Source organism: Roseovarius halotolerans, from assembly GCF_900172255.1.
In the GTDB taxonomy this organism is placed as follows: Bacteria; Pseudomonadota; Alphaproteobacteria; order Rhodobacterales; family Rhodobacteraceae; genus Roseovarius; species Roseovarius halotolerans.
The window spans coordinates 1-56,067 of the sequence record NZ_FWFU01000005.1 but is presented as its reverse complement, the minus strand read 5'-3'; the positions used below and the strand labels follow the sequence as shown (position 1 = coordinate 56,067).

Sequence of the window (56,067 nt, the reverse complement as noted above, 5' to 3'; positions counted from 1 at the left end):
CACGACCTGCTCGGAGAGCGTCAATCCGGCCGAAAGCAATAGCTTACGTAGGGACAGGTTGGGGCTGAACGATTGTTTTTCATGATCCGGGGCTTGACGTTTCATGATGAATCCACACACACTCGATGCCACTGAAGGGGAACCGCCCCTTTTACAGTATGGCGCGGCCCCTGCTGGCCGCACGAACCGCTTTTTAAAAGGCGGATAATCAGGAAGAGGTAAACATGACAAAATCCGTAATTCTTGGCGCGCTGACCGTTGCCGGGCTTTCGGCTGGTGCCGCTGGCGCTGCTACGCTTGACGACGTGAAAGATCGCGGCAAGCTGAACTGCGGCGTGACCACCGGCCTGGTCGGTTTTGCCGCCCCGGACGCCAATGGTGAATGGCAGGGCTTCGATGTCGGCGTCTGCCGCGCTGTCGCCGCAGCCGTTCTGGGCGATCCTTCGGCCGTCGAATTCGTGCCCACGACTGGCAAGACACGCTTCACCGCGCTGGCCTCGGGCGAGATCGACCTTCTGGCCCGCAACACCACCTGGACGCTCAGCCGCGATGTCGACCTCAAGAACGAGTTCGTCGGCATCAACTACTATGACGGCCAGGGCTTCATGGTTCCCAAGGCGCTGGGTGTCAGCTCCGCCAAGGAACTGAACGGCGCCACCGTCTGCATCCAGACCGGCACCACCACCGAGCTGAACCTGGCGGACTTCTTCCGTGCCAATGACATGGAATACGAGCCGGTTCCGATCGAAACCAACGCCGAAGGCCAGCAGCAATACCTGGCCGGTGCATGCGACACCTACACGACGGACGCATCCGGCCTTGCCGCGACGCGCGCCACCTTCGAGAACCCGACCGAGCATGTCATCCTGCCCGAGATCATCTCGAAAGAGCCGCTTGGCCCGCTCGTCCGCCACGGTGACCAGCCCTGGGGCGATATCGTCCGCTGGACGCTGAACGCGCTGATCGCGGCCGAGGAATTCGGCATCACCTCGGCCAATGTCGAGGAACTGGCGGCCAACGGCACCGACAAGCCCGAAGTCAACCGCATCCTCGGCGTCGAAGGCACGCTGGGCGAGATGCTGGGCCTCGAAGCCGACTGGGCCGTCAAGGCGATCGCAGCCGGCGGCAACTATGGCGAGCTGTTCGAGAAGCACATTGGCGAGAAGACCCCGGTGGGCCTGGCCCGCGGGCTGAACGCTCAGTGGAAAGATGGCGGCCTGCTCTACAGCCCGCCGTTCCGCTAAGCAGAATGTGAAGGGCGCGGATTTTTCCGCGCCCTTTTCGCTTGAGTACCAACGATCGGTCCACGGCGCGCACCCGCGTGCTGCCTCAAAAAAAACCGGACCGACAGACGGGGAACATCCTGGATGACAACATATACCGACCCCCCCAAGGAGTCGTTCCGGCTATCTATGCTTCTCTATGATACCCGGTATCGGTCGATGACGATCCAGATCGTCGCTCTGATGGGGTTCATGTTGCTGGCGGCCTGGCTCATCAGCAACACGATCCAGAACCTTGCCGCGCTTGGGAAACCGATCGAATTCGGATTCTTCCACGAAGCCGCCGGCTATGACATCAACCAGACACTCATTGAATACGACAACCAGGACTCGCACCTGCGGGCGTCCTTCATCGGGCTCCTGAACACGCTGGTCGTCGCCGTTCTCGGCTGTGTCACCGCCACCATCATCGGTGTCCTTATCGGGGTGCTGCGCCTGTCCAAGAACTGGCTGGTCGCGCGGATCATGACCGTCTACGTGGAAATGTTCCGCAACGTGCCGCTGCTGCTCTGGATCCTTCTCGCGATGGCGATCCTGATCGAAAGCCTGCCGCAGCCAAGCGCCTTTCGCGGCGACGATCCCGCCGCCACGATGAAGATCTTCGACAGCGTCGCCATCACCAATCGCGGCGTCTACGTTCCCGAACCGCTGTTTTCGCGCACGCTGGGCGACATCCACCTGTTCGGGCAATCCAGCTTCCGCATGGATGTCTCGCTCGACCTCATCGCCATTATCACGGTTCTCGTCCTGTCGGTCCTTGCCGTCCGCAAGGTCACCGCCCGCGCCGAGCGGATCCAGAACGCCACCGGCCTGCGCCCGACCACATGGTATATCAATCTCGGGCTGATGCTTGTCCCGGTGGCGATCCTGCTGGTCGCTCTCGGGTTCCACTTCGGCTATCCCGCTCTCAAGGGGTTCAACTTCCAGGGCGGCACCCATCTGCGCAACTCGCTGATCGCTCTCTGGCTGGCGCTGTCGCTCTATACCGCGGCCTTCGTGGCCGAGATCGTGCGCGGCGGCATCCTTGCCATCAGCCACGGCCAGACCGAGGCAGCCTCCGCGCTCGGGCTTCGTCCGGGGCGGATCATGCGCCTCGTGGTGCTGCCACAGGCGCTGCGGGTCATCATTCCCCCGCTGATCTCTCAATACCTGAACCTGACCAAGAACAGCTCGCTCGCCATCGCGGTCGGCTACATGGATATCACCGGCACGCTTGGCGGGATCACCATGAACCAGACCGGCCGCGAGCTGGAATGCGTGCTGCTTCTCATGCTGGTCTACCTGGTCATTTCGCTGATCATTTCGGCGGTCATGAACTGGTACAACAACCGTGTCAAACTGGTGGAGCGGTAAGATGTCAGAACACCAATTCGTCCGCACAGAAATGCTGCCCGAAAAAACGCCGCCCGCCTCCGAGGTCGGTGTCATCGGGTGGATGCGCGCCAACCTGTTCTCGGGGTGGCTCAATTCGATCCTGACAATCCTGTCGCTGCTGTTCATCTATTACATCCTGTCGGGAATCGTCCCCTGGACGTTCCAATCGGTCTGGGATGCGGGATCGCTCAGCGAATGCCGCGAGATTGCGAAAGCGACCTGGGGCGAGTCCCACGGTCACGCCTGCTGGGCGGTGATCAAGGATCGCTGGCTGCAACTGCTTTACGGCTTCTACCCGCCCTATCCTTTCGCGCCTGATGCTACCGTGACTGAACCGCCCGCCGAGGCATGGCTGCCGTCCTATTTCCGGCCCAACCTGGCGCTCGTGCTGCTGTTCGTCGCGCTGGCACCGGTGTTGTTCGACAAGGCGCCGCGCCCGTTGCTGGTCGTGACGGTGGCCTATCCGTTCCTGATGCCCTGGCTGATGTGGGGCGGGTCAATCTGGGTGCCGGTCAGCGCCGCCATTGGCTTCGTCATCCTGTTCGCGGTCCTGAAATACGGGCCGTCGGTGATGGGCTCTCTGGCCTCGGTCATCGTCTCGGTCCTGGCGGCCCTGCTGTGGTGGATGGTGCTCTCTGGCTTCGTCACCCCGATCCTGGCCGATCTGATCCCCATCGCGCTGCCCGAAGTGCAAAGCCGTGAATTCGGCGGCTTCATGTTGGCGGTGCTGCTTGGGGTCGTGGCGATCGGGCTGTCGCTGCCCATCGGCGTCGTTCTGGCGCTCGGGCGGCGGTCTGACCTGCTGATCGTCAAATCGCTCTGCGTCGGATTCATCGAAACTATCCGCGGCGTGCCGTTGATCACGCTTCTCTTCGTGGCGTCGGTGCTGCTGAACTACTTCCTGCCGCCGGGCACCGATTTCGACATCATCGTGCGGGTCATGATCATGGTCACGATCTTCGCCTCGGCCTATAACGCCGAGGTGGTCCGTGGCGGTCTCGCCGCCTTGCCCAAGGGTCAGTATGAGGGCGCCGACAGCCTTGGCCTCAATTACTGGCAGGCGCAGCGGCTGATCATCATGCCCCAGGCGCTCAAGATCGCGATTCCCGGTATCGTCTCGACCTTCATCGGCGTCTTCAAGGACACGACGCTGGTGTCGATCATCGGCCTGCTGGACCCGATCGGCCTGTCGCAGGGCATTCGCTCCAACGCCGAATGGAACGGCATCTACTGGGAGTTGTTCGCCTTCATCGCCCTGCTGTTCTTCATCTTCTGCTTCGGCATGTCCCGTTACTCCATGTGGCTGGAGCGCAAGCTTCAGACCGGACATCGTTAAGAAAGGATCACGTCAATGTCTGATCTGGCTACCGATCGCAATATCGACCGCTCCAAAATGCAAGTCTCGGAAGAGATCGCCGTCGAAATCTCCGGCATGAACAAATGGTTCGGCGCCTTCCATGTGCTGCGCGACATCGACCTCACCGTCTACGAGGGCGAGCGCATCGTCATCGCCGGCCCTTCGGGGTCGGGGAAATCCACGCTGATCCGCTGCATCAACGCCCTCGAGGAACATCAGAAGGGCAAGATCGTGGTGGACGGGACGGTGTTGTCCAACGACCTCAAGAACATCGACCGGATCCGCTCGGAGGTCGGGATGGTGTTCCAGCACTTCAACCTGTTCCCGCATCTTACCATTCTCGAAAACTGCACCCTTGCGCCGATCTGGGTGCGCAAGGTGCCCCGCCGCGAGGCGGTCGAGACGGCGATGCACTTCCTCGAAAAGGTCAAGATCCCCGAGCAGGCCAACAAGTACCCAGGCCAGCTTTCGGGCGGTCAGCAGCAGCGCGTCGCCATCGCCCGCTCGCTCTGCATGATGCCCAAGATCATGCTCTTCGACGAACCGACCTCGGCGCTCGATCCGGAGATGATCAAGGAAGTGCTCGACACCATGATCGAACTCGCCGAAGAGGGGATGACCATGCTTTGCGTCACCCACGAGATGGGCTTCGCCCGTCAGGTGGCCAACCGGGTGATCTTCATGGACCAGGGTCAGATCGTCGAACAGAACGAACCCGAAGAGTTCTTCAACAACCCGAAATCCGAACGGACCAAGCTGTTCCTCAGCCAGATCCTCGGACACTGAATCCGGCGCATTGACCGGCATCGGCGCGGCTCCTTCGGGGGCCGCGTTTTTCGTCGCTTGGGGGGTGGTTTTCGGGTTCTGTACGGATCTGTCGCCCGGATTGGCGAATTGCGTACAAAACCGCCGTACAAAACGGACGATTTGTACGCTCAGCCCACCAGTTCGCGGGGCACCACAAAACCCGCCACATGGCCCCTTGTGCCGGGGGTCAGGGCGCTCCAGTCGTCAATATCGAAGTCGACGACCAGCGTGGCACCGGTCGGGAAATCGGCAAATCTTGCGTGGTCGGGCGGCGTATCCACTATATCCTGTGCAAAATCGCCGATGCCCGGATTGTGGCCCAACACCAGCACGCACTCCCCTTCGCCCTGTTGCAGTGCGCCCAGCAGATCATCGGGCTCAGCATGATAAAGCGAATCCAGAAACCGCGTCTCCACCTCGAACCCAAGGCGCTCACAGGTCTCCCGCGTGCGCCGCGAAGTTGAGCTAAGTATTTGATTAGGCGAGAAATTCTGCCTCCTCAACCACTCGCCAAGCGCCCTCGCCGAGCGTTTTCCACGCTCATTCAGCGGCCTCGCGTGATCCGCCAGGCCGGGCTGCCCCCAGCTCGATTTCGCATGCCGCATCAGGATAACTCGTCTCATCTGAACGCCCTCATATGAAATGCCGACTGCTCCTCCCGCCGACCGTGGGACTGACTGACCGGACAGGCCCGCCGCACAAGGCAACCCTTTGACATACATATATTTTCAGGGTGTCTCAGATGCGTCCGACAAGTGGCTGCATCATAGGGGGCCGGCCCCAAAGCCCCGACCGGGCAGGCGCTCAGGCAGGGGCGGTCTTCGCAGGTATCGCAAGGGTTTGGCGGCGGATCGGGCAATGCGATCACCTCCGCAAAGCCAAGCGCCCCCCGATAGGACAGCATCAAACCCGCCGCGTCATGCACCAGCGGTCCCACCGGCGACACATGTGCCCTCCCGCTCGCCTGCGCCCATTGCACGAATGGCTGATCCGGCGGTCCGCCGAACGGAAAAAACGCCTTTGCGTTCAATGTGTTGGCCAGATCACCAATAACCCTCTCGGACCAGCGGTCCAATGGATCAGCGCGCCCGTCGCCGTACTCCTGCGAGCCAGTGAAACACGCCCAGAACCCCGGTTCCAGCGGCCCCAGAAGCAGCAATGTCCGGATGCCTTCGGGAAGGCCGTCGTTGACGCCGCCAAAAATCGTCAGATGCTGCTTTTCCACATGATTTTCAATGTCTTGCAGCATCATGCCGGTGTCCTATCTGGGCCGGATCAGCGACCCTGCGCCATGTTCGGTATAGAGTTCCAGCAACACCGCATTCGGTGCGCGCCCGTCCAGAATGACCACCGCCCGCACCCCGCCATCGATCGCCGCCAGTGCGGTCTCGGTCTTGGGTATCATCCCCCCCGAGATCGTTCCCTCGCGCGTCATCTGGCGGATCTGATCGGCCGTGAGCTCGGTCACAACCTCGCCAGACTCGTCGCGCACACCGTCGATATCGGTCAACAAAAGAAGGCGATCCGCCTTCAGCGCCGCCGCGATCGCCCCGGCTGCGGTGTCACCGTTGATGTTGAATGTCTCTCCATTGCGACCCGCGCCAAGCGGTGCGATCACCGGGATCGCGTCGTCGTTGAACAGGGTATGCAGGATCGAGGTGTTGATCTCGGATGGGTTGCCGACCAGGCCGAGCGCGGGGTCCGCCGGATCACAGGTGATCAGGCTCGCATCCTTGCCAGACAGGCCCACGCCCTTGCCGCCCTGAGCATTGATCGCCTGCACGATCCGCTTGTTCACACGACCCGACAATACCATTTCGACGACTTCAATCGTGGCCTCGTCGGTCACCCGCTTGCCGCCAACGAAATCCGACTTGATGTCCAGCTTGTCGAGCATCTGGTTGATCATCGGCCCACCGCCATGCACGATCACCGGATTGACCCCGACCTGCTGCATCAACACCACATCGCGCGCGAAGGTATCCATCGCCTCGTCGCTGCCCATCGCGTTGCCGCCAAGCTTGATGACGACAATAGAGCCATCATAGCGTTGCAGATAAGGCAGCGCTTCGGAAAGGGTACGGGCGGTGGCGATCCAGTCGCGATTCATCTGACGTTTCTTCATCTTGCCGGTCCTCAGGTCCACCGGGTTATCCCCGTAAGCGCGCCCGCCTTCAAGAGATTTTCCTGACGCTATTCGGCGGATCGGTTATTCCAGCGTGGCGATCACAGCGCGCAGGGTGGCGATACCGTCGCCTTTCTCGCTGGAGGTCAGGATCAGTTCCGGGAAGGCGGCTGGGTGGGCCGCCAGCTTGCCGCGCACCTGAGCGAGCACCTTGTCACGCTCGGCGGCCTTGATCTTGTCGGCCTTGGTCAGCACGCATTGAAAGGTGACTGCCGCGCTGTCGAGGAGGGTCATGATCTCTTCATCCACCGACTTGATCCCGTGGCGCGCGTCGATCAGCACAAAGGCGCGGCGCAGGTTCTGGCGCCCGGACAGGTACCGCTTCAAAAGGGCCTGCCACGTTGCGACCTTGTCCAGCGGCGCATTGGCATAGCCATAGCCGGGAAGGTCGACGAGGTAGTGGTTCTCGCCCAGGGTGAAATAGTTGATCTCTTGCGTGCGGCCCGGCGTGTTCGACGCGCGTGCAATCGCCTTTCGCCCCGTCAACGCATTGATCAGAGAACTTTTTCCGACATTTGAGCGGCCTGCGAAACAGACCTCGATCCGGTCGCTTGCCGGCAGGCCGGACATGGCGACGACACCTTTCAGGAATTCGACAGGACCGGCAAACATCTTGCGCCCGCGCTCGGCGGTGATCTCGTCGGGTTCGTCGGCGACAGGAAACGGAAGCGCCATCACAGAACCTCGACCGGATCGCCAAGTGCGATCTCTCCGGTCTTGACGACCTCGCCATAGACGCCGAAATCCTGATGTCCAAAATGGCTGTTGAGCGTGCCGAGCGTGTCAGCATCGCGCTCACCCGTGGCCGGGTTGGCCGTGGTGGCAAGGCAACGGCGGATCGGCTCGCGGATGGCGATCTCGACGCTGCCGACGCGGATCGACTTTCCGACCCAGTCGAATTCCTCCCAGGGCGCGAAGCCCGAGACATGGATATTGCACCGCCAGCGCAAGCTGGAGATATCCTGCCCCATTGTTTCGCTCATGACGTCGTTGGACGCGGTGTTGATGAGGCTGATCGAGGGGTAGTCCGTATCGGTCATGCCCCGGCCCGCGACACGCAGGATTCGTGCCGACTGCGCGCGGTTCGCGGGCATGATAGGGCGCACCCAATCGAGAAAGGCATATTGCTCGCGGTCCGGATCAAAGACGAGGTCGGGCAGTTCCGGGTGGGTGAGAGTGACCATCCCCGTCGTTTCATTCACCTTGGCGTTGATTGCCATCAGCGCACCAACCTTGGCCCCGCTTGAGAAGTTCGCGCAGGGCGACCAGGCGCTGTCATCGGCCTTGGACAATTCATGTGCCACGGCCCATCGTCGATCCCACGGCATCGTCTGGCCTTTGGTCATGGTGACGCGATCCATGGTCTCGCGCCCGTGACCCTTGATCGGGTGACGCCAGAGGGCCGTGACCCGCCCGGTCATTTCTGGTCCGGTCTCGGCTTGCGCTTCAGGCTGGACAGGATGTTGCCAAGGACATCGGGTTTGTAACCCTGACTGCGCATGATCAGATATTGCTGCGTGAACGTGATCGTGTTGTTGGCGATCCAGTAGATCACCAGCCCGCTGGCGAAGCTGCCCAGCATGAACATGAACACCCAAGGCATCCAGGCAAAGATCATCTGCTGCGTAGGATCGGTGGGCGCCGGGTTCAGCTTCTGCTGAAGCCACATCGAGATCCCCAGAAGCAACGGCAGGATGCCGATGAAGATCAGCGCCAGCACTGAGCCGGGCTCGGGCGTGCCCCAAGGAAGAATTCCCCAGAGGTTATACAGCGACGACGGATCCGGCGCCGAAAGATCGCGAATCCAGCCGATCCAGGGGGCGTGGCGCAGTTCGAGCGTGACGAAGATCACCTTGTAGAGCGAGAAGAAAATCGGGATCTGCAGAAGGATTGGCAGACAGCCCGAGGCCGGGTTCACCTTTTCCTTCTTGTAAAGCTCCATCATCTCTTTCTGAAGCCGCTGGCGGTCGTCGCCGGCGGATTCCTTGATCTTCTCCATCTGCGGCTGGAGTTCCTTCATCTTCGCCATCGAGACGTAGGACTTGTACGCCAGCGGCATAAGAATCGCCTTGATCAGCAGTGTCAGAGCGATGATCGCCCAGCCCATAGAACCGGTCAGGCCCAGGCTCGCAAACGTGGCGTTCAGCCAATGCAGAACGGCGAAGATCGGCTTGGTAAGGAAGAAGAACCAACCCCAGTCGATGGAGTCGAGAAACCGGTCGATTCCCTGCTCGTTCTGGTAATCGCGGATCGTGTCCCATTCCTTGGCCCCGGCAAAAAGACGGGTGGAGACGGTGATGCTTGTGCCCGGCGCGAGCGTCTTGGTGCTTTGCTTGGCCGTGGTCTGATAAATGTTGCGGCGGGTATCCTCGAAGGTGGTGAATTGCGCGTCACCTTCTCCGGGCACCAGGGTCGTCATCCAGTAGTGGTCGGTAAAGCCGGTCCAGCCGGTTTCGGCGACCGCGACAGGCTGATGATTGGTGGCGGGTTCAAAATCGTCATAGTCGATTTCGGACAGCTCGCCATCGACCATGCTGATGCCGCCTTCGTGCAGGATGAAGAAATTCTTCAAATCCACGGGCTTACCATGACGCGCCAGAATCCCATATGGCGCCAGCGTGGATTCGGCATTGCCAGTGTTCTCGACCGATTGGGTGACCGTGAACATGAACTTCTCATCAACACTGATTTCGCGGCGGAACACCAGGCCCTCGCCATTGTCCCAGACCAGCGTCAGCGGTGAGTCCGGTGTCAGTTCGTCACCGGATTGAACCTCCCACAGGGTGTTCGCGCCGGGGACGGTCTCGGGTGTCAGGCCCTGGCCCGGCGCCCAGCCGAACAAGGCATAATAGGGCTGGCTGCTGCCGACCGGGGACAGGAGCGTGACGATGTCGGCATCGGGTTCGAGCGTTTCACGGTAGTTGCGCAAGGCAAGTTCGTCGATGCGCCCGCCCTCGAGCGAAATCGAGCCTTTCAGGCTTGGCGTCGAGATCGGCACGCGCGGCGCGTCCGAGGGCTCGGAATCGGCTGCGGCGGTGGATGCGGCGGGGGCTTCGCCAGTGGCGGTCGGGGGCGCGGCGGCGGTGGCCGGAGCGCTTGCGGTATCGGGCAGGGTGGCATCGCCCTGAACGGTTTCAGGGGCGGTCAGATTGTCCTGTGGCGCGGGTTCGGGGGGCGGGAACAGGAGAAACCACACCAGGATGACGATGAAGCTCAAGGCGGTCGCGAGGATTAGGTTCTTGTTCTGATCGTTCATCGAAGGGTGCCACCCGTATGTTTGCAGTCACCGCGGTTCAACAGAGTGAGCGGCCAAAGGTCAAGGGGATTCAGGGAAAACAGGGGTTCGGGCCATGCCGGGATGCCCCCCTGAGACCATTCAACGCAAGCGCGGCAAGGCATCCGGATTGGCATCCTCGGGCGGGGCGTCGCGGGTCAAGCCCATGAAATCAAAGAGCTTTGGGTCAAGGAGGTGGGAGGGGCGGGCGTTCATCAGGGCGCGGAACATGACCTGGCGGCGACCGGGGCTGTTGGCCTCCCAGCCGTCGAGAATCCGTTTGACCTGCTGGCGCTGCAAACCGTCCTGAGATCCGCACAGATCACAGGGGATTATGGGGTAACCCATTGATCTCGCGAATTTTTCGCAATCATCCTCGGCCACGAATGCCAGCGGGCGGCAAACGTGAAGATCGCCCTCTTCATTCAACAGCTTGGGCGGCATGGTTGCCAGCCGTCCGCCGTGAAAGAGGTTCATGAAAAAGGTCTCGAGAATGTCGTCCCGGTGGTGGCCCAGAATGACCGCGGAACAGCCCTCTTCACGGGCGATCCGATACAGGTTGCCGCGCCGAAGACGCGAACAGAGCGCGCAGTAGGTCCGGCCCTGCGGCACCTTGTCGACCACGATGGAATAGGTGTCCTGATACTCGATCCGGTGCGGAACCCCCATTTTTTCAAGGAATTCCGGCAGCACGGTGGCCGGGAAGCCGGGTTGGCCCTGATCGAGATTGCAGGCCAGTAGATCGACCGGCAGCAGGCCGCGCCATTGCAGTTCATGCAGCACGGCGAGGAGCGTGTAGCTGTCCTTGCCGCCAGAGAGGCAGACCAGCCAGCGGGCGCCTTTTTCGACCATGCCGAATTGCTCGATCGCCTCGCGGGCCTGGCGCACGATGCGTTTACGAAGCTTCTTGAACTCGGTGCCCGAGGGGGCACCGGAAAAGAGCGGATGGATATCTTTTGCATCATCGAGCATGGGCAGGCTTTAGGGAATTCGCGCCCCTGCGGCAAGGGTTGCGTGGTGTACAAAACGTCCGTTTTGTACGCGGGTTTTGTACCGAAAACGGAAGGTCGCGCCGAGAATATGTACAAAACCCGCGCCTTGGCCATTTTCGGCCCTGCAAACAGCCGTTCATTGCCCCGCGCGGCCCCGCCCGACGGGTGCCGCCGCGCCGGGCCGGGACAAGGGGTCGTCGAATCAGGACCCGCCGGAGATCAGCGTGGTGAGGATCGCCTTGGCGCTGTCGGAGTTCCAGTGGGCGTCGCCTTGGAGGCGGGCGATCTCCTGCCCGTCGGGGTCGAGGATCACGGTGATGGGCAGGCCGAAGACTCCCATCTCGCGGGCGATGGCGCTTTTGGGGTCGCGATGGAGCGGCAGGTTGTCGACGCCGATCTCGTCGAAGAACTTTTTCATCGCCGGGAGAGCGTTGCGGCCGGTGGCGAGGGTCACGACCTCGAAGGAGTCGCCGCCCAGTTCGGTCTGCAACTCGGAGAGCATGGGCATTTCCTTGCGGCAGGGCGCGCACCAGGTGGCCCAGAAGTTCAGCACTACATGCTTGCCCTGGAAGTCGGCCAATGTGCCGGTGCCGCCATCGGCGTGTTCGAAGGGTGTTTGGGAAACCGCCTGCGGGCTGCTGTGGAAGGTCAGTTTCTTCATGTCGCCTTCGCGCAGGGCCTCGAGCGCGGAAGTATCGGCGATGGCGGCGTTTGCACCGAGTGCGAGCGCCATATAAAGGATGACGAAACGAATGAAGTTCATTTTCCCTCCGAAGGGCTGAGACATGACTGACACGACCTCGAACCAGATGTGGGGCGGCCGTTTTGCCGCCGGGCCGGATGCGATCATGGAGGCGATCAACGCCTCGATCGGATTCGACAGGCGGCTTGCGGCACAGGATATCGCCGGCTCGCGCGCCCATGCCGCCATGCTGGCGGCCACGGGTATCATCAGTGATAGTGATGCCGAGGCGATGAGGGAAGGGCTGCTCACGGTCTTGTCAGAGATCGAGGAGGGGCGGTTCGAATTTTCCACCGCGCTGGAAGACATCCACATGAATGTCGAGGCGCGGCTGAAGGCGATCATCGGCGATCCGGCGGGGCGCCTGCATACCGGGCGGTCGCGCAATGACCAGGTGGCAACCGATTTCCGCCTCTGGGTGCGCGATCAGCTGGACGCCACCGAAGCCGGGCTGAAGGCATTGATCGGCGCGCTTCTGGGGCAGGCCGAGGCCGGGGCGGATTGGGTGATGCCGGGATTCACCCATCTGCAGACCGCGCAGCCCGTCACCTGGGGCCATCACATGATGGCCTATGTCGAGATGTTCGCCCGTGACCTGGGACGGGTGCGCGATGCGCGGGTGCGGATGAACGAATGCCCGCTGGGTGCGGCGGCGCTGGCCGGCACGAGCTTTCCCATCGACCGCGAGATGACGGCGAAGGAGCTTGGGTTTGACCGCCCTTCGGCGAATTCGCTGGATGCGGTCAGTGACCGGGATTTCGCGCTGGAGTTCCTGGGGGCGGCCAGCATCTGTGCGATGCATCTGAGCCGCTTTGCCGAGGAGCTGGTGATCTGGTCGTCGGCGCAGTTCCGTTTCGTGGCGCTGTCAGACCGGTTTTCCACCGGATCGAGCATCATGCCGCAGAAGAAGAACCCCGACGCCGCCGAGCTGATCCGGGCCAAGATCGGGCGGATCTTCGGCGCGAATGTCGCGCTGATGACGGTGATGAAGGGGCTGCCGCTGGCCTATTCCAAGGACATGCAGGAGGACAAGGAGCAGGTCTTTGACGCTGCCGACAACCTGATGTTGGCGCTGGCCGCGATGGAAGGCATGGTGCGCGACATGGCCCCGCAGCGCGCTGCGCTGGAGGCGGCGGCCGGCAGCGGGTTCAGCACCGCGACCGACCTCGCGGACTGGCTGGTGCGGGTTCTGGGCATGCCGTTCCGCGAGGCGCATCATGTCACCGGGAGCCTTGTGGCGAAAGCCGAGGCGAAGGGGTGCGACCTGCCGGATCTGAGCCTTGAAGAGATGCAATCGGTGCATGGCGAAATCGACGCCTCGGTCTATGATGTGCTGGGTGTGCATAATTCGGTGGCGTCTCGCATGAGCTATGGCGGCACGGCGCCGGAACAGGTGCGCGCGCAGATCGCACGCTGGAAGGAGGTGCTGACATGAAATGGATGCTGAGTGTGTTGGTGCTGGCGGTGCTGGCGGGATGCGGCGCCGATGGCGAGCCGATCCGTCCGACGCGGGACCAAGAAAAGGACAGGGTCACGAGGACCGAGAGCGGGGCGGAGAAGCCCGGAGCGGATTGGATCAGTGGCCGCGTCAGCGTGCATGCGGGCGCGACCCTTTAGGGCGCGCCTGTGGTCAGGCGTGGCGTTATGAGTATTTTTGGAACGATGAAGCCGGGACGATCAGCGCAAGGCAGGTGTGCTGCGCGGTGTCCCGAGGCGGGATGAAGGCGCGAGCAGATGGATCATTTTCTTTACCGCGGCGGCGCGCTTCATGCCGAGGATGTGCCGGTGGCCGAGATCGCGGCCGCAGTGGGCACGCCGTTCTATTGCTATTCCACGGCGACGCTGAGCCGTCATTTCCGCCTGTTCGACGAGGCGCTGGAGGGTGTGGATCACCTTGTCTGCTATGCCATGAAGGCGGCCAGCAATCAGGCGATCCTGAAAACGCTGGCGGCGCTGGGCGCCGGGATGGATGTGGTCTCGGGTGGGGAATATGCCCGTGCCAGGGCGGCGGGCGTGCCGGGCGAGCGGATCGTGTTTTCCGGCGTCGGCAAGACCCGCGAGGAAATGCGCCAGGCGCTGGAAGGCGGTATCCGGCAGTTCAATGTCGAGAGCGAGCCCGAGATGGTGGCGCTCAACGAGGTGGCGCTTTCGCTGGGTCTGCGCGCGCCGATCACGCTGCGGGTGAACCCCGATGTGGATGCGAAGACCCATGCCAAGATCGCGACCGGCAAGAGCGAGAACAAGTTCGGCATTCCGATCGCAAGGGCGCGCGAGGTCTATGCCGAGGCCGCCGCCCTGAAGGGTCTGGAGGTGGTCGGGATCGACGTGCATATCGGCAGCCAGCTGACCGATCTGGAGCCGTTCCGGCAGGCCTATGAGAAGGTCGCGGAGCTGACCGGGATGCTGCGGGCCGATGGGCATGACATCCGGCGGCTCGACCTGGGCGGGGGGCTGGGCATTCCCTATACGCGTTCGAACGAGGCGCCGCCGCTGCCCACGGAATACGGCCAGCTGATCAAGGACACGCTGGGACACCTGGGGTGTGAGCTTGAGATCGAGCCGGGGCGGCTGGTGGCGGGGAATGCCGGGATACTGGTGAGCGAGGTGATTTACCTCAAATCCGGGGAGGGGCGCGATTTCCTGATCCTGGATGCGGCGATGAACGATCTCATTCGCCCGGCCATGTATGATGCCTATCACGATATCGTGCCGGTCAGAGAGCCCGCGCCGGGGGCCGAGCAGGCGCCCTATGACGTGGTGGGGCCGGTCTGCGAATCGGGGGATACATTCGCCAGGGCGCGGATGCTGCCGCCGCTGGCGGCGGGGGATCTCGTGGCGTTTCGCAGCGCGGGTGCCTATGGCGCGGTGATGTCGAGTGAATACAATACGCGCCCGCTGGTGCCCGAAGTTCTGGTCCATGAGCATCAATTCGCCGTCATCCGGGCGCGGCCGAGCTTTGACGAGATCATAAATCGAGATACCATTCCCGAATGGCTGTGACGCGGTGGGCGCGTCACGCCCCGGAGCGAAGCGGAGCATGGCGAGGCAATCCTCACCCCTGACCCCGGTGCTGAACCGGCTGCGGCGGCCCCTGACCCTGACATGGGCGGGGCTGATCGCGGAGCGGGTCGTGCGCGCGTTCTGGCCGCTCTGGTCGCTGGTGGCGGCGGTGGCGGCGGTGCTGCTGCTGGGCCTGCATGACCTGATGCCGCTGGAAGTGGTCTGGGGGGCGATGGTGGTGACGCTGCTGGCGGTCCTGCTGTTTGCCGTTCAGGGTTTTCGGGCGTTTCGCTGGCCCACGCGCGAGGCGGCGCTGGCGCGGATCGACGACAGCCTGCCGGGGCATCCTCTGACGGCGCTGGCGGATGCGCAGGCGGTGGGCATGGGCGACGCCGGGTCCGAGGCGTTGTGGCGCGCGCACCAGGAACGCATGGCAGAACGCGCGGCGAGCGCGCGGGCGGTCGAGCCTGACCTGCGCCTGTCGGCGCGCGACCCGTTCGGGCTGCGCTATGTGGCGCTGCTGGGGCTGGTGGTGGCGCTGATGTTCGGGTCGATCTGGCGGGTCGGCACGGTGGCCGGGATGGCGCCGGGTGGCGGCGCGGCACTGGCGACCGGCCCGACCTGGGAGGGCTGGATCGAGCCGCCTGCCTATACCGGTCTGCCCAGCCTCTATCTCAACGATCAGAAGGGCAAGATCGCCGCCCCGCAGGGCAGTCGCGTGACCTTGCGTCTTTATGGCGAGGTCGGCGCGTTGAGCGTGGCCGAGACCGTATCGGGGCGCATCGGTGAAGTGGAACCCGCCACGAGCCCGGAGCAAGGATTCGATCTGGCGCAGGACGGGACGCTGTCGATCGACGGACCGGGCGGCCGGAGCTGGGAGATCACGGCCTTGCCGGATGCCGGGCCAAGCGTGCAGATCCTGCAAAGCGGTGTCGAAACCAGCTTTGACGGGCAGATGAGCCAGCCATTCACGGCAGCGGATGATTATGGCGTGACCGGGGGCCGGGCGGTGTTTCGGCTGGACATGGCCGAGATGGAGCGCCGCCACGGGCTGACCGCCGAGCCGGACCCGCGCGCGCCGATCGAACTGGACCTGCCGATGCCGATCACCGGCGACCGGGCAGAGTTCACCGAGACCTTGATCGAGAACCTGTCGCAGCACCCCTGGGCGCATCTGCCGGTGACCCTGGAGCTGGAGGTGCGCGATGCGCGCGATCAGGTGGGGCAGAGCCTGCCGGAAAAGATGACGCTGCCCGCGCGGCGGTTCTTTGATCCGCTGGCGGCGGCGGTGATCGAACAGCGGCGAGACCTGTTATGGGCGAAGGCCAATGGCAAACGGGTGGCGCAGGTTCTGCGGGCGGTGTCCTATCAGCCCGATCCGGGGCTGTTCCGGTCCGAAACCGCATATTTACGGTTGCGGGTGATCCTGCGGCGGCTGGAAACGCTGGTGCGCCATGACAGCCTGGACAGCGAGGCGCAGGACGGGATCGCCGAGGCGCTGTGGGATCTGGCGCTGGTGCTGGAAGAGGGCGATATCGGCGATGCGCTGGAGCGGATGCGCGCGGCGCAGGAGCGGTTGAGCGAGGCGATGAAGAACGGCGCCACCGAAGAAGAGATCGCGCGCCTGATGCAGGAACTGCGCGACGCGACCGACGATTACATGCGCCAGAAGATGCAGCAGGCGCAGCGCGAAAACCAGCAGAACGGTGGCGAACAACAGCAGATGCCGGAGAATGCCATGCGCATGACCCAGCAGGATCTGCAGGACATGATGGACCGCATCCAGGAACTGATGGAACAGGGCCGCATGGCCGAGGCGCAGGAGGCGCTGGAGCAGTTCCAGCAGATGATGGAGAACATGCGCGTCACCGAAGGCCAGAGCGGCCAGCAGGGCCAGAACCCCGGCCAGCAGGCGATGGAAGGGCTGGCCGAGACGCTGCGCAATCAGCAAGGCCTGTCGGACGAGGCGTTCCGCGACCTTCAGGAGCAGTTCAACCCCAACGCGCAGGCGGGCGAAAGCCAGGGCAACGAGGGCAGAGATGGCGGTCAGGGCCGTGGCCAGGGCCACCAGCCTCGGGGTCAGCAGGGCGAGGGCCAGGGCAGCCAGCCGGGCCAGGGTGATGGCCAACGTCAGGCCGAGCAGGGCGGGGCGGGGTCGCTTGCCGACCGGCAACAGGCGCTGCGCGAGGAACTGGAACGCCAGAGGGGCAACCTGCCCGGCGGCGGCGAGGCCGGAGACGCGGCGCGCGAGTCGCTGGAAAGGGCGGATCGCGCGATGGACGGTGCCGAACAGGCACTGCGCGGCAATGACCTGCCCGAGGCGCTGGACAGGCAGTCTGAGGCGATGGAGGCACTGCGCGAAGGGATGCGCAGCCTTGGCGAGGCATTGGCCGAGAACCAGCGACAGCAACAGGGCGGCCAGGGTCAGGCCCGTGGCGATGTCGGTCAGCAGGAATCGGACCCGCTGGGGCGGCGCGCCGGCCAGGGCGGGCAGGTCGGCACGCAGGATTCGCTGTTGCAGGGCGAGGATGTCTATCGCCGCGCGCGCGAATTGCTGGACGAGATCCGCCGTCGCTCGGGCGAGGGCGCGCGCCCGGATGTGGAGCTGGATTACCTCAAGCGCCTGCTTGACCGGTTCTGAGGCCGCAGGCCGGACGCAGAACCGCATCGGACACCGCGGTCAACCCGCCGGAATTGTCATTGCAGGAAGGACAGAACCGTCTGTTGCAGAAGGATGCGCAGATCGTTCACCATGTTCACATAGGCCGTCATCGGCGCTTCGAGCGCGGGCGTGAGCCCGGCGATCTGCGGCGCGAAGATGTAGACCAGCGTCAGGATCACGAAGAGCAGAACCGCCCAGAGGAACCCGCGACGAAATCCGCCGCCGCTCGCACGCCGGGCCAGTTCCGCATCCGTGGTGGACATGTCCTCGTCGCGTTCGGGCGTGTGTTCGAGTGAGGAATTGATCTCGTCGATATCGGGCAGCAGGTTGCGACGCGAATCCGGGTCGATGTCTTCCTTGGGGTCCGGGTCGGCCGGTCGGGGCTCGGGTTCGCCACGCAGGCGGGCCATGCGCGCCCTGGCCTCCTGACCGCGCAGATCCTCGGGGGCGGATTGGGACTCGAGCCCCAGATCGGGCTGGGTTTCGAGATCACTAGCGCTTTCGGCGGCGCGGGCCTGTGCCTCGCGCTCGGCCTCTTCGCGCAGAAGGTCGCGGACGGCCGGGTCGATTTCGCGGCGCGGCGGCGCGGCGGGATCTTCGGGCGCAGGCTCGGGATGGGGCTCGGGCGCGGGCTCCGGTTCGGCCTCGTATTCGGCTTCGTTGTCCCATGTGGCGGACGCGTCATCGGGTTCGTCCGAGACGCGCGTTTCGGGCATATGATCGGGATGGTGCTGAAACCACGTATCGCCACAGTTCGAGCACTGCACATCGCGCCCCGCCACGGGGATCACTTCGTCGGGCACTTCGTATTGTGCGCCGCAATTCGGGCATGTCAGCCGCATATTCCACACCTGTCGCCGCGCCGGCGGTTTTCAGCCTGTTTGCTTTGCGATTACCATAGGGGCTAAAGCCCTGTCGCGAAAGGCCAAACGATTTGGCGCGTGGAAACATTGCACATGTGTGTCCTCTGAGGCATGTAGGGGCGGGTGTGCGGAGGGACCGGTTTGATCGAGCTTGAGAACGTGGCCTACAGCTATGGCGGCGGTGATCTGTTGAGCAACATTTCGCTGGAGCTTCAGCCGGGGTCGTTCCATTTCCTGACCGGCCCGTCCGGCGCGGGCAAGACGACATTTCTGAAGCTGTGCTACGGGGCGCTGACGCCGACCTCGGGCACCGCGCGGCTGTTCGGGACCGATCGGCGCGAGATGCAGCGCGACGATATCGCGCTGGCCCGGCGGCGGATCGGGGTCGTGCATCAGGACTGCCGGTTTCTGGATCATATGAGCGTGGCCGACAATATCGCGTTGCCGCTGATGGTGTCGGGGCGCGACCTGTTGGGCGAGTCGGCGAACCTCAAGGAGCTTGTCGCCTGGGTCGGGCTGAGCGAGCGCGCAAAGGCGCTGCCGCCGGAATTGTCGGGCGGTGAGCGCCAGCGCGCGGCATTGGCGCGGGCGGTCATCATGTCGCCCGACGTGGTATTGGCTGACGAGCCCACGGGCAATGTCGACTGGGAGATGTCGCAGCGCCTGCTGAGGCTGCTGATCGAGCTGAACCGGATGGGTAAGACGATCATGATCGCCACCCATGACCTGGCGCTGATCCGTTCGGCGAAGGCGCATGTGCAGGCGCGGGTGTTGCGGATCGCGAACCGGCGGCTGCAGTTGGCGGGGGCGGACCTGTGAAGCTGGATCTTGGCCGGATAAGCGAGATGGTGGTCGGCGACACGCAGGCCGACCGGGTGGTGCCGCCCACAGGGTTCACCGCGACGCTGACGTTGTTCAGCGCGGCGGCGATGGCGTTTCTGGCGGTGTTCGCGCTGGCGCTGTCGCTGGCGACGGGGCGCCTTGCGGATCGCTGGGGAGACGAGCTGGCGCGCAGCGCGACGGTGCGGATCTCGGCGCCCGAGGGGCAATTGGCGGCGCAGACGCAGGCGGCGCTGAAGGTGCTGCAGACCACCACAGGGGTGGCGCGCGCCCGCGCGCTTGACGATGACGAGCAACGCGCGCTGCTTGAACCCTGGTTCGGGCCGGATCTGCCGGTGGACATGCTGCCGATCCCGCAGCTGATCGAGGTGATCGAGGAGGGGTCGGGTTTCGATGCGCAGGGGCTGCGGCTGCGGCTGGCGGCCGAGGTGCCTGGCGCGGTGCTGGACGATCACACCCGCTGGCGGCGGCCACTGGTCAACGCGGCAAGCCGGCTGCGGCTGCTGGGCTGGGTTTCGCTGGTGCTGATCGGGGCGACAACGGCGGCGATCATCACGCTGGCGGCGAATGCGGCGCTGGCGGCGAATGCGCAGGTGATCGGGGTGTTGCGGCAGGTCGGCGCGCGCGACGCCTATATCGTGCGCGCCTTCGTGCGGCGCTTTACGCTGAGGGCGCTGGCGGGTGCAGGCGCGGGCATGGTGGTGGGTTGCATTGCCATCCTTCTGCTGCCCGCCGCGCAGGATGCGGGCGGGTTCCTGACCGGGCTCGGTTTCCGGGGGCTGAGCTGGATATGGCCGCTGGTGGTGCCGCCGCTGGCGGCAGGCGTGGCCTTCTGGGCGACGGGCGCGGCGGCGCGCCGGATGTTGAAGGATCTGCCATGAGCCACGCGTTGCAATGGACACGGTCGCTGCTGTTCGTCATCAACATATACGTCATGATGGGGGTCATGGGGATCCTGTTCTTTCCCTGGGCCCTGGTCAGCCGCCGCGGCGCTTTGACCGCCTGCCAGAGCTGGTGCCGATGGGTGCGCTGGAGCGCGCGCTGGATGGTGGGCCTGCGCACCGAAGTGCGCGGCACGCCGCCGCGCGACGAGGTGCTGATCGCGGCCAAGCACCAGTCGTTCCTGGATATCATCCTGATTTTCGGCGCGGTGCCTGCGGGCAAGTTCATCATGAAGCGCGAACTGATGTGGGCGCCGGTAATCGGGCAGTATGCGCTGCGGATCGGCTGTGTGCCGGTCGACAGGGGCAAGCGCAGCCAGGCGATCCGCAAGATGGTGACGGATGTGGCCAAGGGCCGGCAGGAGCCGGGGCAGCTGATCATCTATCCGCAGGGCACGCGTATCGCACCGGGCGTCCAGGCGCCCTACAAGGTGGGCACCGGGGTCCTTTATGAGGAGCTGGGACAGGATTGCGTGCCTGTCGCGGCGAATGTCGGGCTGTTCTGGCCGCGCAAGGGTATCATGCGCAAGCCGGGAACGGCGGTGGTTGAATTCCTGCCGCGTCTTGAAAGCGGCCTGGGGCGCGAGGTCTTCATGGCGCGCCTGCAGGACGAGGTCGAGACGGGGTCCAACAGATTGATGCGGGAGGCCGGGTTTGATCCCGAAAATTGAATATATCGACGATATCGCCACGCTGGAATCGCATTATGGCAAACCGGGTGCTGCCAGCCTGCGCAAGGTGGCCACGCAGCTGACGCCGCTTTACCGCAAATGGATCGCGGCGTCGCGCTATTGCATCATGTCCACGGTCGGCCCCGAGGGCACCGATGGCAGCCCGCGCGGCGAGGATGGGCCGGTGGTCAGCGAACTGGACAGCCGGACCCTGGCGATGCCCGACTGGCGGGGCAACAACCGTCTGGATTCGCTGCGCAATATCGTGAGCGACGGGCGCGTGTCGCTGTTGTTCATGGTGCCCGGATCGAACACGGTGGTGCGGATCAACGGCCAGGCGCGGGTCACGGCGGATGCGCAGCTGCGCGCCATGTTCAACCGTCAGGGCAAGCAGCCCGCAACGGTGATCGTGATCAAGATCGCCGAGATCTATACGCAATGCGCGCGCGCCTCGATCCGTTCGGCGATCTGGGGGCGCGACGACAGCAAGGGCCTGCCGACGGTGGGCGAGATGCTGGCCGAGGCGAGCGACGGCGACGAGGGCGGCGCGCAATACGATGCGGAATGGACCGAGCGCGCGATGAAGTCGCTTTGGTGAGAGGCGCCGGACGCGGCGCGGCTGTCTTCACGCCGCATCGGACCTGATGGGAGAGAGTGCGATGACTGACCCGGTGACATTCAGACCCGCGCGCCGCGCCGACCTTGAGGCGATTGTCGGACTGATCGCGGATGATGGGCTTGGCCGTGGCCGCGAGAGCCTTGGTGACGAGGTCGAACCGGCATATCTGTCCGCGTTCGATGCCATCGCGCGCGATCCCAACCAGTTGATGGCGGTCGCGGAGGCCGAAGGGCAGGTCATCGGCTATATGCAGATCACCTTCATCCCCGGCCTGTCGCGCAAGGGAGCCTGGCGCGGGCAATTGGAAAGTGTGCGTGTCGCCGCGCATCTGCGCGGGCGCGGAATCGGGGCGGCGTTTTTCGGCTGGGCGATCGAGCAATGCCGCGCGCGCGGTTGCGCGCTGGTGCAGCTGACGACCGACAGGCAGAGGGATGATGCGCTGCGATTTTATGAGCGGCTTGGCTTCAGCGCGAGCCATCATGGCATGAAGCTGCAACTGTTCTAGCCCGGAGCGCCCGAACCTTGCTTCGGACGCTCCTGATGCAGATTCGCGCCGGTCCTAGCTGTGGATCGGGCCATCGCCGCAGGCGAGCGCGGCTTCGCGCACCGCTTCGGAATAGGTCGGATGCGCATGGCAGGTCATCGCCAGATCCTCGGCGGCGGCGCCGAATTCCATCGCGACGCAGACTTCGTGGATCAGGTCACCCGCCATCGGGCCGATGATATGGGCGCCAAGGATACGATCGGTTTCCTTGTCGGCGAGGATCTTGACGAAACCTTCGCCCGCGAAATTCGCCTTGGCACGGCCATTGCCCATGAAGGAGAACTTGCCGACCTTGTAGGCGCGGCCATCTTCCTTGAGCTGTTCCTCGGTCTTGCCGACGGCGGCGACCTCGGGGTGAGTGTAGATCACGCCGGGAATGACATCGTAATTCACATGGCCATGCTTGCCGGCGATGGTCTCGGCGACGGCCATGCCTTCGTCTTCGGCCTTGTGAGCCAGCATCGGCCCGGCGACCGCATCGCCGATGGCGTAGACGCCTTCGATATTGGTCTGCCAGTGTTCGTCGATCACGATCTGGCCGCGATCCGATGTCTTGAGCTTGAGCGCGTCGAGCCCGAGACCGTCGGTGAAGGGTTTGCGCCCGGTGGCCACCAGAACGACATCCGCGTCGAGCGTGTGTTCGCTGTCATCCTTGCGCAGCTTGTAGTGCACCTTGGCCTTGGTCTTGAGCGTCTCGACCGATTGCACGGCGGCGTTGAGAATGAAGTCGAGCCCCTGTTTCTTGAGCAGGCGCTGAAACTGTTTCTGGACCTCGCCATCCATGCCGGGGGTGACGTGGTCGAGATATTCGACAACGGTCACTTCGGAGCCGAGGCGCGAATAGACCGAGCCCAGTTCCAGCCCGATCACGCCCGCGCCGATCACGACCATTTTCTTTGGCACCTTGGGCAGTTCCAGCGCGCCGGTGGAGGTGACGACGATCTTCTCGTCCACCTCGACGCCGGGCAGCGAGGAGGATTGCGAGCCGGTGGCGATGATGATGTTCTTCGCCTCGTGCACGTCGTCGCCGACCTTGACCTTGCCCGCCTCCGGGATCGAGCCCCAGCCCTTGAGCCAGTCGATCTTGTTCTTCTTGAACAGGAATTCGATCCCCTTGGTGTTCTGGCCGATCACGTCGTCCTTGTAGGCGAGCATCTGTTTCCAGTCGACCGAGGGCGCCTTGCCCTTGAGGCCCATCTTGGGGAAGTTTTCCTGTGCCTCGTGGAGTTGATGGGAGGCATGCAGCAGCGCCTTGGACGGGATGCAGCCCACGTTGAGGCAGGTGCCGCCAAGGGTCTCGCGCCCTTCGACGCAGGCGGTCTTGAGGCCGAGCTGTGCGCAGCGGATGGCGGCGACATAGCCGCCGGGGCCGGAGCCGATGACGATGACATCGTAATTTGCCATGGGTCAGTGTCCTTTCGTGAATGGGGTAAGGGGGCGCTGCCCCCGTCGCCGTGCCGGCGACTCCCCCGGGATATTTGAGAACAGAAGAAGCATCAGACAAGCGCCGCCAGCAGCATGAGCGTTGTGGCGAGGAAGCCGATCGCCCAGATCAGCGAGCGCCAGGGGCGCAGGCCGAGGTAATAGGCCGGGATATAGAGCACGCGCGCGCCCAGATAGGTGAAGGCGAGGGCGGCGGTGAGGGCGCTGGACTGTGCGGTGATCGTGATGACCGTGCAGGCGATGGCGAAGAGGATCAGCCCTTCGAAATGATTGTTGAGGGCGCGGCCAAGGCGGGCGGTGCCATCGGACATCTGACGGGAGGGTTCGCGGTCACGCGCGGACATGGTGTAGCCCGGCCCGAGCTCGAGATTCGCGGGCACCGCGTAGAGGCCGTACTGCACGACCTGGAGCAGGGCGGCGAGGGTGAGGGCGGTGAGTTCGGGGGTCATGGGCGGTCATGTCCAGTGCGCGTTGCGTGCGGGGCGGAGTGTGCCGGGCGGGATCAGTCCCGCCCGACGGCGCGTTCAGAGGTCCATCAGCAGGCGGCGGGGATCCTCCAGCGCGTCCTTGACGCGGACGAGGAAGGTCACGGCGCCCTTGCCGTCGACGATGCGGTGATCGTAGCTGAGCGCGAGATACATCATCGGGCGCGCGACGATCTCGCCGTTCACGACCATCGGGCGCTGCTGGATCTTGTGCATGCCGAGGATCCCCGATTGCGGGGGGTTGAGGATCGGCGAGGACATCAGCGAGCCGTAGACGCCGCCATTCGAGATGGTGAAGGTGCCGCCCTGCATTTCGGCCATCGAGAGCTTGCCGTCGCGGGCGCGGGCGCCTTTCTCGGCGATGGCCTTTTCGATCGCGGCGAAGCCCATCGAATCCGCGTCGCGGATCACCGGCACGACAAGCCCGGTGGGGGTGCCGGTGGCGATGCCCATATGGACGAAGTTCTTGTAGACGATGTCGGTGCCGTCGATTTCGGCGTTGACCTCGGGGACCTCCTTGAGGGCGTGGCAGCAGGCCTTGGTGAAGAAGGACATGAAGCCGAGCTTGACGCCGTGTTTCTTGAGGAACTCGTCCTTGTATTCGTTGCGCAGGTCCATGACCGCGCCCATGTCCACCTCGTTATAGGTGGTGAGCATGGCGGCGGTGTTCTGGCTGTCCTTGAGGCGGCGCGCGATGGTCTGGCGCAGGCGGGTCATCTTGACCCGTTCCTCGCGGCTGGCGTCCTCGGCGCTGACGGGGGCGCGTGGCGATGATTGCGCGGGCTGCTCCGAGCTGGCGGCTGCCGCGGATGTGGCAGCGGCGGTGGCGCGGGCCACGTCCTCTTTCATGACGCGGCCATCGCGGCCCGACCCCTGCACCTGATCGGGCGAAAGGCCCTTTTCGGCCATCGCCTTCTTGGCGGAGGGGGCGTTTTCGACATCCTTGCCGGAGCCCGAGCCGGAGTCAGAGCCCGAGGACTGGGCGGCGGCGGGCGCGTCATCGGATTTCGCGGCGGGGGCTGCGCCTTCGCCCGAGGTCATGACGGCGAGTTTGCCGCCGGCCTGAACCGTGTCGCCTTCGGCGGCGAGGATTTCGCCGATCGTGCCGGCGGCAGGGGCGGGCACCTCGACCGAGACCTTGTCGGTTTCCAGCTCGCAGAGCATCTCGTCCTGGGCGACGGTGTCGCCGACCTGCTTGAACCAGGTCGAGACGGTGGCCTCGGAGACGGATTCGCCGAGAGTGGGCACCATCACGTCGATGCTTGCGCCCGAGGGCGCGCTGTCGCCGGAGCCGGACGCGGCGGCGGCGCTGTCGCCGTCATCCCCGGCCTTGGATTTCTCCTTGGGCGCGGGCGCCGCGCCTTCGCCTTCGGAGATGGTGGCGAGCAGGGCATCGACGCCCACGGTCTCGCCTTCGGCGGCGACGATCTCGCCCAGGGTGCCGGCGGCGGGGGCGGGAACCTCGACCGTGACCTTGTCGGTTTCCAGCTCGCACAGCATTTCATCCTGTGCCACGGAATCGCCGGGCTTCTTGAACCAGGTGGCGACGGTGGCCTCGGACACGGATTCGCCGAGCGTGGGGACGCGAACTTCAGTGGTCATGCGTTATTTCCCTTCGATGGTCAGCGCGGCATCGACCAGCGCCTCTTGTTGTGTCTTGTGTTGAGAAGCCAGGCCCGTGGCGGGCGAGGCGGCGGCCGGACGGCCGGCATAGGTGGGGCGCGTGTGCTTGGCGTCGATACGTTGCAGCACCCATTCGATGTTGGGTTCGATGAAGGACCAGGCGCCCTGGTTCTTGGGCTCTTCCTGACACCAGACCATGTCGGCCTGCTTGAAGCGCTCCAGTTCCTTGACCATCGACATGGCGGGGAACGGGTAATATTGCTCGACCCGCATCAGGTAGACATCGTCGATACCGCGGCTGTCGCGTTCCTCAAGCAGGTCGAAATAGACCTTGCCCGAACACATCACCACGCGGCGGATCTTGTCATCGGGTTTCAGCTTCGTGTCGGAATTGCCGTATTGCGCATCGTCCCAGAGCACGCGGTGGAAGCTGGAGCCGCTGGTGAAATCCTCGGTCCTGGAAATTGCCAATTTGTGACGCAGGAGCGATTTGGGCGTCATCATGATCAGCGGCTTGCGATAGGTGCGGTGCAGCTGGCGGCGCAGGATATGGAAGTAATTGGCCGGGGTGGTGCAATTGGCCACGATCCAGTTGTCGCCACCGCACATGGTCAGGAAGCGTTCGAGACGGGCCGAGGAGTGTTCCGGCCCCTGGCCCTCGTAGCCATGCGGCAGCAGGCAGACGAGGCCCGACATCCGCAGCCACTTGGATTCACCGGAGCTGATGAACTGGTCGAACATGATCTGCGCGCCGTTGGCGAAATCGCCGAACTGGGCCTCCCAGAGGGTCAGGGCGTTGGGCTCGGCGAGGCTGTAGCCATATTCGAACCCGAGCACCGCGTATTCCGACAGCATCGAGTCGATCACCTCGTAGCGGGCCTGCCCCTCGCGGATATGGTTGAGGGGAAAATACCGCTCTTCGGTGTCCTGATTGATCAGGGCCGAATGGCGCTGGCTGAAGGTGCCGCGGGTGCTGTCCTGACCGGAGAGGCGGACCGGGTAGCCTTCGAGCTGAAGGGAGCCGAAGGCGAGCGCCTCGGCGGTGGCCCAATCGAAGCCCTCGCCGGAGTCGAACATCTTCTTCTTGGTCTCGAGCAGGCGGCCAACCGTCTTGTGCAGCGGGAAGCCATCGGGCGCGGTGGTGAGCGCGCTGCCGATTTCCTGGAAGGTTTCCGGCGCGATGGCGGTTTCGCCGCGCTGGTAATCCTCGTCCTTGCGGTCGAGATGGGACCATTTGCCATCCAGCCAGTCGGCCTTGTTGGGACGGTACTCCTTGCCGGCCTCGAACTCGTCGGCCAGATAGGACTGGAAGGCGGCCTTCATGTCCTCGATCTCGCCTTCGGGGATCAGGCCATCGGCGACGAGGCGTTCGGTGTAAAGGCTGAGCGTGGTCTTGTGCTTCTTGATCTCGTTATACATCACCGGGTTGGTGAACATGGGCTCGTCGCCCTCGTTATGGCCGAAGCGGCGATAACAGATCATGTCGATCACCACGTCCTTCTGGAACTTCTGGCGGAATTCCGTGGCGACCTTGGCGGCGTGGACCACGGCCTCGGGGTCGTCGCCATTGACGTGGAAGATGGGTGCCTCGACCATCAGCGCGATATCGGTGGGATAGGGCGATGAGCGCGAGAAATGCGGCGCGGTCGTGAAGCCGATCTGGTTGTTCACGACGATATGCATGGTGCCGCCGGTCTTGTGCCCCTTGAGGCCCGAGAGACCGAAACATTCGGCCACGACGCCCTGGCCGGCAAAGGCCGCGTCGCCATGCAGCAGGATGGGCAGGACGCTGGTGCGTTCGCTGTCGCTCAGCTGGTCCTGCTTGGCGCGCACCTTGCCCAGGACCACGGGGTTCACCGCCTCGAGATGCGAGGGGTTGGCGGTCAGCGACAGGTGGACCTTGTTGCCGTCGAATTCGCGGTCGGAGGATGCGCCGAGATGGTATTTCACGTCGCCTGATCCGTCCACGTCCTCGGGCTTGAAGCTGCCGCCCTGGAATTCGTTGAAGATCGCGCGATAGGGTTTGCCCATCACGTTGGCCAGCACGCTGAGGCGGCCGCGGTGGGGCATGCCGATGACGATTTCCCGGACCCCGAGGCTGCCGCCGCGCTTGATGATCTGTTCCATCGCGGGAATCAGGCTTTCGCCGCCATCAAGGCCGAAACGCTTGGTGCCCATGTATTTGACATGCAGGTATTTCTCGAAGCCCTCGGCCTCGACCAGCTTGTTGAGGATCGCCTTGCGCCCCTCGCGGGTGAAGGTGATTTCCTTGTCGTAGCCTTCGATCCGCTCCTTCAGCCAGGCGGCCTGTTCGGGATCGGAAATATGCATGTATTGCAGCGCGAAGGTGCCGCAATAGGTGCGTTTGACGATGTCGAGGATCTGGCGGATCGAGGCGACCTGAAGGCCCAGAACATTGTCGATGAAGATCGGGCGGTCCATGTCGGTTTCGGTGAAACCGTAGGATTTCGGGTCAAGCTCGGGGCGGTGGCCATGATCGCGCAGGCCAAGCGGATCCAGTTCGGCGATGAGGTGGCCGCGGATGCGGTAGGCGCGGATCAGCATCAGCGCACGCACGGAATCGAGCACTGCGCGCTTGACAGACTCATCCGAGACCTCGACGCCGGTTTCGGCGGCCTTCTGGCGGATCTTCTCGTCGGCCCTGGCGGTTTCGATCTCGGCTGGCCATTCGCCGGTAAGGGCGCTGGTCAGGTCGTCATTGGGCACCGGCGGCCAGTCGGCGCGCGCCCATGAGGGGCCAGCGGCCTCCTTGCGCACATCGCTGTCGCCATCGCCGAGCTGCGAAAAGAACGCCTGCCAGGCTTCGTCAACGGCGTTGGGGTCGTTGGCGTAGCGCGCATAGAGCTGTTCGAGATATTCGGCATTGTGCCCCTGCATGAAGGAGGAGGCATGGAACTGGTCGTTGGGGCTTTGGTCTGTCATGGTCGTTCTCCGCGCGAAAGGGCGCATTCAGTCATTTGGACAGTTCGGATTTCACCAGCTTTTCAACCGTGCTCTGAAGGCCTTTGAAGCTGTGGCCTGCGCCCTTGACGGGCACGAAACCGGCCGGGAGGCCGCGGGCGCGGGTGGCATCGATATAGGCCTGCGAAAGCTGCGGGAAAGTGTTGTTGTCGGACGTGCCGACGGCGGCGATGATCCGGGTGCCGGGGGCGATCCCGGAGATCAGGCGGTGGGGCGAAACGCTGTTGCGCCAGGCCGATTTGCCGCGGGCGTTGCGCCATTCTTCGAGGTTGCAGGGACAGGAGACGAGGATCACGCTGTCGAGGAGGCCGGGATATGCGCCGGCGATCGCGCCAAGCTGTGCCGCGCCGCCGGAATGGCCGACCGCGATCACGCGCCTGTTGCCGGTCTGTTGGGCAAGCGCCTGGATGGTCTTGGCGACAAGGGCGTTGTTGGCGCTGGTGTAGTGGTCGCGTCGGCCATTGTGGGAGCCGGGCGATTTGCCGCCGCGCGCATCCGTATAGCCGGGGCGCAACATGGCGAAGACGCTGGCGCCCTTGTTCTGCGCGGCGATCCGCCTGGCGATATCGTAGTGGTAATCGGCCGGGCCGCCCTTGCTGACATCGCCGTGCAGGATGACCACCAGCGCGCGGTTGCCGCCGCCGAACAGCTTGCCGTCAAGCGGGCCGGGGGACTGTGCCTGCGCGCCCGAGGCGAGAAGGCCGAAGAACAAGGCGACGGACACCGCAGCGGCGCGCATGGCGCGGGTGTGGGCCGTTCTGGGTTGATCCGTCATCGCGTGTCCTTTCCGACCGGTCTGATGAAGCAGCAGGAGAGAAACCCGGATGGTCGCTCAGGTGCCCGTCATGATGCTTCGCCGGGGCGAAAGGGTGGGCGGTGATGCCGCCCACCCCGGTGATGTTCAGCCCTTGATCGCGGCCAGCACGGCCTCGCCCAGGGTGGCGGGGCTGTCGGCGACGGTGATCCCGGCGGATTTCATCGCCTCGATCTTGTCGTCGGCGCCGCCCTTGCCGCCGGCGACGATGGCGCCCGCGTGGCCCATGCGGCGGCCCGGAGGGGCGGTGCGCCCGGCGATGAAGCCTGCGGTGGGTTTCCAGCGGCCCTTCTTGCGTTCGGAGGCGAGGAACTCGGCGGCGTCTTCCTCAGCGGAGCCGCCGATTTCGCCGATCATGATGATCGCCTCGGTCTCGTCATCGGCGAGGAACCATTCCAGCACGTCGATATGTTCAGTCCCCTTGATCGGGTCGCCGCCGATGCCGACGCAGGTGGACTGGCCAAGGCCCACATCGGTGGTCTGCTTGACCGCCTCGTAGGTGAGCGTGCCCGAGCGCGACACGACGCCGACCTTGCCACGCTTGTGGATATGGCCGGGCATGATGCCGATCTTGCAGGCGTCGGGGGTGATGACGCCGGGGCAGTTGGGGCCGATCAGCGTGGATTTCGAGGTTTCCAGCGCGCGCTTGACGCGCATCATGTCCAGGACCGGGATGCCTTCGGTGATGCAGACGATCACGTCCATTTCGGCGTCGATCGCCTCGAGGATCGAGTCGGCGGCGAAGGGCGGCGGGACGTAGATGACCGACGCGTTCGCGTCCGTCTGGTGCTTGGCCTCGTGGACCGAGTTGAAGACCGGCAGGTCAAGATGCGTCTGGCCGCCCTTGCCGGGGGTGACGCCGCCGACCATCTTTGTGCCATAGGCGATGGCCTGTTCGGTGTGGAAAGTGCCCTGCGAGCCGGTGAGGCCCTGACAGATCACCTTGGTGTTTTCGTCGATGAGGACTGCCATCTTGGCGTTCTCCTTTGGAAATTCCGGGAAAGGCGCGCAGCGGATGCGCGCCCTGGGGGGTCAGCCTTTGACCGCCTTCACGATCTTTTCGGCACCGTCTTTCAGGTCGTCGGCGGCGATGACGTCGAGGCCGGAATTCGAGATGATTTCCTTGCCCTTCTCGACATTCGTGCCTTCGAGACGCACCACAAGCGGCACTTTCAGCCCGACTTCCTTGACGGCGGCGATCACGCCCTCGGCGATCACATCGCAGCGCATGATGCCACCGAAGATGTTGACCAGGATGCCTTTGACCTGCGGGTCCGAGGTGATGATCTTGAACGCCTCGGTCACCTTCTCCTTGGTGGCGCCACCGCCCACGTCAAGGAAGTTGGCCGGTTCCGCGCCGTAGAGCTTGATGATGTCCATCGTGGCCATCGCAAGGCCTGCGCCATTCACCATGCAGCCGATCTCGCCATCGAGGGCGATGTAGTTGAGATCGTATTTGGAGGCTTCGAGTTCCTTGGGGTCTTCCTCGGTCGTGTCGCGCAGTTCGGCGATGTCCGAGTGACGATAGATCGCGTTGGAGTCAAAGCTCATCTTCGCGTCGAGGCATTTCAGGTCGCCCTTGTCGGTCAGGATCAGCGGGTTGATCTCCAGCATCTCCATGTCCTTTTCGAGGAACAGCGTATAGAGGATGCCCATCAGCTTGACGCATTGCTTGACCTGCGCGCCCTCGAGACCCAGCATGAAGGCGATCCGGCGGCCGTGGAACGGCTGGTAGCCGGTGGCGGGATCAACCGAGAAGCTGAGGATCTTGTCGGGGGTGCTTTCGGCGACTTCCTCGATATCCATGCCGCCCTCGGTCGAGGCGACGAAAGAGATGCGCGATGTCTGGCGGTCGACCAGGAGCGCGAGGTAGAATTCCTTTTCGATGCCGGACCCGTCTTCGATATAGATCCGGTTCACCTGCTTGCCGGCCGGGCCGGTCTGCTTGGTGACGAGGGTGCGGCCGAGCATGCGCTTGGTTTCCTCGGCGGCTTCCTCGACCGACTTGGCGAGGCGGACACCGCCGGCTTCGCCTGCGCCGGGCTCCTTGAAGCTGCCCTTGCCGCGGCCACCTGCGTGGATCTGCGCCTTGACCACCCAGAGGGGGCCGTCGAGTTCGCCCGCGGCGGTCTTGGCCTCTTCCGCGCGCAGCACGACGCGGCCATCCGAGACCGGGGCGCCGTAGGAGCGAAGGAGGGCCTTCGCCTGATACTCATGGATGTTCATGAAAAAGTCCCGTTTTGCTACGATCAGGACAGATATACCCACATGCTTGACGCCGGTTTAAACCGTTTTCTTACATGGGGTGGATATTTCGGGCAATTTTCCGGGTTTTGTGATCACACAAATTATTGCTGTGATCACAAAGAAAATATCTTGGATTCCGCATGTTTGAAAAGAATCAATGCGGCGAATGAAAACGGCGCCCCCGGAGGGGCGCCGCGAAAGGCTGCCGACTTGCTCTGCTGTTACGCCAGCGAGCTGTCGATTTCCTTGCAGGCCTTGACCAGGCCTTTGACCGCATCGACGGATTTGTCGAACATGGCCTGTTCGTCCTTGGTCATCTTGATGTCGAGAATGCGCTCGATGCCGCCTGCGCCGATCACTGTGGGCACGCCGACATAGAAGCCGTTCAGCCCGAAGGCGCCATCGACATAGGCCGCGCAGGGCAGCACGCGCTTCTGGTCCTTGAGATAGGCTTCGGCCATCTCGATCGCCGACGTGGCGGGCGCGTAGAAGGCCGAGCCGGTCTTGAGCAGGCCGACGATCTCGGCACCGCCGTCGCGGGTGCGCTGCACGATCGCGTCCAGTTTGTCCTGCGTGGTCCAGCCCATCTGCACGAGGTCGGGCAGCGGCACGCCGGCCACCGTCGAATAGCGGGTCAGCGGCACCATCGTGTCGCCATGACCGCCCAGAACGAAGGCGGTGACGTCTTTCATCGAGACGTCGAATTCAAGGCTGAGGAAGTGGCGGAAGCGGGCGCTGTCCAGCACACCGGCCATGCCGCAGACTTTTTCATGGGGCAGGCCCGAGAATTCGCGCAGCGCCCAGACCATCGCATCGAGCGGGTTGGTGATGCAGATCACGAATGCGTCCGGGGCGTTGTCGCGGATGCCTTCGCCCACGGATTTCATGACCTTGAGGTTGATGCCCAGAAGGTCGTCGCGGCTCATGCCCGGCTTGCGGGGCACGCCGGCGGTGACGATGCACACGTCGGCGCCAGCGATGTCGGCGTAGTCCTGGGTGCCTTTCAGGCGGGCATCGAACCCTTCGGAGGGGCCGGATTCAGCGATGTCGAGCGATTTGCCTTCGGGTGTGCCTTCGGCGATATCGAACAGGACGACATCGCCCAGTTCCTTCAGCGCGGCAAGGTGGGCAAGGGTGCCACCGATCTGTCCTGCGCCGATGAGGGCAATCTTGGGTCTGGCCATTGGATTCTGTCTCCGGTCGGTTGGAATTTTCGCGCTTGGGGTAGTCCCAATTTGCGCCCTGCGCAAGACCGGCGCGCGATGCAGGCCTTACGGGCTGTTTCTGGCCGGGGCAGGCAAAACGCGCTAACAGTGCCGGGAAACAGGGGTTTACGGGCAAAAATCATGCTGGCAATCGAATTGGGCCTTTTCGCGGTTGCGGTGCCTGCGGTGCTGATGGCCGGGATTTCCAAGGGCGGATTCGGTTCGGGCGCGGCCTTTGCGGGTGCGTCGATTCTGGCGCTGGTGGTGCCGCCGGGGCAGGCGCTGGGCATCATGCTGCCGCTGTTGATGCTGATCGACGTCTCGACGCTCAGGCCGTATTGGCGGCGCTGGAGCTGGCGCGACGCGCGCCGGCTGATGCTGGGCGGTGTGCCGGGGGTGGCGCTGGGCGCGGTGCTTTACAAGGTGGCGGATGCCGATCTGTTGCGGTTGCTGATCGGTGCGATCTGTTTCCTGTTCGTGGGCTGGCAGATCGCGCTGCGCGCCGGGCTGATGCGGGTGGCGGCACGGCCGCTGCCTGGCTGGGCGGGGGTGCTGGCCGGCGTGGTGGCCGGGTTCACGAGCTTCGTCAGCCATGCGGGCGGCCCGCCGGCCGCCGCCTATCTGTTGTCGCAGCGACTGGACAAGACGACGTTCCAGGCGACGACGGTGCTGACCTTCTGGGTCTACAATATCGTGAAATTCGTGCCCTACGCGTTCCTGGGCATCTTTACCGCCGAGACCTTGCTGATCGACCTCGTGCTGGCGCCGGTCGCGGTGTTTGGCGCTTGGCTGGGGGTGCGCGCGCATCGGATCGTGTCGGAACGGGCGTTCTTTGCGGTGACCTATGTCTTGCTGACATTGACCGGCGGCAAGCTGATCTGGGATGCGCTGACCTAGGTGTGTGGTGGCCGAGAAGGTGGCATTTTCTGCGTTGCGGCGACAAAGCACTTGAATTTTTCGCGCGAAAAGTGGCATTCCGGCGCAAGTTTATTTCGGCAGTGACTCGGGAGACAGGCTTCAGATGGATACCGCGACGCGACCCTACCGCTCGGTTCTTTACATTCCCGGTTCAAAGGAACGGGCGCTGGAAAAGGCGCGTGAGCTGCCCGCGGATGCGATCATCTTCGATCTGGAGGACGCGGTTGCGCCCGAGGCCAAGGCCGAGGCCCGCGAGACGCTGGCGCGCGCGCTGGCCGAGGGCGGTTACGGCAAACGGTCGCGGATCGTGCGGATCAATGCGCTGACCACCGAATGGGGTCTTGAGGATGTGCGCGTGCTGGGCGAGGCGGGGGCGGATGCGATCCTGCTGCCCAAGGTCAACACGCCTTCGGACGTGGACAACCTGGCCGACATGCTGGGGCCGCAGGTGCCGATCTGGGTGATGATGGAAACGCCCGCCAGCGTGTTCAACGCCCGCGAGATCGCCGCCCATGCGCAGGTCACGGGGCTGGTCACCGGCACCAACGACCTGACCAAGGATCTTGGCTGCCGTTATCGCGCCGACCGCCTGCCGCTGATGAGCGCCTTGCAGATGATCGTGATGGCCGCGCGCGCGGCGCGCGGTGTCGTGGCGATCGACGGGGTCTACAACCGGTTCCGCGACGGCGACGGGCTGAAGGCCGAATGCGAACAGGGGCGCGACCTGGGATTTGATGGCAAGACATTGATCCATCCCGCGCAGATCGAGGTGACGAACACCGCCTTTGCGCCGACGCAGTCGGAAATCGAGACCGCCGAGCGCCAGATCGCCGCCTATGAGGAAAGCAAGGCCTCGGGGCAGGGTGTGGCCGTGGTGGACGGACAGATCGTCGAGAACCTGCATGTGGTCGCCGCCAAGCGCCTGCTGGGCAAGGCCGAGGCGATCAGGGAAATGGCAACGGAGTAAAATGACATGGCTTATCTTGTTCTGGGGCTGATCCTCTGGTCGGCGGGGCATATGTTCAAGCGGTTCGCGCCGGGTGCGCGGGCAGGCATGGGCGACGCCGGCAAGGGGCTGGCGGCGCTGGTGATCCTGGCGGGCGTGGTGCTGATGGTGATCGGCTATCGCGCGGCGGATGGGGCGTTTTTCTGGGGGCGGCATCCGGCAACGGTGGGCATCAACAACCTTCTGATGCTGCTGTCGGTCTACCTGTTCGCCGTATCGGGGATGCAGACCGGGCTGGCGCGCAAGATGCGCCATCCCATGCTGACGGGCGTCAAGGTTTGGGCGCTGGCGCATCTGCTGGTCAATGGCGATGTGCCCTCGTTCGTGCTGTTCGGCGGTCTGCTGGCCTGGGCGGTCGTCGAGATGATCGTGATCAACAAGGCCCAGCCCAAATGGAGCCCGCCCGCGCCTGCGCCAAAGCGTAAGGAAATCGCGGCGCTCGGCGGGACGGTGGTGGTTTTCGCGGTGATCGCGGCGATCCATTACTGGCTCGGTTACCCGGTCTTCGGGTGACGCGATGAAGCTCTACCGATTCCTGTCGGCTGACGACACGTCGGCGTTCTGCCACAAGGTCAGCGCGGCGCTGGCCAGGGGCTGGGAGCTGCATGGCGGGCCGACCTATGCCTATGACGATGCCAACGGGGTGATGCGCTGTGGTCAGGCCGTGGTGAAAGAGGTCGAGGGCGAATACAGCCCCGACCTGAAACTGGGGGAACAATAAGCATGGCCAAGACCAATCCGGGCCGCTTCTTCGAGGATTACCGCGTTGGCGACGTGATCGAGCATGCGGTGCCGCGCACCGTATCTGGGGGCGAGCGCGCGCTTTATCACGCGCTCTATCCGGCGCGTCATGCGCTTTATTCATCGGATGAGTTCGCACGCCGGTGCGGTCTGCCTGCAAGCCCGCTTGATGATCTGGCGGCGTTCCATGTGGTCTTCGGCAAGACGGTGCCGGACGTGTCCCTGAACGCGCTGGCCAATCTTGGTTATGCCGAGGGGCGCTGGCTGAAGCCGGTGTGGCCTGGGGATACGCTGCGCTCCACCTCCGAGGTGATCGGGCTCAAGCAGAATTCCAATGGGAAATCCGGCGTGGTCTGGGTGCGCACGCGCGGCGAGAACCAGCGCGGCGAAGTGGTGATGGATTACGTCCGCTGGGTCATGGTGCGCAAGCATGACATGGACGCCCCCGCGCCCGAAACACTGATCCCCGAGCTCAAGCCCGCGCTGGAGGCGAGTGACCTTGTGGTGCCCGAGGGGCTGGATTTCTCGGATTACGATTTCACGCTGGCGGGCGAGCCGCATCGCTGGGGCGATTACGAGGTGGGCGAGCTGATCGACCATGTCGATGGCGTGACCGTCGAGGAGGCGGAGCACATGATGGCCACGCGCCTTTGGCAGAACACGGCCAAGGTGCATTTCGACGTGACCGCGCGTGAGGATGGCCGCCGCCTGATCTATGGCGGGCATGTGATCTCGATGGCGCGCGCGCTCAGCTTCAACGGTTTGGCCAATGCGCAGATGATCGTCGGGCTGAATGGCGGTGCGCATGCGAATCCCTGCTATGGCGGAGATACGATCCGGGCCTGGTCCGAGGTGCTGGACAAGGCCGAAACCCCGGCCCCCGGCGTTGGCGCGATCCGGTTGCGGCTGGTCGCGACCAAGGGCGGAGAGCCGTTCACACGCAAGGGCGATGATGGTAAATATCTGCCTCATGTGATGCTGGACCTGGATTACTGGGCGTTGATCCCCGTTTGAGCCAGGTGGCGCGGGGCACATTCGGCGCGGTCGCGGTCAATCACATATTGTTTTTAGAATGTGAATGACTATGTTCGCGCAACTGTCCTTGCTGTCGGAGCAAACCCATGCCCATGAAATGGCCCGCCTTGCGGGTGATCGCGTCGATCTTCCTCCTGGCCTCGCCGGGAGTGGCAGCTGACCTTGTCATCGAACCGGTGACCGTCACCGACTGGAAGGCGGTTTACGGACGGGTCGAGACCCGCGACCGGGTTCCGGCACGCGCCCGTCTGGGCGGGACGCTCGAGGAATTGCTGGTGGCCGAGGGCGACCGTGTCGAAAGCGGCGACCAATTGGGCCGGGTGGTGGACGCCAAGCAGGATTTCCAGCTGCGCGCCATCGACGCACAGATACAGGCGGCGCAATCGCGGCTTGAGAATGCCGAGGCCGAGCTGGCCCGCGGCGAGGAATTGCTGCAACGTGGCGTGACCACGGTGCAGCGGCTGGATTCGCTGCGCACGCAGGTCGATGTGATCACCAACGAGATCGCGGCGGCGCAGGCCGACCGGCACGTGATCGAACAGCAGGTGGCCGAGGGCGCGATCCATGCGCCGCTTGGCGGCGTGGTTCTGGATGTGCCGGTGACGACGGGCGCAGTGGTGACGCCGGGCCAGACGATCGCGACGCTGGGCGGTGGCGGCGTGTTCCTGCGCCTTGCCGTGCCCGAGCGCCATGCAACAGCGCTGGTCGAGGGCGACGCGATCCGGATCGAAGGGCCGGAAGGTGCCCACGAGGGGCGGCTGGCCAAGATCTATCCACTGATCGAGAACGGGCGCGTGATCGCCGATGTCGAGGTCGAGGGGCTGAGCGCGCGTTTCGTGGATGCGCGGGTGCTGGTCCGCCTGCCGGTCGGTGAGCATCAGGCCCTGATGGTGCCGAAAGATGCGCTGATCACGCGCGCGGGCCTCGATTTCCTGAACGTCGCGCATGAGGGCGACACGGTACTGCGCAGCGTCGTGCCGGGGCCGGTGCATGATGTGGATGGGGCCGCGATGGTCGAGATCCTGACGGGTCTCAGGCCCGGCGACGTGGTGGTGACCGGACATGAATGATCGGGGCGAAAGCGGCCGCGGCCTGGGGCTGGCCGGGGGGCTGACACGCGCGTTTATCGCCTCGCCGCTGACTCCGCTTCTGATCCTGGCTGCGCTGGCCGTGGGGCTGATCGCGCTTGTCAGCCTGCCGCGCGAGGAAGAGCCGCAGATTTCCGTGCCGCTGGTGGATATTCATATCAGCGCCTCGGGGCTGACCGCCGAGGATGCGGTGCAGCTGGTGAGCGAGCCGATGGAGAACATCGTGCAGGCCATCGACGATGTCGAGCATGTCTATTCCCAGACACGCGATGACGGGGCGATGGTGACCGCGAGGTTCGAGGCGGGGACATCGGCGGATGCGGCGATTCTGCGGGTGCATGAAAAGGTGCGCGCAAACCTCGACCGCATTCCGGTGGGGATCCCCGAGCCGTTGATCGTCGGGCGCGGGATCAACGATGTTGCCATCGTGACGCTGACCCTTTCGGGCAAGCCGGGGCACGAGGTGTCGTCCTATGATCTCACACGCATCGCGCGGGCGTTGCGCGGTGAACTGACCAAGATCGAGGATGTCGGCCTGACCTATCTGACAGGCGAGGCGCAGGAGGCGATCCGCATCGCGCCCGATCCCGAAAGGCTGGCGATGCATGGGGTGACCCTGCAACAGCTTGCCGGCAAGGTGCAAAGTGCCAACCGGGCCTTTCGCACCGGGCAGGTGCGAGATGGCGGCGCGCAGATCGACCTGATCGCGGGTGAGACCCTGACCGGCCCTGCGGAGATCGCGAGCCTGCTGCTGACCACGCGCGACGGGCGGCCCGTCTATGTGGGGGACGTGGCCGACATCGCCTTCGTGCCCGATATGTCCGAGCATTACGTCGCCAATGTCACCCGCGACGCGGCGGGCGACCTGCATCGCGCCCCTGCCGTGACGCTGGCGCTGGCCAAGCGGGCGGGCGCGAATGCCGTGGTGGTGGCCGAAGAGATCCTGCACCGGGTTCACATGCTGGAGGGCGAGCTGATCCCCGAAAGCGTGGCGCTGTCGGTGACGCGGGATTATGGCGAAACCGCCAATGAGAAGGCCAACGAGCTGCTGTTCCACCTGGCGCTGGCCACGGTGTCGATCATCGCGCTGGTCTGGCTGTCGATCGGCTGGCGCGAAAGCATCGTGGTGGCGGTGGTCATCCCGATGACGATCCTGCTGACGCTGTTCGCGGCCTGGATCATGGGATACACGCTCAACCGCGTCTCGCTGTTCGCGTTGATCTTTTCCATCGGCATATTGGTCGACGACGCCATTGTCGTGATCGAGAATATCGCGCGGCACTGGCAACTGGATCGCGGCAAGAGCCGGATTCAGGCGGCGATCGACGCGGTGGCGGAGGTGGGCAACCCCACCATCGTCGCCACGCTGACCGTGGTCGCGGCGCTTTTGCCGATGCTGTTCGTGTCCGGCCTCATGGGGCCGTATATGAGCCCGATTCCGGCCAATGCCTCGGCGGCGATGATTTTCTCGTTCTTCGTGGCGGTGATGGTGACGCCATGGCTGATGGTGAAGGTGGCGGGCCGGGGTGGCAGTGATCACCACGAAGAGGGCGAGGGCCGTCTGGGCCGGATCTACCGCCGGGTGGCGGTGCCGATCCTAGCGACCAAGGCGCGCAGCGGTCTGTTCCTGGCGGTGACGGTGTTGGTGTCCTTCGGTTCGCTCGGGCTGCTTTATACCAAGGACGTGACGGTCAAGCTGCTGCCCTTCGACAACAAATCGGAACTGTCGGTGGTCGTGGATCTGCCCGAGGGCGCATCGGTCGAGGCGACGGACGCGGTGATGCAGCAGGTGGCGCAGAAGGCGATGGACCTGCCCGAGGTGATCGAGGCGCAGACCCATGCCGGTGCCGCTGCCCCCTTCAATTTCAACGGTCTCGTGCGGCACTACTATCTGCGATCCATGCCCGAACAGGGCGATGTGCAGATCATGCTGGCGCCCAAGGGCGCGCGTGAGCGCACCAGCCACGACATCGCGCTGGACCTGCGCCAACGGCTGACGGGGCTGGACCTGCCCGAGGGCACGGTCTTGAAGACTGTCGAGCCGCCGCCCGGCCCGCCGGTTCTGGCGACGCTGCTGGCCGAGATCTATGGCCCCGATGCCGAAACCCGCCGCGAGGTGGCCAGCAAGTTGCGCGGCGCCTTCGAGGAGGTGCCTTTCATCGTCGATGTCGATGACAGTTTCGGCGAACAGCCGCGTCGCCAGCGGGTAACGATTTCCAGCGACGACCTGGAGTTCTTCGGCGTGCAGGAAGGCGATGTGTTCGACACGCTGGAAATTCTCAACGGTCAGACCGTCGTGGGCTATTCGCATCGCGGCGAGGGGCGCGACCCGATCCCCCTGACGGTGGCACGGGCCAAGGGCGACCGGGTGGTCGACCAGCGCTTCCTGTCCACACCGATCCCGGCCAATGTGCTGCCCGGCGCGCGCGGCGTGGTGGAACTGGGCGACGTGGTGCAGGTGCAGGACGAAGAGGCCTCATACCCGATCTTCCGGCGCAACGGGCGCAACCTCGAGATGGTGACGGCTGAACTGGCCGGGGATTTCGAGGCGCCGCTTTACGGGATGCTGGCCGTGGCCGACAAGATCGACGCGATGGACTGGCCCGAGGGCCAGAAACCCCGCATCGCCATGAATGGCCAGCCCGAGGACGAAAGCGGCGTGACGCTTTTGTGGGATGGCGAATGGGAGGTCACTTTCGTCACTTTCCGCGACATGGGCGCGGCCTTCGGGGTGGCGATCCTTGGCATATATATCCTGGTGGTGGCACAGTTCGGGTCGTTCCGGGTGCCGCTGGTGATCCTGATGCCGGTGCCGCTGACCTTTATCGGCATCATGGTGGGTCACTGGCTGTGGGGCGCGCCCTTTTCGGCGCCGTCGATGATCGGGTTCATCGCGCTGGCGGGGATCATCGTGCGCAACTCGATCCTGCTGGTGGATTTCATCCGCCACACCGACCCCGAGGGCAAGACCATGCAGGAGATCCTGATCGAGGCCGGGGCGATCCGGTTCAGGCCGATCCTGCTGACGGCGCTGGCGGCGATGATCGGGGCGGCGGTGATCCTGGCCGATCCGATCTTTCAGGGGCTGGCACTGTCATTGTTCTTCGGCCTGATATCGTCCACCTTGCTGACAGTGCTGGTGATTCCTGCGATCTACCGTGTGTTCAAGACCTGAAAGGGCTTTTGTGATCACGGATGCACGTTGCTGACCGACCTTGCGGGAGGAGGGGGCTGAGTCTCTCTTGCGGGGATGATCGCTCTCAAAAGGCGGCCGCTGGCCAAGGTTTTGTGATCACGCGATAAATGATGTGATCACAAATGGGGGTTTATGCCTCGAAATGCCGGAAGATTCCGGTGATTGGGGCTGTGCAAAAACATCTGGGGCGCTAAAAGATACCCGTGAACCGACGCGGCCCGCAAGGGCGGGCCATGCGCAGGCAGACGAAAACGAAGGGACCGACCATGGCCGACGTGAACCGGGGCGACCGCCCGCTTTCACCTCATCTGCAAGTCTATCGCCCGCAACTTACCTCGATCACCTCGATATTGACGCGGCTGACCGGCAATGCGCTGATCGTCGGCTTCGGCCTGATCATCTGGTGGCTGCTGGCCGCGGCGACGGGGCCGGAATATTTCGCGCTGGCGGACCGGGTCGTGACCTCGTGGTTCGGCGACCTTGTGCTGACGCTGTCGCTCTGGGCGATCTGGTATCACTACCTGGCCGGGTTGCGGCATCTTTACTATGACGCCGGCAAGGGGCTGGACATTCCCACCGCCGAGCTTCTGGGCTGGGCCTGCGTCATCGGTTCGGTCGTTCTGACCGTCATCACATTGATCATCATCTGAAAGGGAGGCCAGCCATGCGTTTTCTGACCGCACGCAAGCGCGCCGAGGGCCTTGGCGCCGCCCGTAGCGGAACCGAGCATCACTGGTACATGACCGTCAGCGCCGTCGGCCTGGCGCTGATCGTTCCGATGTTCCTGTTCGTGCTGGGTCGCACCATCGGCGGCACCCATGACGAAGTCAGCGCGGTGTTCGCGCATCCGGCGATGGCGATCCTGACATTGCTGGTGCTTTATGTCGGGCTTCAGCATTTCCGCAGGGGCGCGCAGACCCTGATCGAGGATTACTCGCGCGGGATGACCCGCAAGATCCTGATTATCGGTGTGACCGTGCTGTCCTATGGCCTGATGGCCACGGGCATGTTCGCTGTCGTCAAACTGGCTCTCTAACCCCGGAGTTTTCAAGCAATGGCTGCTTACGAATACGAGACACATGATTACGACGTGGTTGTCGTCGGGGCTGGCGGCGCGGGGCTGCGAGCCACGCTGGGCATGGCCGAACAGGGGTTGCGCACAGCCTGTGTGACCAAGGTGTTCCCGACGCGTTCGCATACGGTTGCGGCACAGGGCGGGATCGCCGCATCGCTCAGCAACATGGGGCCGGACCACTGGCAGTGGCACATGTATGACACCGTGAAGGGCAGCGACTGGCTGGGCGACACGGACGCGATGGAATACCTTGCCCGCGAGGCGCCCAAGGCGGTCTATGAGCTCGAACATTACGGGGTGCCGTTCTCGCGCACCGAAGAGGGCAAGATCTATCAGCGTCCCTTTGGCGGTCATACGACCGAGTTCGGCGAAGGCCCGCCGGTGCAGCGCACCTGCGCCGCCGCGGACCGGACCGGCCACGCGATCCTGCACACGCTTTACGGACAGAGCCTCAAGCAGAAGGCCGAGTTCTATATCGAATATTTTGCCATCGACCTGATCATGAGCGATGACGGCGCCTGCACCGGCGTGGTCTGCTGGAAGCTGGATGACGGCACGATCCACGTGTTCAACGCCAAGATGGTCGTGCTGGCCACGGGCGGCTACGGGCGCGCCTATTTCAGTGCCACAAGCGCACATACCTGCACCGGCGACGGTGGCGGGATGGTGGCGCGCGCGGGGCTGCCGCTTCAGGATATGGAGTTCGTGCAGTTCCACCCCACCGGCATTTACGGCTCGGGCTGCCTGATCACCGAAGGCGCGCGCGGTGAGGGCGGTTACCTGACCAACTCGGAAGGCGAGCGGTTCATGGAGCGCTATGCGCCCAACTACAAGGACCTTGCGCCGCGCGACTATGTCAGCCGCTCGATGACGATGGAGATCCGCGAGGGCCGGGGTGTGGGCACGCATGGCGACCATATCCACCTGAACCTGAGCCACCTGCCCAAGGAGGCGCTGCAACTGCGCCTGCCGGGTATCTCGGAAAGCGCACGCATTTTCGCGGGCGTCGACGTGACCAAGGAGCCGATCCCGGTGCTGCCGACCGTGCATTACAACATGGGCGGCATCCCGACGAACTACTGGGGCGAGGTTCTGAACCCCACCGCGAAAGACCCCAACAACATCGTGCCGGGCCTGATGGCCGTGGGCGAGGCGGGCTGCGCCAGTGTTCACGGGGCGAACCGCCTTGGTTCGAACTCGCTGATCGACCTCGTGGTGTTCGGGCGCGCCGCCGCGATTCGCGCGGGCAAGGTCGTGGACGCCGAAAGCGCGGTCCCCGAGACCAACACGGGCCAGGTGGACAAGGCGCTCGATCGCTTCGACGGGCTGCGCCATGCCGATGGCGCGGTGGCGACTGCTGACCTGCGGCTCGAGATGCAGAAGACCATGCAGGAAGACGCCGCCGTGTTCCGCACATCCAAGACCCTGGCCGAGGGCGTCAAGAAGATGGGCGAGATCGCCGGCAAGCTGGATGATCTCAAGGTCACCGATCGCTCATTGGTGTGGAACTCGGACCTGATGGAGACGCTGGAACTGACCAACCTCATGCCGAACGCGCTGGCGACGATCACCGGCGCCGAGGCGCGCCAGGAAAGCCGCGGTGCCCATGCGCACGAGGACTTCCCCGAGCGCGACGACAAGGCATGGCGGGTGCATACGATCGCGCGGGTGGAGGGCAACAAGACCAGCCTGGAATACCGCCCGGTGATCGAGGCGCCGCTTTCGACCGAGAAGGAAGGCGGGATCAGCCTCAAGAAGATCGCGCCGAAGGAACGGACATTCTGATGGCTTGCCACATGCGCATCAAGGCGCAGGGAACGAAAGATGCCACGAGGCGACAGCCTTGCGGCAAGGCGCGCGCCGCCTGAACAGGAGAGAAGAATGGTTCAACTCAGACTCCCCAAGAATTCGCGCATGATCCGGGGCAAGACCTGGCCCAAGCCGGAGGGCGCGAGCAACCTGCGCAAGTTCCAGATCTATCGCTGGAACCCGGACGAGGGCGACAATCCCAGCGTCGACACCTACTTCGTCGACATGGACGATTGCGGGCCGATGGTTCTGGATGCGCTTATCTACATCAAGAACAAGATCGACCCGACGCTGACCTTCCGGCGGTCATGTCGCGAGGGGATCTGCGGCTCCTGCGCGATGAATATCGACGGGATCAACACGCTGGCCTGTATCTATGGCATGGACGAGATCAAGGGTGACGTGAAGATCTATCCGCTGCCGCATATGCCGGTGGTCAAAGACCTGATCCCGGACCTGACCCATTTCTACGCTCAGCATGCCAGCATCATGCCGTGGCTGGAGACCAAGACGAACCGCCCCGCCAAGGAATGGCGGCAGTCGATCGAGGACCGCGAAAAGCTGGACGGCCTTTACGAATGCGTGATGTGCGCCAGCTGCTCGACAGCCTGCCCCAGCTATTGGTGGAACGGCGACAAGTATCTTGGACCGGCGGCTCTGTTGCATGCCTATCGCTGGATCATCGACAGCCGCGACGAGGCCACGGGCGAGCGGCTGGACGATCTGGAAGATCCGTTCAAGCTCTATCGCTGCCACACGATCATGAACTGCACCAAGACCTGTCCCAAGGGGCTCAACCCCGCCAAGGCCATCGCCGAGATCAAGAAACTGATGGTCGAACGCGCTGTCTGAGGGCGTGATGGGAAATGACGTGACCTGATGGGCGGTCTCTGGGCGGCCCTGATCCTGTCGCTGGCGGCGGGCGTGGCGATCCCGCTTGGGGCGATGCTGGGCATGTCGCGGTTCGGGCGCGTCCTGAGCGCCCCGGCGGTCCACTGGATCGTCGCATTCGGCGGTGGCGCCCTCCTGGCGGCGATTGCGCTGGTGCTGGTGCCCGAGGGCAGCGATGCCCTGCCGCCTGCCGCCGCGCTGGCTGCGTTCGCGGGTGGCGGGCTGGTGTTCTACCTGGTTGACCGAAGGCTCGAGCGCCGGGGCGGACACGGGGCGCAATTGCTGGCCATGTTGCTGGATTACCTGCCCGAGGCAATGGCGCTGGGTGCGGTGCTGACGGCCGAAGCGGGCACGGCGGCGCTGTTGGCGGCGCTGATCTTTTTGCAGAATCTGCCCGAGGGCTTTGCCGCGTTTCGTGACATCATGAAGGGCGGCGCGCGGCCTTCAGCGAGGCGGATCGTGCTGCTGTTTGCCGGGCTGGCCCTGTTGGGACCGGTCTGTGCGGCACTGGGGTTTGCCTTCCTGTCGCAGATGCCTGCGGTGCTGGGTGTGATCATGATGTTCGCGGCGGGTGGTATTCTTTACATCATTTTTCAGGACATCGCCCCGGATGCGCATGAACGCCACCACTGGTCGCCGCCGCTTGGCGCGGTCATGGGGTTTACGCTGGGATTGGCCGGACATCTTCTGATCTGAGGTGCCGCGCGATTGCTGCGTTGCGGCATGAGCATTGCTCACATGCATTATTGTGGGATGTCACGGACGCGGTTCGCGCCTATTATTCATGGCAGGGAGGCACTTTACGATCTGGAGTGACCTATGACACCGCAAGCCCAAACCCCGAAGACCACCGCAGAGGAGGCCTTGAAGCTGCTGGAGCAGGCATGGGCCTATTACGATGACGAACCGCTGCCGGTGACGGCAGGCCCTGCCGAAGACGAAGGGCTGTTTCTGTATCATCGCGCGGCCTGACACCTGGTTTCAAGCCGCACCGCTTTGCGCTAGGACGGGTCCCGGAAACTGCCGGGACCTGTGAATGTTCGTCATCCTGCTTATTCTTCTGGTCGGTGTCGTCATCTATTTCCTTTGGCGTCACCAGACCACCACCCTGACACGGAACTGCCGCTGGCGGCAGGACCGCGGCCGGGGCGTGTGGCGCTGCGCCTATTGCGGGGCGGAGACGGTTGGCGACAGGGCGCCGCGCGACTGCCTTCGTTTCAAGTGATCCGCGCGCGCACTTGAAAAAATCCTTCTGGTGGGACCATGTGGTGGCAGATGGACAAGAAGGACAGGCCATGACCAAAGCCCCTGAAGATGCCGAAGCGCGGCGCGCCGTCGCCCCTGTGATCTGCTATCCCAACGAAACCCTGCCCAGGCCCGACATGGCGCTTTATGCCGCTGCGCGCGAAGGCGCGCGCAAGGTGGGCGAGGTGCTGGCGGAGCCCCGCGATGCTGCGGCCTTCCGGGTGGAGGCGGGGCAGTTCTTCAGGATCACATCGGTTGGCGGGCCGCAGGTGGGCGACCTGAACCTCTGGAATGCGCATGATCTTTCCGAACGGTTCTATTCGGGCAAGACGCGCGCGCTGCATGGCACGCATCTCAGCACCGGCGAGCGGATGTGGTCCTGCTTTCCCTATCTGCGCCCGATGGCGACGATCACCGGCGATACGCTGGACTGGTACGGGATCGACGGATTCGGCGGTTCGGTGCATGACGTGATCGGCACGCGCTGCGATCCCTATACCGGCAACCTGCTGAGCAATGTCCAGTATCACCATTGCTGCCATTCCAACCTGACACGCGCGCTGGCCGATGCGACCGGGCTGAGCCTGCAGGAGGCGGAGCCGCATGTGCATGACGTTCTCAATGTCTTCATGTGCACCGGGTTCACCCGCGATACCGGGCAGTATTTCATGAAGGCCAGCCCCGTGCGCCCCGGCGATTACCTTGAATTCATGGCGGAAATCGATCTTCTGGGCGCGCTCAGCGCCTGTCCCGGCGGGGATTGTTCGGCCGAGCACACCAGCGACGCGGCGGTCTGTCACCCGCTGCTGATCGAGATATTCGCACCGGAAGAAGATGCGCTTGAGGGCTGGTCGTCGCCGCCGGTGAATGGTTATGATCGCAGCCACGGACGCTGATGCGCGATCTTGCGTAAGATCAAAGACGAGGCAGAGGGCTTGACCCAATCTGGCGCGGGTCATGCGAACAGGAGACGGACCATGCTGGATATAAGCACATACAAGATTGCGCAGGTGGTGCTGATGGCGCGCGAACTGGATCGCGCCGAGCCCGAGCTGCGCGGCTTCATCGACCGGCTGAGCGAAGAGGAACAGGCCAGCCTTGTGGCGTTGATGTGGATCGGACGCGAGAGTTTCACCGCCGACGATCTGGAAGAGGCCAAGCAGACGGCGATGTCATCGGCGTCGACGCCGACGGCGGATTACCTGCTGGGCACGCCGCATCTGTCGGATCACCTGGAGAACGGTTTGGACGAACTGGGGATTTCCATCGTCGACGAGGAAGACGACCTGATGCGCCGGGGCTGACGGGGCGAGCGGTCTCAACCATCTGATTTCACGTCTGAAACCGGCATCGGCAAGATGTCTGTATCACGTCGGTATCGCGTCGGTGCGGATGCCGGCGCGCAGGCGCCTTCAAGCCGATGTGATGGCGGCGCCGGGGCGTGCTCTCGACTCGGGATGGGGTGGTCTGTCAGACTGAAGCTGCGATCTTGACCGAAAGGCGGGAGGGCAGGACCATGAGCGAAAGCGACAGGTTTCATCCCAACGTGCCGGGTGTGGCGCAGTCGGACAGGCTGGTGCCGATCAACCTCAGACAATCCGGACCAACGCCCGTTCAGATGCTGATCTCGACACGGGTGCGCAAATCGCCGTTCTGGCATATGTCCATCGAGGCAGGCTGCTGGCGCGCCGAAGTCTATAACCGCATGTATCACCCGCGCGGCTATGTGCGCCCCGAGGATGGTGGCGCGATGGCCGAGTATGACGCGCTGGTCAATCGCGTCACGCTGTGGAACGTCGCGGTAGAGCGCCAGATTCGGGTGCGCGGCCCCGATGCCGAGGCCTTCGTGAACCGGGTCATCACGCGCGACGCCAGCAAGATCGCGCCGATGCATGGCAAATACACCATCCTTTGCAACGAGCGGGGCGGCATCCTCAACGATCCGGTGCTGCTGAGGCTGGCAGAGGACGAGTTCTGGTTCTCGATCTCGGACAGCGATCTGGGCATGTGGTTGCAGGGGCTGAACGTGGGTCTTGGCCACGATGTCGAGATCGACGAGATCGACGTCGCGCCGGTGCAGGTGCAGGGGCCGCTATCCGAGGACCTGATGGTCGACATGTTCGGCGAATCTATCCGCGAGCTGCGCTATTACGAGCTGATGGAAAGCGAGCTGGCGGGCTGTTCGGTGCTGGTCAGCCAGACCGGGTTTTCCGGCGAGAAGGGTTACGAGATCTATCTGCGCGACGCCACGCTCAATGCCGAGGCCATGTGGTATGCGGTTCTGGGACATGGCGCGCGGTTCGGCCTGCGGGTGATTGCACCCGCGCATCACCGCCGGATCGCGGCGGGAATCCTGTCATGGGGGCAGGACATGGACGCCGAGACCTCGCCGTTCCAGGTCAACCTGGCCTATCAGGTGCCGCGCAAGAAAGAGGCGGATTACATCGGTCGCGCCGCGCTCGAGGCGCAGCGCGACAGGATCGAGGCGGGCGACTACCCCTTTGACCTCAAGCTGGTGGGGGTGAAGATGGGTGGCGCGCCGATCACCGATTACGCGCCCGATTTCTGGCTGATCGCGCGGCCAGACGGCAGGCGGGCGGGCTATGTCACATCGCCCTGGTGGTCACCTGAGCTGGAATGCAACATCGCGCTTGGCTATGTCCCCTGGGACATGACGGAGCTCGGCACGACATGCCTGGTGGAACTGCCCGCACGCTATACGGCGCAATCCGGGCAGCCGGTGGCGGCAGAAGTGGTAAAGGTGCCGTTCCGCCCCTCGGCCCATCCAAGCGCGCGCGAGCAGGCGCGCGCGGCAGGGCGCAACGGGGCGGAATGATCGCGTTGCGCGTCGTCAGGCGGTGTGATCGACCACCTGAAGATGCTGCGCCAGCTTGTCGACCTCGCCGAGGAAGCGGTCGATCAGGCGGGGGTCATGCGGCGCGGGGTGGACACCGGCTGGGATCTCGCGGTTCATCACCGCCTCGACCGCCAGCGATACCGGGATCGAGACAAGCCGCGCCATCGCCGTGCCGCGTTCGTCGCCCCATGCATCCATCACGTAGGTCTTGTGCCAGACCACCTTGCCCTCACGCTCGGCCTTGAGCGAGACGCACATGATGACGCGGTCGGGTTCGTCCTCGTCATAGGCGTGGTCCTGCCAGAACTGGTCGGACATTTCCTTGAGCCTGGCATCGCCCGCGGGGCCTTCGAGGGTCTCGATCTCGCGGAAAATGTCGGACCAGGCATCGGACCAGCCATTGAGCCTGAGCGTGCCGCGTACGAATTCCTTGATCTGCCAGGCCGGATCAAAGCGGTAATCCTCGATGAAGGGCACCGAATCGCGGTTCGGGTAGACCTCGAAGGTTTCGGGCGTTGGCAGGGGCGCGGTGTAGCTGGAGAGCGCATCCCAGGGCCGGGTGACGTTGAGCTCCGAATAATCGCGGATCGAGCGCGAGGGCGAGCGCAGCGCCTTGAGCACGCCAAGCGGTGACCAGCTGAACTTGTAGCGGAAGGGGTTGGGGTGCTTGGGAACGCCGCCGCAATAGGATGTGAAGCTGAGGTCATTGGCCGGGTGATAGGCGTCCGAGTCGCGATACTCGGCGACGAGGTGATGCGCCATCAGGTGGTCGATCCCCGGATCGAGCCCGACTTCGTTGACGCAGGCCACGCCGGCCTCGCGGGCCTTGTCGTCAAGCGCGCGCATCTCGGGGGCGATATAGGAGGAGGAGACGAAATTCGCGCCCTTCTCGATGCAGAGTTCCGCCAGCGGCACATGCCAGTCGCCGGGCAGCATCGACACCACCAGATCGCCCTTGGCCAGCGTCGCGCCAAGCGCATCGATATCGAATGCATGGATGTTGTCGGTCAGGTCGCCGACCGCCTGCTTTGCCTTGTCGGTCGTCCGGTTCCAGACGGTCACGTCATGGCCTGCCTCGATCAGGCGGCGCAGGCCGGGGATGGCCGAAAGGCCGGTTCCGCACCAGTGAATGGTCATGGTCATACCTCCTTCATATGGTCGTTGAATGTGGCCCGCGCACGCGCCCAGACACCCTGGTCGGGCTGCCCCAATGAGAGCAGCGAGGGCAGAAGCTGTGCTGCGTAATCCTGTGAGGATTCCAGCGGCAGGAGCGAGGGCAGGTTGTCGATCGCCATCACGTCGAGCGGGGGTGCGTCATGGACGCGCGTCACCGGGCGATCCCACGTGGTTGCGGCATCATAGACCGGGACCGGGTTGTAATCGCTGTCGGGGTCGCAGGCCACGTCGCCGATGACGGTCAGGCGGCGATTACTGTCAAGCGCCGAGGCGGGGACGAAAACCGGTGTGCCGGGGCGGGCGAAGATGCAGTTGAGAAAGATGTCATGCGCCAGGATTTCGGGGAAGGGGCCGCCCGAGGCGGTTTCGGCCATGTCCCATTTGGTGGTCGTCACCTCCACCGCCTCGCAGAGATCCGCGGCACCCGTGCCGACCCGTCCAAGCGCGCCGATCACGATGGCGCCGGGGCGGGCGCGGCCGGTGGCGTCCAGGCGCCCGGCCAGATCCTCGAGGAGCGCGTGTTTGTTGGGATAGGAGGCCACGGGAGGGCAGGTTTCGCCCGCCTGTTGCGCGGTCCAGGCCATCAGGCTGACAGCCGCCCCCGCATAGCCCGCCCAATAGCCGAAAGCGGCGACCCGGCGGCCCTGTTCGTCGACCAGGTATTCCAGGTCGAAAAGCGTGCCGCCACCGGCCCTGAACCGTTCCAGCAGACGGCGGCCCGCATGCTGGCCCTTGAAGGCATGGCCGAACATGATGTGGCGATGGGGCAGCGGCGTGCCGTCATCGGGCAGTTCCTTGAGCCCGAAGATGATCGCGTCGCGCGGGGCGTCGGGCCAGGTGTTCTCGGGCGCGATCTCGCAGCCCGCCTGACGGTAGCCGTCAATCGGGATGATGCGGCTGCGGCTTTCCTCGACAGTGACGCGAATGCCCTGCGCGATCAGCTTGGCCGCGCCTTCGGGTGTCAGGCCGGTGCGGTCCTCGTTGGGGCGTTGTTCGGCGCGAAGCCAGAGATGGGTCATCGGGAGTCCTTTCGGCGGTTCAGCGCGTGAAGCCCTTGTCGCGCATCGCGGCGGCGGCGGGGCGGTCGCTCATCTTCGCGAAGAAGGCGGCCAGTTTCGGATAATCGGTGATGTCGACGCCGTCGCCCTCTAGCCAGGTGCAGACCGAATAAAGATAAGGGTCAGCCATGCTCATCCGCTCGCCCAGCACGAAGGGCGAGAGCGCCCAGTTGTCTTCCATGAAGCGACAGGTCGCGGCCATGGTTTCGGGGACCCTTGCGGTCATGTCGTCAAACGAGTCCTGCCTGGTGGCCCAGCGGCTGCCACGTAGCTTGTGCGCGTGATTCACATGCGCGGTGCTGCCGAGGTAGCACATTGCGCTGCGCATCTGTGCGGCCTGCCATGCATCATCGGGCACCAGCATGCGGTCGGGCACCAGGGTGGCGAGATAGTCCAGAATCGCGCCGGTTTCGGTCAGAATGCCTTGGTCCGTGACCAGCGCGGGTACGCGGCCCTTGGGGTTGATCGCAAGATACTCGGCGCTGCTCTGCTCGGCGGCCTTGAAATCGAGCGCGACCGGCTCGTATTTCACGCCGGTATCTTCAAGTGCATAGGCGACGGCAATCGAAATGGTGCCGGGGGCGTAATAGAATCTCATCATGGTCCTGTTTCCTTTCAGACGAAGGTGCGAGCATGTGCCCGGTCGGGCGTATCAAGATGGGGCGTGGCGTTGAAAGCGCCGACCATCAGCATGTCGTGGACATATTCCAGACGATGCACCGAGCTGTTCATGATCTGCAGCATCATCCGCGCCATGCCGCCGTTTCCAAGGCCGAGCGCGTGGCGCATGACCATGCCGATCACCCCGCCCGAGGTGACCAGAAGCGTGCGTCCCGGCGTCTCGCAGATCTCGTCGATCAGCCCGGTGATGCGCGTCGAGAAGGCCGAGAACGGCTCGGGAATGCCTTCCAGCGTGTCGCGGGTCCAGTGGTCGATGACCTGCGGCAGGTGGATGGCGAATTCGGTCGGATCGCGCGGCGCCGGGATGCCGTGCTGATCCTCCAGCGCCTGGGCCAGCGCGAAGTAGCTCAGCTCGTTGAGGCGGGCATCCTGGGCGGTGATGTCATAGCCCATTGCGCGCGCGGTATCGGCCTGCCGGCGCAGCGTGCCCGTGACCACCCGGTCGAAATGCGGATCGGTCGCGCGCATATGTGCCCCCAGCCAGGCCGCCTGTTCGCGGCCCAGATCCGAAAGGTGGTCATAACTCGTTTCATCGGTGGCATGGCTGTTGGCCTGCCCGTGCCGCACAAGGATGATTTCGGCCAATTCGGTGCGCCCTGCTGTTCGCTTACCGGCGGCACGTTAGCGCCCCGCGCGACGGGGTGAAAGGTGGGTGCAGCAATTATTTGCCCTCTGCCGCCCGTGCCAGGACGCAGAGGTCGGATGCCTCCGGCGGGGGATATTTGGAAACAGATGAAGGGAGTGTCGCGCGCAGCCTTCTTCTGTTCAAAAATATCCCGGGGGAGTCGCAGCTTGCTGCGGCGGGGGCAGCGCCCCCGGACCTGCTCAGCCCCAGGTGACATCTCCCAGAAAGATGTAACCGGCGCCGTAGATCGTCTTGATCAGGCGCGGGTTTCGCGGGTCTTCGCGCAGCTTGGTGCGCAGGCGCGAGATGCGCACATCCATCGCGCGGTCGAAACTGTCGCCGGCCGCGCCGCCAAGGGCCTCCTGCATGGCCTGGCGCGAGATCAGCCGTTTGGGACGTTCGAGGAACAGCCGCAGCACTTCGCCCTCGGCATGGGAAAAGGGCGTTTCCGCGCCGCTTTCGTCTTCCATGACATAGCGGTCGAAATGCGCCACCCAGCCGTTGAAGCGCGCGGTTTCGCTGCTTTGGGGGGTGGCGCTGTCGCGGCGCAGGCGGGCGCGCACGCGGGCCACCACCTCGGCGGGGTCGAAGGGCTTGATGATGTAGTCATCCGCGCCCAGTTCCAGCCCGGTGACCTTGTCCTGCACCTGGGCGCGTCCCGAGATGATGATCACCGTCGCGCCCTGTTCGAGCGCCAGCCGGTGCACCAGCGTCAGCCCGTCGCGGTCGGGCAGCGACAGGTCGACAAGGCAGATGTCGGGCCGCGCGCTGCGCAGGGCGGCCTCGAATTCGGTGGCGCGCGCGAAAGCCATCGTGCGAAAGCCCGCATCCTCCAGCGCGTCCGAAAGCATGGTGCGGATGGCGGGTTCGTCATCGAGAATGGTGACAAGGGGCGCGCTCATGGGCCGGGGTCCTGTTGCAGAAACGCGGCCAGTTGGGCCGCGGTGAAGGGTTTGCGCAGCACCGGCGCGCGTTTGCGGGCGGCGATATGCAGCGGGTCGTCGGGGGGCAGCGATGTCATCAGATACGCCGGGCAATGCCCCTTGGGCAAGTCCCCCACGAGGTCGAGCCCGGTCCTGTCGCCTTCAAGCGAGATATCCGAGAGCAGCGCCGTGATCTGCGGCAGGTCCGCCAGCAGGGCCAGCGCCTCGTCGACCGAGGCGGCCTCGATCACCGCATGGCCGGCATCGCGCAGCATGTCGCGCACGGTCCCGCGCAGATCGGGGCTGTCCTCGACCAGGAGGATCATTCCCGGCGCGCCGGTCTCCTGCACCGGGCGCATGGGGAGGCGCAGGCTGACGCGCCCGCCGGTATCGCCGTTCGCTAGCTGCACGCGGCCGCCTGCGAGCTTGGTCATGTCATAGACCATCGTCAGTCCCAGCCCCGAGCCCTCGCCGCCCTTTGTGGTGAAGAACGGGTCGAGCGCATGCGAGAGCGCCTGTTCGGAAAAGCCGGGGCCGGTATCGGTGACCGTGAAGTCGAGCCAGGTATCCTGGACCCGCGTGGCCGTCAGTTCGACGTGTCCGGCGCCGCCGCAGGCGTCGCGCGCGTTCAGCACGAGGTTCAGAAGCGAATCCTGCAACATGCCGTGATCGAGCAGGAAGGGATGCGCGCCGGTCAGGTTGCGCATGGACAGGCTGACGCCTTCGGGCAGGGTCGAGCGCACCAGCGTCTCGAGCTCGTCGAGGAATGCGCCGAGGTCGGTCGGCACCGGGCGGTGTTCGCGCCGCCCGGTCATGTCGGCGATTCGGTTCAGAAGGCTGCCGCCGCGCCGCGCCGCCGCGATGGTGGCGGTGATCAGTTCATCCGCGCCCGGTCCGGGGGCGGGTTCCATGCGTTGCAGCTTTGACTGCATCCCGAGGATGATCGTCAGCAGGTTCGAGAAGTCATGCGCCAGCCCGCTGGTCAGCTGCGCGGCGATCTCGCGGCGGCGGGTCTGTTGCAGGGCGGCGCGGGTCTGGGCCTCTTCGGTGATGTCCATCGACAGGATATAGACACCGCCCTGGTTGTCATCGGGGGTGAATGCCGCGCGGATGCGCCGCGAGCTTGGTTCGTGGTTGAACTCGAACACCGAGGCCTCGCCGCGAAACGCCAGATCGAGCCGTGGCGCGATCGCCGTATAGGCCTGCGGGCCGAGCACGTCTTCGATGGGCAGGCCGACGATATCCGATGAGGCGCCGGGCAGAACCGTGCTGAGGCGGCGGTTGGAATAGGTATAGCGCCGGTCCGTCCCGACATGGGCGATATGGGCGGGCATCATCTCGGTGGTCAGCCGGGCGCGGGCCTCTGAGGCGGTCAGCTGGCGCTTGGTCTCCTCGAGCGCGGTGATGGTTGCCGAAAGCTCGCGGTTGGCGGCCGAGAGTTCCTCGGAATAGGTCAGAAGCTGGTCCGACAGTTCCTCGGAGCGCGAGCGCAACAGCACCTCCTGGCGCTTGGTGCGGGTAATGTCGGTATAGACCGTGACCCAGCCGCCTTCGGGCAGGGGGGTGCCCTCGACGCTGATGGTGCGGCCATTGGCGCGGGTGCGCTCCATGTAATGGGGCTCGAAGGCGCGGGCCTGTTCGACACGGGTGCGCACGAAATCCTCGACATCGCCGACATCGCCGTAATCGCCGCGGGTGGCCAGAAAATGGATGGTATCCCTGAAATCGGCGCCTGGCGTCACCAGCCAGCGGGGCAGATCGAACATCTCGCGAAGGCGCTGGTTGCAGACCACCAGCCTGAGGTCGCTGTCATAGATCGACAGGGCCTGCTGAATGAGATTGAGGCCCGCCATCGTCATGGCGTTGGTATCGTTGTGCTTCGATGTCATCGGGATGCCCCCTTGCCAATGGCTAGCACCGGATCGCGCGGGGGCAAAGGCCGTTTGGCAGCCTGTTACAATTCGTAAGAATTGCGAAATGATCACGAAAAAGTTGACCGCGAGCGTCGGTTCCGCACCTTGGAGGGTAGGAGGAATCACCGTGCCGGGGTGAACTTGTTCGCAAAGCGGACATCGGGGAGGATATAATTTGCCACAGTCGTCACAGGCGGCGGAGGGGCTCGGCTCCATTCCGGCGCTTTTGCAACGCAACGCCGGGCAGTTCGCCGAAAGGCCCGCCTATCGTGAAAAAGAGTTCGGGATCTGGCAATGCTGGACCTGGGCCGAGGCCGAGAAGGAAATCGAGGCCTTTGCGCTGGGTTTGCTGAACCTCGGCGTGAACGAGGGCGACTTCGTCGCGATCATCGGGCGCAACCGGCCGCATTTCTACTGGTCGATGGTGGCCGCGCAATCCGTGGGGGCGATTCCGGTGCCGCTCTATCAGGATGCCGCCGCCGAAGAGATGGCCTATGTGCTGGAACATTGCGGCGCGCGTTTCGCCGTGGTCGAGGACCAGGAGCAGGTGGACAAGGTGATCGATGTGCAGGACCAGTTGCACCAGTTCGAGCACATGATCTATGTCGATCAGCGCGGCCTGCGCAAATACGACCATCACAAGCTGCACACCTTCACCGGGGTTCAGGACCAGGGGCGTGCCGCCTATTGGGAGTTCATCGAGGACCTCAAGGCGCGGCGTGAAAAGCTGGATTACGACAGTGTCTGCGTGATGCTCTATACCTCGGGTACCACCGGCAAGCCCAAGGGCGTGGTGTTGTCCAACCGCAATATCATCGAGGCGTCGCGTTCGTCGGCGGAGTTCGACAAGCTGTCGCGCGACGAAGAGGTGCTGGCC

At 64.2% G+C, this 56,067-nt stretch carries 55 protein-coding genes (1 of these 55 only partly in view); 32 read left to right on the top strand and 23 right to left on the bottom strand.

Annotated features, from left to right (window positions below):
- The 5 genes from ROH8110_RS17760 to ROH8110_RS17740 all read left to right on the top strand — a co-directional run.
- Nucleotides 1–42 carry the 3' portion of an ATP12 family chaperone protein gene (locus tag ROH8110_RS17760; protein WP_085819132.1) on the top strand. Its footprint begins 690 nt before the window's first position, so 42 of the gene's 732 nt are visible here — the last part of the coding sequence; the start codon falls outside the window, past its left edge; its stop codon occupies nucleotides 40–42.
- A 182-nt stretch (nucleotides 43–224) separates the two neighbouring features.
- Nucleotides 225–1,244: an amino acid ABC transporter substrate-binding protein gene (locus ROH8110_RS17755; RefSeq protein ID WP_085819131.1), complete on the top strand. Its 1,020-nt coding sequence runs from the start codon at nucleotides 225–227 to the stop codon at nucleotides 1,242–1,244.
- Between the two features lie 123 nt (nucleotides 1,245–1,367).
- Nucleotides 1,368–2,636, top strand: a complete 1,269-nt coding sequence (locus tag ROH8110_RS17750; protein WP_085819130.1) for an amino acid ABC transporter permease — start codon at nucleotides 1,368–1,370, stop codon at nucleotides 2,634–2,636.
- Nucleotide 2,637: 1 nt separating this feature from the next.
- Nucleotides 2,638–3,993, top strand: a complete 1,356-nt coding sequence (locus tag ROH8110_RS17745) for an amino acid ABC transporter permease (protein WP_085819129.1) — start codon at nucleotides 2,638–2,640, stop codon at nucleotides 3,991–3,993.
- Nucleotides 3,994–4,008: 15 nt separating this feature from the next.
- The gene (locus ROH8110_RS17740) at nucleotides 4,009–4,800 is read left to right on the top strand and encodes an amino acid ABC transporter ATP-binding protein (RefSeq protein ID WP_085819128.1); all 792 of its coding nucleotides are present in this window, start codon (nucleotides 4,009–4,011) and stop codon (nucleotides 4,798–4,800) included.
- Between the two features lie 149 nt (nucleotides 4,801–4,949).
- Here ROH8110_RS17740 and ROH8110_RS17735 read toward each other — a convergent pair whose 3' ends face one another.
- The 8 genes from ROH8110_RS17735 to ROH8110_RS17700 form a co-directional block, all read right to left on the bottom strand.
- Complete coding sequence (locus ROH8110_RS17735; protein ID WP_245962798.1) at nucleotides 4,950–5,426, bottom strand: SixA phosphatase family protein; 477 nt, start codon at nucleotides 5,424–5,426, stop codon at nucleotides 4,950–4,952.
- 14 nt (nucleotides 5,427–5,440) lie between these two features.
- A complete protein-coding gene (locus ROH8110_RS17730) occupies nucleotides 5,441–6,070 on the bottom strand; it encodes a ferredoxin (protein WP_085819179.1) in 630 nt (209 codons plus the stop codon).
- 12 nt (nucleotides 6,071–6,082) lie between these two features.
- The gene (gene argB, locus ROH8110_RS17725; RefSeq protein ID WP_085819178.1) at nucleotides 6,083–6,946 is read right to left on the bottom strand and encodes an acetylglutamate kinase; all 864 of its coding nucleotides are present in this window, start codon (nucleotides 6,944–6,946) and stop codon (nucleotides 6,083–6,085) included.
- 84 nt (nucleotides 6,947–7,030) lie between these two features.
- Nucleotides 7,031–7,681 (bottom strand): ribosome biogenesis GTP-binding protein YihA/YsxC, encoded by a 651-nt coding sequence (gene yihA, locus ROH8110_RS17720; RefSeq protein ID WP_085819126.1) that lies wholly within the window; start codon nucleotides 7,679–7,681, stop codon nucleotides 7,031–7,033.
- Complete coding sequence (locus tag ROH8110_RS17715) at nucleotides 7,681–8,427, bottom strand: MOSC domain-containing protein (RefSeq protein WP_085819125.1); 747 nt, start codon at nucleotides 8,425–8,427, stop codon at nucleotides 7,681–7,683. The genes yihA and ROH8110_RS17715 overlap by 1 nt, the downstream gene beginning before the upstream one ends.
- Nucleotides 8,424–10,262 (bottom strand): membrane protein insertase YidC, encoded by a 1,839-nt coding sequence (gene yidC, locus ROH8110_RS17710; RefSeq protein ID WP_085819124.1) that lies wholly within the window; start codon nucleotides 10,260–10,262, stop codon nucleotides 8,424–8,426. Before yidC ends, ROH8110_RS17715 begins: the two co-directional genes overlap by 4 nt.
- 120 nt (nucleotides 10,263–10,382) lie before the next feature.
- Complete coding sequence (gene ttcA / locus ROH8110_RS17705; protein ID WP_085819123.1) at nucleotides 10,383–11,252, bottom strand: tRNA 2-thiocytidine(32) synthetase TtcA; 870 nt, start codon at nucleotides 11,250–11,252, stop codon at nucleotides 10,383–10,385.
- A gap of 222 nt (nucleotides 11,253–11,474) precedes the next feature.
- Entirely contained in the window at nucleotides 11,475–12,035 is a 561-nt protein-coding gene (locus ROH8110_RS17700) for a TlpA family protein disulfide reductase (protein WP_085819122.1), read from the bottom strand.
- 22 nt (nucleotides 12,036–12,057) lie between these two features.
- Between ROH8110_RS17700 and argH the strand changes: the two genes are divergently transcribed.
- The 4 genes from argH (at nucleotide 12,058) to ROH8110_RS17680 (ending at nucleotide 17,655) form a co-directional block, all read left to right on the top strand.
- The gene (gene argH / locus ROH8110_RS17695; RefSeq protein WP_085819121.1) at nucleotides 12,058–13,449 is read left to right on the top strand and encodes an argininosuccinate lyase; all 1,392 of its coding nucleotides are present in this window, start codon (nucleotides 12,058–12,060) and stop codon (nucleotides 13,447–13,449) included.
- Nucleotides 13,446–13,631, top strand: coding sequence for a hypothetical protein (locus ROH8110_RS18780; protein ID WP_085819120.1), 186 nt, complete (start codon nucleotides 13,446–13,448; stop codon nucleotides 13,629–13,631). The genes argH and ROH8110_RS18780 overlap by 4 nt, the downstream gene beginning before the upstream one ends.
- A 117-nt stretch (nucleotides 13,632–13,748) precedes the next feature.
- Nucleotides 13,749–15,014 carry a diaminopimelate decarboxylase gene (gene lysA / locus ROH8110_RS17685; protein WP_085819119.1) on the top strand — a complete coding sequence of 422 codons (1,266 nt, stop codon included), beginning with the start codon at nucleotides 13,749–13,751 and terminating at the stop codon, nucleotides 15,012–15,014.
- Nucleotides 15,015–15,051: 37 nt separating this feature from the next.
- Nucleotides 15,052–17,655 carry a TIGR02302 family protein gene (locus ROH8110_RS17680; RefSeq protein WP_085819118.1) on the top strand — a complete coding sequence of 868 codons (2,604 nt, stop codon included), beginning with the start codon at nucleotides 15,052–15,054 and terminating at the stop codon, nucleotides 17,653–17,655.
- A gap of 56 nt (nucleotides 17,656–17,711) precedes the next feature.
- Here the strand turns inward: ROH8110_RS17680 and ROH8110_RS17675 are convergent, their stop codons facing one another.
- Nucleotides 17,712–18,518, bottom strand: a complete 807-nt coding sequence (locus ROH8110_RS17675; RefSeq protein WP_085819117.1) for a zinc-ribbon domain-containing protein — start codon at nucleotides 18,516–18,518, stop codon at nucleotides 17,712–17,714.
- A gap of 162 nt (nucleotides 18,519–18,680) precedes the next feature.
- On the opposite strand from ROH8110_RS17675, the gene ROH8110_RS17670 reads away from it, so the two are divergent.
- The 5 genes from ROH8110_RS17670 (at nucleotide 18,681) to ROH8110_RS17650 (ending at nucleotide 22,115) form a co-directional block, all read left to right on the top strand.
- Nucleotides 18,681–19,358, top strand: a complete 678-nt coding sequence (locus ROH8110_RS17670) for a cell division ATP-binding protein FtsE (RefSeq protein WP_085819116.1) — start codon at nucleotides 18,681–18,683, stop codon at nucleotides 19,356–19,358.
- 26 nt (nucleotides 19,359–19,384) lie between these two features.
- Nucleotides 19,385–20,260, top strand: a complete 876-nt coding sequence (locus tag ROH8110_RS17665; protein ID WP_085819177.1) for a cell division protein FtsX — start codon at nucleotides 19,385–19,387, stop codon at nucleotides 20,258–20,260.
- Nucleotides 20,257–20,991, top strand: a complete 735-nt coding sequence (locus ROH8110_RS17660; protein ID WP_085819115.1) for a lysophospholipid acyltransferase family protein — start codon at nucleotides 20,257–20,259, stop codon at nucleotides 20,989–20,991. The genes ROH8110_RS17665 and ROH8110_RS17660 overlap by 4 nt, the downstream gene beginning before the upstream one ends.
- On the top strand, nucleotides 20,975–21,589 hold the full coding sequence (locus ROH8110_RS17655; protein WP_370738123.1) for a pyridoxamine 5'-phosphate oxidase family protein: 615 nt from the start codon (nucleotides 20,975–20,977) through the stop codon (nucleotides 21,587–21,589). Before ROH8110_RS17660 ends, ROH8110_RS17655 begins: the two co-directional genes overlap by 17 nt.
- Before the next feature lie 61 nt (nucleotides 21,590–21,650).
- Entirely contained in the window at nucleotides 21,651–22,115 is a 465-nt protein-coding gene (locus ROH8110_RS17650) for a GNAT family N-acetyltransferase (protein ID WP_085819114.1), read from the top strand.
- A gap of 54 nt (nucleotides 22,116–22,169) precedes the next feature.
- On the opposite strand, the gene lpdA is transcribed toward ROH8110_RS17650, so the two are convergent.
- From lpdA to mdh, 8 genes are all read right to left on the bottom strand, one after another.
- Entirely contained in the window at nucleotides 22,170–23,558 is a 1,389-nt protein-coding gene (gene lpdA, locus ROH8110_RS17645; protein WP_085819113.1) for a dihydrolipoyl dehydrogenase, read from the bottom strand.
- Nucleotides 23,559–23,650: 92 nt separating this feature from the next.
- On the bottom strand, nucleotides 23,651–24,046 hold the full coding sequence (locus ROH8110_RS17640) for an MAPEG family protein (RefSeq protein WP_085819112.1): 396 nt from the start codon (nucleotides 24,044–24,046) through the stop codon (nucleotides 23,651–23,653).
- A 75-nt stretch (nucleotides 24,047–24,121) separates the two neighbouring features.
- Complete coding sequence (odhB, locus tag ROH8110_RS17635; RefSeq protein ID WP_085819111.1) at nucleotides 24,122–25,684, bottom strand: 2-oxoglutarate dehydrogenase complex dihydrolipoyllysine-residue succinyltransferase; 1,563 nt, start codon at nucleotides 25,682–25,684, stop codon at nucleotides 24,122–24,124.
- Between the two features lie 3 nt (nucleotides 25,685–25,687).
- A complete protein-coding gene (locus ROH8110_RS17630) occupies nucleotides 25,688–28,648 on the bottom strand; it encodes a 2-oxoglutarate dehydrogenase E1 component (protein WP_085819110.1) in 2,961 nt (986 codons plus the stop codon).
- A 31-nt stretch (nucleotides 28,649–28,679) separates the two neighbouring features.
- Entirely contained in the window at nucleotides 28,680–29,462 is a 783-nt protein-coding gene (locus ROH8110_RS17625; RefSeq protein ID WP_139837431.1) for an alpha/beta hydrolase family protein, read from the bottom strand.
- A gap of 126 nt (nucleotides 29,463–29,588) precedes the next feature.
- The gene (gene sucD / locus ROH8110_RS17620) at nucleotides 29,589–30,473 is read right to left on the bottom strand and encodes a succinate--CoA ligase subunit alpha (protein ID WP_085819108.1); all 885 of its coding nucleotides are present in this window, start codon (nucleotides 30,471–30,473) and stop codon (nucleotides 29,589–29,591) included.
- Nucleotides 30,474–30,533: 60 nt separating this feature from the next.
- Nucleotides 30,534–31,727 (bottom strand): ADP-forming succinate--CoA ligase subunit beta, encoded by a 1,194-nt coding sequence (gene sucC / locus ROH8110_RS17615; RefSeq protein ID WP_085819107.1) that lies wholly within the window; start codon nucleotides 31,725–31,727, stop codon nucleotides 30,534–30,536.
- A gap of 242 nt (nucleotides 31,728–31,969) precedes the next feature.
- Nucleotides 31,970–32,932: a malate dehydrogenase gene (gene mdh, locus ROH8110_RS17610; RefSeq protein ID WP_085819106.1), complete on the bottom strand. Its 963-nt coding sequence runs from the start codon at nucleotides 32,930–32,932 to the stop codon at nucleotides 31,970–31,972.
- A gap of 162 nt (nucleotides 32,933–33,094) precedes the next feature.
- Here mdh and ROH8110_RS17605 point away from each other — a divergent pair, with 162 nt between their 5' ends.
- The 17 genes from ROH8110_RS17605 (at nucleotide 33,095) to ROH8110_RS17530 (ending at nucleotide 48,793) form a co-directional block, all read left to right on the top strand.
- Entirely contained in the window at nucleotides 33,095–33,850 is a 756-nt protein-coding gene (locus tag ROH8110_RS17605; RefSeq protein ID WP_085819105.1) for a sulfite exporter TauE/SafE family protein, read from the top strand.
- A gap of 124 nt (nucleotides 33,851–33,974) precedes the next feature.
- Nucleotides 33,975–34,838, top strand: a complete 864-nt coding sequence (locus ROH8110_RS17600; RefSeq protein WP_085819104.1) for an HpcH/HpaI aldolase/citrate lyase family protein — start codon at nucleotides 33,975–33,977, stop codon at nucleotides 34,836–34,838.
- Nucleotides 34,839–34,844: 6 nt separating this feature from the next.
- Nucleotides 34,845–35,390 carry an NnrU family protein gene (locus ROH8110_RS17595; protein WP_085819103.1) on the top strand — a complete coding sequence of 182 codons (546 nt, stop codon included), beginning with the start codon at nucleotides 34,845–34,847 and terminating at the stop codon, nucleotides 35,388–35,390.
- 4 nt (nucleotides 35,391–35,394) lie between these two features.
- Nucleotides 35,395–35,598 carry a DUF1737 domain-containing protein gene (locus ROH8110_RS17590; RefSeq protein WP_085819102.1) on the top strand — a complete coding sequence of 68 codons (204 nt, stop codon included), beginning with the start codon at nucleotides 35,395–35,397 and terminating at the stop codon, nucleotides 35,596–35,598.
- A gap of 2 nt (nucleotides 35,599–35,600) precedes the next feature.
- Nucleotides 35,601–36,632, top strand: a complete 1,032-nt coding sequence (locus tag ROH8110_RS17585) for a MaoC family dehydratase (protein WP_085819101.1) — start codon at nucleotides 35,601–35,603, stop codon at nucleotides 36,630–36,632.
- Between the two features lie 107 nt (nucleotides 36,633–36,739).
- The gene (locus tag ROH8110_RS17580) at nucleotides 36,740–37,723 is read left to right on the top strand and encodes an efflux RND transporter periplasmic adaptor subunit (RefSeq protein ID WP_085819100.1); all 984 of its coding nucleotides are present in this window, start codon (nucleotides 36,740–36,742) and stop codon (nucleotides 37,721–37,723) included.
- Complete coding sequence (locus ROH8110_RS17575) at nucleotides 37,716–40,916, top strand: efflux RND transporter permease subunit (protein ID WP_085819099.1); 3,201 nt, start codon at nucleotides 37,716–37,718, stop codon at nucleotides 40,914–40,916. Before ROH8110_RS17580 ends, ROH8110_RS17575 begins: the two co-directional genes overlap by 8 nt.
- Before the next feature lie 287 nt (nucleotides 40,917–41,203).
- Nucleotides 41,204–41,587 (top strand): succinate dehydrogenase, cytochrome b556 subunit, encoded by a 384-nt coding sequence (gene sdhC / locus ROH8110_RS17570; RefSeq protein WP_085819098.1) that lies wholly within the window; start codon nucleotides 41,204–41,206, stop codon nucleotides 41,585–41,587.
- Nucleotides 41,588–41,601: 14 nt separating this feature from the next.
- Nucleotides 41,602–41,973, top strand: coding sequence for a succinate dehydrogenase, hydrophobic membrane anchor protein (sdhD, locus tag ROH8110_RS17565; RefSeq protein ID WP_085819097.1), 372 nt, complete (start codon nucleotides 41,602–41,604; stop codon nucleotides 41,971–41,973).
- A gap of 18 nt (nucleotides 41,974–41,991) precedes the next feature.
- Nucleotides 41,992–43,797 (top strand): succinate dehydrogenase flavoprotein subunit, encoded by a 1,806-nt coding sequence (sdhA, locus tag ROH8110_RS17560; RefSeq protein ID WP_085819096.1) that lies wholly within the window; start codon nucleotides 41,992–41,994, stop codon nucleotides 43,795–43,797.
- 96 nt (nucleotides 43,798–43,893) lie between these two features.
- Entirely contained in the window at nucleotides 43,894–44,673 is a 780-nt protein-coding gene (locus tag ROH8110_RS17555) for a succinate dehydrogenase iron-sulfur subunit (protein WP_085819095.1), read from the top strand.
- A 27-nt stretch (nucleotides 44,674–44,700) separates the two neighbouring features.
- Nucleotides 44,701–45,408, top strand: coding sequence for a ZIP family metal transporter (locus ROH8110_RS17550; RefSeq protein ID WP_085819094.1), 708 nt, complete (start codon nucleotides 44,701–44,703; stop codon nucleotides 45,406–45,408).
- 123 nt (nucleotides 45,409–45,531) lie between these two features.
- Nucleotides 45,532–45,684 carry a hypothetical protein gene (locus tag ROH8110_RS18775; RefSeq protein WP_170156474.1) on the top strand — a complete coding sequence of 51 codons (153 nt, stop codon included), beginning with the start codon at nucleotides 45,532–45,534 and terminating at the stop codon, nucleotides 45,682–45,684.
- A 64-nt stretch (nucleotides 45,685–45,748) separates the two neighbouring features.
- On the top strand, nucleotides 45,749–45,937 hold the full coding sequence (locus tag ROH8110_RS17545) for a hypothetical protein (protein WP_085819093.1): 189 nt from the start codon (nucleotides 45,749–45,751) through the stop codon (nucleotides 45,935–45,937).
- Nucleotides 45,938–46,007: 70 nt separating this feature from the next.
- Complete coding sequence (locus ROH8110_RS17540) at nucleotides 46,008–46,853, top strand: urea carboxylase-associated family protein (protein ID WP_085819175.1); 846 nt, start codon at nucleotides 46,008–46,010, stop codon at nucleotides 46,851–46,853.
- Between the two features lie 81 nt (nucleotides 46,854–46,934).
- Nucleotides 46,935–47,261 (top strand): DUF3775 domain-containing protein, encoded by a 327-nt coding sequence (locus ROH8110_RS17535; protein ID WP_085819092.1) that lies wholly within the window; start codon nucleotides 46,935–46,937, stop codon nucleotides 47,259–47,261.
- Nucleotides 47,262–47,473: 212 nt separating this feature from the next.
- Complete coding sequence (locus ROH8110_RS17530; protein ID WP_085819091.1) at nucleotides 47,474–48,793, top strand: glycine cleavage T C-terminal barrel domain-containing protein; 1,320 nt, start codon at nucleotides 47,474–47,476, stop codon at nucleotides 48,791–48,793.
- A 15-nt stretch (nucleotides 48,794–48,808) separates the two neighbouring features.
- Here the strand turns inward: ROH8110_RS17530 and ROH8110_RS17525 are convergent, their stop codons facing one another.
- From ROH8110_RS17525 to ROH8110_RS17500, 6 genes are all read right to left on the bottom strand, one after another.
- The gene (locus tag ROH8110_RS17525; protein ID WP_085819174.1) at nucleotides 48,809–49,951 is read right to left on the bottom strand and encodes a saccharopine dehydrogenase family protein; all 1,143 of its coding nucleotides are present in this window, start codon (nucleotides 49,949–49,951) and stop codon (nucleotides 48,809–48,811) included.
- A 2-nt stretch (nucleotides 49,952–49,953) separates the two neighbouring features.
- The gene (locus tag ROH8110_RS17520) at nucleotides 49,954–51,009 is read right to left on the bottom strand and encodes a saccharopine dehydrogenase (RefSeq protein ID WP_085819090.1); all 1,056 of its coding nucleotides are present in this window, start codon (nucleotides 51,007–51,009) and stop codon (nucleotides 49,954–49,956) included.
- 19 nt (nucleotides 51,010–51,028) lie between these two features.
- A complete protein-coding gene (locus tag ROH8110_RS17515) occupies nucleotides 51,029–51,646 on the bottom strand; it encodes a glutathione S-transferase family protein (RefSeq protein WP_085819173.1) in 618 nt (205 codons plus the stop codon).
- 17 nt (nucleotides 51,647–51,663) lie between these two features.
- Entirely contained in the window at nucleotides 51,664–52,314 is a 651-nt protein-coding gene (locus ROH8110_RS17510) for a histidine phosphatase family protein (RefSeq protein ID WP_085819089.1), read from the bottom strand.
- 240 nt (nucleotides 52,315–52,554) lie between these two features.
- Nucleotides 52,555–53,256, bottom strand: a complete 702-nt coding sequence (locus tag ROH8110_RS17505) for a response regulator transcription factor (RefSeq protein WP_085819088.1) — start codon at nucleotides 53,254–53,256, stop codon at nucleotides 52,555–52,557.
- Nucleotides 53,253–55,166, bottom strand: a complete 1,914-nt coding sequence (locus ROH8110_RS17500) for a hybrid sensor histidine kinase/response regulator (RefSeq protein ID WP_085819087.1) — start codon at nucleotides 55,164–55,166, stop codon at nucleotides 53,253–53,255. Before ROH8110_RS17500 ends, ROH8110_RS17505 begins: the two co-directional genes overlap by 4 nt.
- 199 nt (nucleotides 55,167–55,365) lie before the next feature.
- Between ROH8110_RS17500 and ROH8110_RS17495 the strand changes: the two genes are divergently transcribed.
- Nucleotides 55,366–56,067 (top strand): AMP-binding protein (locus ROH8110_RS17495; RefSeq protein WP_139837430.1); only part of this gene is annotated, 702 nt, incomplete at its 3' end.

Coding starts and splice junctions, on each gene's coding strand:
- ROH8110_RS17755 (WP_085819131.1), top strand. CDS start 225: ATGACAAAATCCGTAATTCTTGGCGCGCTGACCGTTGCCGGGCTTTCG.
- ROH8110_RS17750 (WP_085819130.1), top strand. CDS start 1,368: ATGACAACATATACCGACCCCCCCAAGGAGTCGTTCCGGCTATCTATG.
- ROH8110_RS17745 (WP_085819129.1), top strand. CDS start 2,638: ATGTCAGAACACCAATTCGTCCGCACAGAAATGCTGCCCGAAAAAACG.
- ROH8110_RS17740 (WP_085819128.1), top strand. CDS start 4,009: ATGTCTGATCTGGCTACCGATCGCAATATCGACCGCTCCAAAATGCAA.
- ROH8110_RS17735 (WP_245962798.1), bottom strand. CDS start 5,426: ATGCGGCATGCGAAATCGAGCTGGGGGCAGCCCGGCCTGGCGGATCAC.
- ROH8110_RS17730 (WP_085819179.1), bottom strand. CDS start 6,070: ATGCTGCAAGACATTGAAAATCATGTGGAAAAGCAGCATCTGACGATT.
- argB (WP_085819178.1), bottom strand. CDS start 6,946: ATGAAGAAACGTCAGATGAATCGCGACTGGATCGCCACCGCCCGTACC.
- yihA (WP_085819126.1), bottom strand. CDS start 7,681: ATGGCGCTTCCGTTTCCTGTCGCCGACGAACCCGACGAGATCACCGCC.
- ROH8110_RS17715 (WP_085819125.1), bottom strand. CDS start 8,427: ATGACCGGGCGGGTCACGGCCCTCTGGCGTCACCCGATCAAGGGTCAC.
- yidC (WP_085819124.1), bottom strand. CDS start 10,262: ATGAACGATCAGAACAAGAACCTAATCCTCGCGACCGCCTTGAGCTTC.
- ttcA (WP_085819123.1), bottom strand. CDS start 11,252: ATGCTCGATGATGCAAAAGATATCCATCCGCTCTTTTCCGGTGCCCCC.
- ROH8110_RS17700 (WP_085819122.1), bottom strand. CDS start 12,035: ATGAACTTCATTCGTTTCGTCATCCTTTATATGGCGCTCGCACTCGGT.
- argH (WP_085819121.1), top strand. CDS start 12,058: ATGACTGACACGACCTCGAACCAGATGTGGGGCGGCCGTTTTGCCGCC.
- ROH8110_RS18780 (WP_085819120.1), top strand. CDS start 13,446: ATGAAATGGATGCTGAGTGTGTTGGTGCTGGCGGTGCTGGCGGGATGC.
- lysA (WP_085819119.1), top strand. CDS start 13,749: ATGGATCATTTTCTTTACCGCGGCGGCGCGCTTCATGCCGAGGATGTG.
- ROH8110_RS17680 (WP_085819118.1), top strand. CDS start 15,052: ATGGCGAGGCAATCCTCACCCCTGACCCCGGTGCTGAACCGGCTGCGG.
- ROH8110_RS17675 (WP_085819117.1), bottom strand. CDS start 18,518: ATGCGGCTGACATGCCCGAATTGCGGCGCACAATACGAAGTGCCCGAC.
- ROH8110_RS17665 (WP_085819177.1), top strand. CDS start 19,385: ATGGTGGTCGGCGACACGCAGGCCGACCGGGTGGTGCCGCCCACAGGG.
- ROH8110_RS17660 (WP_085819115.1), top strand. CDS start 20,257: ATGAGCCACGCGTTGCAATGGACACGGTCGCTGCTGTTCGTCATCAAC.
- ROH8110_RS17650 (WP_085819114.1), top strand. CDS start 21,651: ATGACTGACCCGGTGACATTCAGACCCGCGCGCCGCGCCGACCTTGAG.
- lpdA (WP_085819113.1), bottom strand. CDS start 23,558: ATGGCAAATTACGATGTCATCGTCATCGGCTCCGGCCCCGGCGGCTAT.
- ROH8110_RS17640 (WP_085819112.1), bottom strand. CDS start 24,046: ATGACCCCCGAACTCACCGCCCTCACCCTCGCCGCCCTGCTCCAGGTC.
- odhB (WP_085819111.1), bottom strand. CDS start 25,684: ATGACCACTGAAGTTCGCGTCCCCACGCTCGGCGAATCCGTGTCCGAG.
- ROH8110_RS17630 (WP_085819110.1), bottom strand. CDS start 28,648: ATGACAGACCAAAGCCCCAACGACCAGTTCCATGCCTCCTCCTTCATG.
- ROH8110_RS17625 (WP_139837431.1), bottom strand. CDS start 29,462: ATGACGGATCAACCCAGAACGGCCCACACCCGCGCCATGCGCGCCGCT.
- sucD (WP_085819108.1), bottom strand. CDS start 30,473: ATGGCAGTCCTCATCGACGAAAACACCAAGGTGATCTGTCAGGGCCTC.
- sucC (WP_085819107.1), bottom strand. CDS start 31,727: ATGAACATCCATGAGTATCAGGCGAAGGCCCTCCTTCGCTCCTACGGC.
- mdh (WP_085819106.1), bottom strand. CDS start 32,932: ATGGCCAGACCCAAGATTGCCCTCATCGGCGCAGGACAGATCGGTGGC.
- ROH8110_RS17605 (WP_085819105.1), top strand. CDS start 33,095: ATGCTGGCAATCGAATTGGGCCTTTTCGCGGTTGCGGTGCCTGCGGTG.
- ROH8110_RS17600 (WP_085819104.1), top strand. CDS start 33,975: ATGGATACCGCGACGCGACCCTACCGCTCGGTTCTTTACATTCCCGGT.
- ROH8110_RS17595 (WP_085819103.1), top strand. CDS start 34,845: ATGGCTTATCTTGTTCTGGGGCTGATCCTCTGGTCGGCGGGGCATATG.
- ROH8110_RS17590 (WP_085819102.1), top strand. CDS start 35,395: ATGAAGCTCTACCGATTCCTGTCGGCTGACGACACGTCGGCGTTCTGC.
- ROH8110_RS17585 (WP_085819101.1), top strand. CDS start 35,601: ATGGCCAAGACCAATCCGGGCCGCTTCTTCGAGGATTACCGCGTTGGC.
- ROH8110_RS17580 (WP_085819100.1), top strand. CDS start 36,740: ATGCCCATGAAATGGCCCGCCTTGCGGGTGATCGCGTCGATCTTCCTC.
- ROH8110_RS17575 (WP_085819099.1), top strand. CDS start 37,716: ATGAATGATCGGGGCGAAAGCGGCCGCGGCCTGGGGCTGGCCGGGGGG.
- sdhC (WP_085819098.1), top strand. CDS start 41,204: ATGGCCGACGTGAACCGGGGCGACCGCCCGCTTTCACCTCATCTGCAA.
- sdhD (WP_085819097.1), top strand. CDS start 41,602: ATGCGTTTTCTGACCGCACGCAAGCGCGCCGAGGGCCTTGGCGCCGCC.
- sdhA (WP_085819096.1), top strand. CDS start 41,992: ATGGCTGCTTACGAATACGAGACACATGATTACGACGTGGTTGTCGTC.
- ROH8110_RS17555 (WP_085819095.1), top strand. CDS start 43,894: ATGGTTCAACTCAGACTCCCCAAGAATTCGCGCATGATCCGGGGCAAG.
- ROH8110_RS17550 (WP_085819094.1), top strand. CDS start 44,701: ATGGGCGGTCTCTGGGCGGCCCTGATCCTGTCGCTGGCGGCGGGCGTG.
- ROH8110_RS18775 (WP_170156474.1), top strand. CDS start 45,532: ATGACACCGCAAGCCCAAACCCCGAAGACCACCGCAGAGGAGGCCTTG.
- ROH8110_RS17545 (WP_085819093.1), top strand. CDS start 45,749: ATGTTCGTCATCCTGCTTATTCTTCTGGTCGGTGTCGTCATCTATTTC.
- ROH8110_RS17540 (WP_085819175.1), top strand. CDS start 46,008: ATGACCAAAGCCCCTGAAGATGCCGAAGCGCGGCGCGCCGTCGCCCCT.
- ROH8110_RS17535 (WP_085819092.1), top strand. CDS start 46,935: ATGCTGGATATAAGCACATACAAGATTGCGCAGGTGGTGCTGATGGCG.
- ROH8110_RS17530 (WP_085819091.1), top strand. CDS start 47,474: ATGAGCGAAAGCGACAGGTTTCATCCCAACGTGCCGGGTGTGGCGCAG.
- ROH8110_RS17525 (WP_085819174.1), bottom strand. CDS start 49,951: ATGACCATTCACTGGTGCGGAACCGGCCTTTCGGCCATCCCCGGCCTG.
- ROH8110_RS17520 (WP_085819090.1), bottom strand. CDS start 51,009: ATGACCCATCTCTGGCTTCGCGCCGAACAACGCCCCAACGAGGACCGC.
- ROH8110_RS17515 (WP_085819173.1), bottom strand. CDS start 51,646: ATGAGATTCTATTACGCCCCCGGCACCATTTCGATTGCCGTCGCCTAT.
- ROH8110_RS17505 (WP_085819088.1), bottom strand. CDS start 53,256: ATGAGCGCGCCCCTTGTCACCATTCTCGATGACGAACCCGCCATCCGC.
- ROH8110_RS17500 (WP_085819087.1), bottom strand. CDS start 55,166: ATGACATCGAAGCACAACGATACCAACGCCATGACGATGGCGGGCCTC.